This window comes from Hydrogenophaga sp., assembly GCF_048549895.1.
In the GTDB taxonomy this organism is placed as follows: domain Bacteria; phylum Pseudomonadota; class Gammaproteobacteria; order Burkholderiales; family Burkholderiaceae_C; genus Hydrogenophaga.
Genome location: NZ_JBLYYB010000079.1, coordinates 1 through 42,217, shown reverse-complemented (window position 1 = coordinate 42,217; position 42,217 = coordinate 1). Strand labels below are relative to the sequence as shown.

38 protein-coding genes, 1 tRNA gene and 2 riboswitches are annotated in these 42,217 nt (G+C 66.0%); of the genes, 23 read left to right on the top strand and 16 right to left on the bottom strand.

Going from position 1 to position 42,217, the window contains the following annotated elements:
* The 4 genes from ACN4F8_RS08950 to ACN4F8_RS08935 all read left to right on the top strand — a co-directional run.
* A partial coding sequence (locus ACN4F8_RS08950) for an NAD(P)/FAD-dependent oxidoreductase (protein ID WP_419473257.1) occupies nucleotides 1-1,099 on the top strand: 1,099 nt, incomplete at its 5' end.
* Nucleotides 1,100-1,144: 45 nt separating this feature from the next.
* Nucleotides 1,145-2,029: a tRNA glutamyl-Q(34) synthetase GluQRS gene (gene gluQRS, locus ACN4F8_RS08945; protein ID WP_419473256.1), complete on the top strand. Its 885-nt coding sequence runs from the start codon at nucleotides 1,145-1,147 to the stop codon at nucleotides 2,027-2,029.
* Nucleotides 2,030-2,060: 31 nt separating this feature from the next.
* Entirely contained in the window at nucleotides 2,061-2,789 is a 729-nt protein-coding gene (gene trmB / locus ACN4F8_RS08940) for a tRNA (guanosine(46)-N7)-methyltransferase TrmB (protein WP_419473255.1), read from the top strand.
* A 17-nt stretch (nucleotides 2,790-2,806) separates the two neighbouring features.
* On the top strand, nucleotides 2,807-3,766 hold the full coding sequence (locus ACN4F8_RS08935; RefSeq protein ID WP_419473254.1) for an RluA family pseudouridine synthase: 960 nt from the start codon (nucleotides 2,807-2,809) through the stop codon (nucleotides 3,764-3,766).
* Between the two features lie 45 nt (nucleotides 3,767-3,811).
* Here the strand turns inward: ACN4F8_RS08935 and ACN4F8_RS08930 are convergent, their stop codons facing one another.
* Both ACN4F8_RS08930 and ACN4F8_RS08925 read right to left on the bottom strand, forming a co-directional pair.
* Nucleotides 3,812-6,913 (bottom strand): FAD-binding and (Fe-S)-binding domain-containing protein, encoded by a 3,102-nt coding sequence (locus ACN4F8_RS08930; protein WP_419473253.1) that lies wholly within the window; start codon nucleotides 6,911-6,913, stop codon nucleotides 3,812-3,814.
* A complete protein-coding gene (locus ACN4F8_RS08925; RefSeq protein ID WP_419473252.1) occupies nucleotides 6,910-7,611 on the bottom strand; it encodes a GntR family transcriptional regulator in 702 nt (233 codons plus the stop codon). The genes ACN4F8_RS08930 and ACN4F8_RS08925 overlap by 4 nt, the downstream gene beginning before the upstream one ends.
* A 107-nt stretch (nucleotides 7,612-7,718) precedes the next feature.
* On the opposite strand from ACN4F8_RS08925, the gene ACN4F8_RS08920 reads away from it, so the two are divergent.
* The 4 genes from ACN4F8_RS08920 (at nucleotide 7,719) to ACN4F8_RS08905 (ending at nucleotide 12,002) form a co-directional block, all read left to right on the top strand.
* Complete coding sequence (locus tag ACN4F8_RS08920) at nucleotides 7,719-8,954, top strand: pyridoxal-phosphate-dependent aminotransferase family protein (protein WP_419473251.1); 1,236 nt, start codon at nucleotides 7,719-7,721, stop codon at nucleotides 8,952-8,954.
* A gap of 63 nt (nucleotides 8,955-9,017) precedes the next feature.
* Complete coding sequence (locus tag ACN4F8_RS08915; RefSeq protein WP_419473250.1) at nucleotides 9,018-9,995, top strand: Bug family tripartite tricarboxylate transporter substrate binding protein; 978 nt, start codon at nucleotides 9,018-9,020, stop codon at nucleotides 9,993-9,995.
* A gap of 10 nt (nucleotides 9,996-10,005) precedes the next feature.
* A complete protein-coding gene (locus ACN4F8_RS08910; protein ID WP_419473249.1) occupies nucleotides 10,006-10,785 on the top strand; it encodes an enoyl-CoA hydratase/isomerase family protein in 780 nt (259 codons plus the stop codon).
* Complete coding sequence (locus ACN4F8_RS08905; RefSeq protein ID WP_419473248.1) at nucleotides 10,782-12,002, top strand: CaiB/BaiF CoA transferase family protein; 1,221 nt, start codon at nucleotides 10,782-10,784, stop codon at nucleotides 12,000-12,002. The genes ACN4F8_RS08910 and ACN4F8_RS08905 overlap by 4 nt, the downstream gene beginning before the upstream one ends.
* Nucleotides 12,003-12,112: 110 nt before the next feature.
* On the opposite strand, the gene alaS is transcribed toward ACN4F8_RS08905, so the two are convergent.
* Nucleotides 12,113-14,932 (bottom strand): alanine--tRNA ligase, encoded by a 2,820-nt coding sequence (gene alaS / locus ACN4F8_RS08900; protein WP_419473247.1) that lies wholly within the window; start codon nucleotides 14,930-14,932, stop codon nucleotides 12,113-12,115.
* Between the two features lie 227 nt (nucleotides 14,933-15,159).
* On the opposite strand from alaS, the gene ACN4F8_RS08895 reads away from it, so the two are divergent.
* Together ACN4F8_RS08895 and ACN4F8_RS08890 are read left to right on the top strand one after the other, a co-directional pair.
* Nucleotides 15,160-16,650 carry an NAD-dependent succinate-semialdehyde dehydrogenase gene (locus tag ACN4F8_RS08895; RefSeq protein ID WP_419473246.1) on the top strand — a complete coding sequence of 497 codons (1,491 nt, stop codon included), beginning with the start codon at nucleotides 15,160-15,162 and terminating at the stop codon, nucleotides 16,648-16,650.
* Between the two features lie 13 nt (nucleotides 16,651-16,663).
* Nucleotides 16,664-16,737 (top strand) — tRNA-Gly (locus tag ACN4F8_RS08890).
* A 178-nt stretch (nucleotides 16,738-16,915) separates the two neighbouring features.
* Here the strand turns inward: ACN4F8_RS08890 and ACN4F8_RS08885 are convergent.
* The 4 genes from ACN4F8_RS08885 to ACN4F8_RS08870 all read right to left on the bottom strand — a co-directional run bounded on the left by ACN4F8_RS08885 (nucleotide 16,916) and on the right by ACN4F8_RS08870 (nucleotide 20,101).
* On the bottom strand, nucleotides 16,916-17,896 hold the full coding sequence (locus ACN4F8_RS08885) for a PEP-CTERM sorting domain-containing protein (protein WP_419473245.1): 981 nt from the start codon (nucleotides 17,894-17,896) through the stop codon (nucleotides 16,916-16,918).
* Between the two features lie 210 nt (nucleotides 17,897-18,106).
* Complete coding sequence (locus ACN4F8_RS08880; protein WP_419473244.1) at nucleotides 18,107-18,685, bottom strand: TMEM165/GDT1 family protein; 579 nt, start codon at nucleotides 18,683-18,685, stop codon at nucleotides 18,107-18,109.
* Nucleotides 18,686-18,753: 68 nt separating this feature from the next.
* Nucleotides 18,754-19,392, bottom strand: coding sequence for a 3-oxoacid CoA-transferase subunit B (locus tag ACN4F8_RS08875; RefSeq protein ID WP_419473243.1), 639 nt, complete (start codon nucleotides 19,390-19,392; stop codon nucleotides 18,754-18,756).
* A 1-nt stretch (nucleotide 19,393) separates the two neighbouring features.
* Nucleotides 19,394-20,101 (bottom strand): CoA transferase subunit A, encoded by a 708-nt coding sequence (locus ACN4F8_RS08870; protein WP_419473242.1) that lies wholly within the window; start codon nucleotides 20,099-20,101, stop codon nucleotides 19,394-19,396.
* Nucleotides 20,102-20,190: 89 nt separating this feature from the next.
* Between ACN4F8_RS08870 and ACN4F8_RS08865 the strand changes: the two genes are divergently transcribed.
* Nucleotides 20,191-20,745: a LuxR C-terminal-related transcriptional regulator gene (locus tag ACN4F8_RS08865; RefSeq protein ID WP_419473241.1), complete on the top strand. Its 555-nt coding sequence runs from the start codon at nucleotides 20,191-20,193 to the stop codon at nucleotides 20,743-20,745.
* Nucleotides 20,746-20,849: 104 nt separating this feature from the next.
* On the opposite strand, the gene ACN4F8_RS08860 is transcribed toward ACN4F8_RS08865, so the two are convergent.
* Nucleotides 20,850-21,812, bottom strand: coding sequence for a Bug family tripartite tricarboxylate transporter substrate binding protein (locus ACN4F8_RS08860; RefSeq protein ID WP_419473240.1), 963 nt, complete (start codon nucleotides 21,810-21,812; stop codon nucleotides 20,850-20,852).
* A 20-nt stretch (nucleotides 21,813-21,832) separates the two neighbouring features.
* Nucleotides 21,833-22,219, bottom strand: coding sequence for a carboxymuconolactone decarboxylase family protein (locus tag ACN4F8_RS08855; RefSeq protein ID WP_419473239.1), 387 nt, complete (start codon nucleotides 22,217-22,219; stop codon nucleotides 21,833-21,835).
* Nucleotides 22,220-22,327: 108 nt separating this feature from the next.
* On the opposite strand from ACN4F8_RS08855, the gene ACN4F8_RS08850 reads away from it, so the two are divergent.
* Both ACN4F8_RS08850 and ACN4F8_RS08845 read left to right on the top strand, forming a co-directional pair.
* Nucleotides 22,328-22,900 (top strand): peroxidase-related enzyme, encoded by a 573-nt coding sequence (locus ACN4F8_RS08850; RefSeq protein WP_419473238.1) that lies wholly within the window; start codon nucleotides 22,328-22,330, stop codon nucleotides 22,898-22,900.
* Nucleotides 22,901-22,965: 65 nt separating this feature from the next.
* Entirely contained in the window at nucleotides 22,966-23,241 is a 276-nt protein-coding gene (locus ACN4F8_RS08845) for a DUF5666 domain-containing protein (RefSeq protein ID WP_419473237.1), read from the top strand.
* Here ACN4F8_RS08845 and ACN4F8_RS08840 read toward each other — a convergent pair.
* From ACN4F8_RS08840 to ACN4F8_RS08830, 3 genes are read right to left on the bottom strand one after another with little or no spacing between them, the layout of a single operon-like run.
* Nucleotides 23,217-23,660: an acyl-CoA thioesterase gene (locus ACN4F8_RS08840; protein WP_419473236.1), complete on the bottom strand. Its 444-nt coding sequence runs from the start codon at nucleotides 23,658-23,660 to the stop codon at nucleotides 23,217-23,219. The genes ACN4F8_RS08845 and ACN4F8_RS08840 overlap by 25 nt on opposite strands.
* On the bottom strand, nucleotides 23,657-24,556 hold the full coding sequence (locus ACN4F8_RS08835; protein WP_419473259.1) for a DMT family transporter: 900 nt from the start codon (nucleotides 24,554-24,556) through the stop codon (nucleotides 23,657-23,659). Before ACN4F8_RS08835 ends, ACN4F8_RS08840 begins: the two co-directional genes overlap by 4 nt.
* Before the next feature lie 46 nt (nucleotides 24,557-24,602).
* Complete coding sequence (locus ACN4F8_RS08830) at nucleotides 24,603-25,385, bottom strand: SDR family oxidoreductase (protein WP_419473235.1); 783 nt, start codon at nucleotides 25,383-25,385, stop codon at nucleotides 24,603-24,605.
* 132 nt (nucleotides 25,386-25,517) lie between these two features.
* Between ACN4F8_RS08830 and ACN4F8_RS08825 the strand changes: the two genes are divergently transcribed.
* The 6 genes from ACN4F8_RS08825 to ACN4F8_RS08800 all read left to right on the top strand — a co-directional run bounded on the left by ACN4F8_RS08825 (nucleotide 25,518) and on the right by ACN4F8_RS08800 (nucleotide 34,951).
* Entirely contained in the window at nucleotides 25,518-27,203 is a 1,686-nt protein-coding gene (locus ACN4F8_RS08825) for an electron transfer flavoprotein-ubiquinone oxidoreductase (protein WP_419473234.1), read from the top strand.
* A gap of 129 nt (nucleotides 27,204-27,332) precedes the next feature.
* Nucleotides 27,333-27,845 (top strand): hypothetical protein, encoded by a 513-nt coding sequence (locus tag ACN4F8_RS08820; RefSeq protein ID WP_419473233.1) that lies wholly within the window; start codon nucleotides 27,333-27,335, stop codon nucleotides 27,843-27,845.
* A 30-nt stretch (nucleotides 27,846-27,875) separates the two neighbouring features.
* Nucleotides 27,876-27,977, top strand: a riboswitch (glycine riboswitch).
* A 12-nt stretch (nucleotides 27,978-27,989) separates the two neighbouring features.
* A riboswitch (glycine riboswitch) is annotated at nucleotides 27,990-28,094 on the top strand.
* Nucleotides 28,095-28,152: 58 nt separating this feature from the next.
* Nucleotides 28,153-29,277 (top strand): glycine cleavage system aminomethyltransferase GcvT, encoded by a 1,125-nt coding sequence (gcvT, locus tag ACN4F8_RS08815; protein WP_419473232.1) that lies wholly within the window; start codon nucleotides 28,153-28,155, stop codon nucleotides 29,275-29,277.
* Between the two features lie 59 nt (nucleotides 29,278-29,336).
* On the top strand, nucleotides 29,337-29,708 hold the full coding sequence (gene gcvH, locus ACN4F8_RS08810; protein ID WP_419473231.1) for a glycine cleavage system protein GcvH: 372 nt from the start codon (nucleotides 29,337-29,339) through the stop codon (nucleotides 29,706-29,708).
* A gap of 97 nt (nucleotides 29,709-29,805) precedes the next feature.
* Nucleotides 29,806-32,703 (top strand): aminomethyl-transferring glycine dehydrogenase, encoded by a 2,898-nt coding sequence (gcvP, locus tag ACN4F8_RS08805; RefSeq protein ID WP_419473230.1) that lies wholly within the window; start codon nucleotides 29,806-29,808, stop codon nucleotides 32,701-32,703.
* Nucleotides 32,704-33,022: 319 nt separating this feature from the next.
* Nucleotides 33,023-34,951 carry a B12-binding domain-containing radical SAM protein gene (locus tag ACN4F8_RS08800; RefSeq protein ID WP_419473229.1) on the top strand — a complete coding sequence of 643 codons (1,929 nt, stop codon included), beginning with the start codon at nucleotides 33,023-33,025 and terminating at the stop codon, nucleotides 34,949-34,951.
* Nucleotides 34,952-35,006: 55 nt separating this feature from the next.
* Here ACN4F8_RS08800 and ACN4F8_RS08795 read toward each other — a convergent pair whose 3' ends face one another.
* Nucleotides 35,007-35,666 carry a DsbA family oxidoreductase gene (locus tag ACN4F8_RS08795; RefSeq protein ID WP_419473228.1) on the bottom strand — a complete coding sequence of 220 codons (660 nt, stop codon included), beginning with the start codon at nucleotides 35,664-35,666 and terminating at the stop codon, nucleotides 35,007-35,009.
* An 86-nt stretch (nucleotides 35,667-35,752) separates the two neighbouring features.
* On the opposite strand from ACN4F8_RS08795, the gene aroE reads away from it, so the two are divergent.
* Nucleotides 35,753-36,574 carry a shikimate dehydrogenase gene (gene aroE / locus ACN4F8_RS08790; protein ID WP_419473227.1) on the top strand — a complete coding sequence of 274 codons (822 nt, stop codon included), beginning with the start codon at nucleotides 35,753-35,755 and terminating at the stop codon, nucleotides 36,572-36,574.
* On the opposite strand, the gene ACN4F8_RS08785 is transcribed toward aroE, so the two are convergent.
* Complete coding sequence (locus ACN4F8_RS08785) at nucleotides 36,547-37,563, bottom strand: SGNH/GDSL hydrolase family protein (protein ID WP_419473226.1); 1,017 nt, start codon at nucleotides 37,561-37,563, stop codon at nucleotides 36,547-36,549. The genes aroE and ACN4F8_RS08785 overlap by 28 nt on opposite strands.
* A 192-nt stretch (nucleotides 37,564-37,755) precedes the next feature.
* Here ACN4F8_RS08785 and aroQ point away from each other — a divergent pair, with 192 nt between their 5' ends.
* Nucleotides 37,756-38,214 carry a type II 3-dehydroquinate dehydratase gene (aroQ, locus tag ACN4F8_RS08780; protein ID WP_419473225.1) on the top strand — a complete coding sequence of 153 codons (459 nt, stop codon included), beginning with the start codon at nucleotides 37,756-37,758 and terminating at the stop codon, nucleotides 38,212-38,214.
* A 79-nt stretch (nucleotides 38,215-38,293) separates the two neighbouring features.
* Complete coding sequence (locus ACN4F8_RS08775; RefSeq protein WP_419473224.1) at nucleotides 38,294-39,184, top strand: DMT family transporter; 891 nt, start codon at nucleotides 38,294-38,296, stop codon at nucleotides 39,182-39,184.
* Here ACN4F8_RS08775 and ACN4F8_RS08770 read toward each other — a convergent pair.
* Entirely contained in the window at nucleotides 39,150-40,286 is a 1,137-nt protein-coding gene (locus ACN4F8_RS08770) for an MFS transporter (protein ID WP_419473258.1), read from the bottom strand. The genes ACN4F8_RS08775 and ACN4F8_RS08770 overlap by 35 nt on opposite strands.
* Nucleotides 40,287-40,458: 172 nt before the next feature.
* Nucleotides 40,459-41,559 carry a chorismate synthase gene (gene aroC, locus ACN4F8_RS08765; RefSeq protein WP_419473223.1) on the bottom strand — a complete coding sequence of 367 codons (1,101 nt, stop codon included), beginning with the start codon at nucleotides 41,557-41,559 and terminating at the stop codon, nucleotides 40,459-40,461.
* A 153-nt stretch (nucleotides 41,560-41,712) separates the two neighbouring features.
* Here aroC and ACN4F8_RS08760 point away from each other — a divergent pair, with 153 nt between their 5' ends.
* A complete protein-coding gene (locus tag ACN4F8_RS08760; protein WP_419473222.1) occupies nucleotides 41,713-42,135 on the top strand; it encodes a cupin domain-containing protein in 423 nt (140 codons plus the stop codon).
* The last annotated feature ends 82 nt before the right edge of the window (nucleotides 42,136-42,217 follow it).

The window sequence follows — 42,217 nt, the reverse complement described above, 5'->3', positions numbered from 1 at the left end:
GACCACATCCCCCAAGACCCGCGCCGCCAAAGCTTCCGCACCCCAAGCCAGGACCACCAAGTCGGCGGGTCTGCACGTCGCCGTGGTGGGGGCCGGCATGGCGGGTGTGGTGTGCGCGCGCACACTGGTGCAAGCCGGTCACCGCGTCACTGTGCTTGAGAAAAGCCGGGGCCTGGGCGGTCGCATGTCGACCCGGCGCACCGAGTTCGGTGGTTTCGACCACGGTTCGCAGTACTTCACCGTGCGCGACGCTCGCTTCGAGACCGCGCTGCGCAGCAACGCCACCTCGGTCGTGCGCCCCTGGAGCGCCAGCACCGTGCGCGTGCTCGACGAGTTCGGCCATGTCCTGGCCAGCGCACCACCCCCCACCGAGCCGCATTTCGTGGCCTCGCCCGGCATGAACGCGCTGGTGGGCCTGTGGGGCCAGCCGCTGGCGGCCAACACCATGCTCGACACCCGCGTGACCCAGATCGAGCGCGATGCGCTGCACGCCGAACAATGGCAACTGCGAACCGAAGACAGCGCTGGCGGCCTGCAGGTGCTGGGCGGTTTCGACCGCGTGGTGCTGGCCATGCCGCACCCGCAGGTGCACGACCTGCTGCGCGCCTCGGGTCTCGCACCCGAACTGCGCCAGGCGCTGGCACCCGTGCACGTGGCGCCCTGCTGGACGCTGATGGTCGCCTACCCACAGGCCATGCAGCCCGGCCTGCCCCACCTGGGCCCGCAGTGGAACGCCGCGCGCAGCACCCACCACCGCATCAGCTGGCTGGCGCGCGAGTCGAGCAAACCCGGCCGCGACCCGATCGAACGCTGGACCATCCAGGCCAGCCCCGCGTGGTCCACCAAACACCTCGAAGACGACGCCGAGCGCGTGAAGGCCAAACTGCTCAAGGGCTTTGCCGAGATCACCGGCATCCGCGCCACGCCCACCTTTGCGGTGGCGCACCGCTGGCGATTTGCCCAGACGCAAACCCCGCTGGGCAAGAGCCACCTGTTCGACAAGGCGCTGGGCATCGGCGCCTGCGGCGACTGGTGCCTGGGCCACCGGGTCGAAGACGCGTTTGTCTCCGGCCTGGAGATGGCGCTCGAGCTCGCCTGAACCAAAGTACCCGTTCGGGCTGAGCTTGTCGAAGCCCCCGCCCAGATGGCCGTCTACAAGGGCCGCTTCGCCCCCTCCCCCACCGGTCCGCTGCACGCGGGCTCGCTCGTTGCGGCGCTGGCCAGCTGGCTCGACGCCCGCGCCCACGGCGGCATCTGGCTCGTGCGCATCGAAGACGTGGACATGCCGCGCTGCGTGCACGGGGCCGACCAACTCATCCTGCAACAACTCGCCGCCTGTGGCCTGGATAGCGACGAGCCCGTGGTCTGGCAATCGCAGCGCAGTGATCGGTACCAGCAGGCACTGAACCAACTCATCGAACAAGGCCACGCCTACCCCTGCGGCTGCTCGCGCAAGGACATCGAAGCAGCCCTGCGCGCTCAAGGCGCCAGCCGCGAGCGCCACCACATCGCCGTGTACCCCGGCACCTGCCGGCCCGAGCACGGCGGTCTGCAAGGCAAGCCCGCGCGCGCCTGGCGCTTCTGGATTCCCGGCACAGCCGAGGTGGCCTGGACAGACCGCCGTCTCGGACCCCAAACCCAGAACGTCGCCACCGAAGTCGGCGACTTCATCCTGAAACGCGCCGACGGCCTCTGGGCCTACCAGCTCGCCATGGCGGTGGACGATGCCGCACAAGGCATCTCCCACGTGGTGCGCGGTGAAGACCTGGCCGACAACACAGCGCGCCAGATCCTTCTGCAGCGCGCGCTCACCCTTCCAACACCCAGCTACATGCACACCCCGCTGGTGCTGGGCGCCAACGGCGAAAAGCTCAGCAAACAAAACGGCGCCGAGGCGCTGGACCTGGGCGATCCGCTGCGCGCGCTCAACGCCGCGGCTCGATCCCTGGGCCTGCCGCCCCACACCGGCAGCGTGTCGCAGGCCCTTACCGCCTGGACCACGGTGTGGGCCAGCGCCTGGCCGGCCTAGAATCCACGCCTTTGCCGCACCCATCGCCACCATGACCGACCCCCGCCACGCGCACCCGCGCCCCCCTGCCAGCGACGCGCCCTACCTGCGCGAGGTGAAGAGTTATGTGCTGCGCGCCGGTCGCATGGGGCCTGGGCAAGCCCGCGCTTATGAAGAGCACGGTCCACGCTTCCTGTTGAACTACGTGCCCGGCCCCTTCGACGCCACCGCGGCCTTCGGCCGCACCGCGCCGCTGATCATGGAGATCGGCTTCGGCATGGGTGGCGCCACCGCGCACATCGCCGCCGTGCGGCCCGAAGACAACTTTCTGTGCTGTGAGGTGCACGAGCCCGGTGTGGGCGCGCTGCTCAAGCTGGCGGGCGAGCAGAACCTGGACAACATCCGCATCCTGCGCCACGACGCGGTGGAGGTGCTGGACCACATGCTCGGCGAGTCGAGCCTGGACGGCGTGCACATCTTCTTTCCCGACCCCTGGCACAAGAGCCGCCACCACAAACGCCGCCTGATCCAGCCGGCGTTCGCGAACCGGCTCGCGCGCCACCTCAAGCCTGGCGGCTATCTGCACCTGGCCACCGACTGGGAGCCCTACGCCCACCAGATGCTGGAGGTGCTGAGCGCAGAACCACTGCTGCAGAACACCGCCGAGTCCGGTGGCAACGGCTTCGTGCCCCAGCCCGCCTACCGGCCACTCACCAAGTTCGAAAACCGGGGCTTGAAGCTCGGCCACGGTGTGTGGGACCTGGTGTTCCGCCGGATCTGACACCCAGGCAACCCTGCGTGGCACGCCCGCCGAAGAGTCCACACATCCCCGCACGCCACGGCGTGTCCGCCAGTTGCGTGGCGCTGCCCCACGCCAGGAGCGCTCCCTGGCCGCTGCTGCTGGACTTTCTGGCCGAGCGCCTGAACGTGGTGGACCGCGCGACCTGGGGCCAGCGGCTGGCCAGCGGCGAGGTGCTCGACGACACCGGCCAGCCACTCCCGCCCGGCGCACCTTTTCAGCCCGGCGCACGCATCCACTACTACCGCCATCTGGACGACGAGCCCCTCATTCCGTTTGAAGAGACGGTGCTGTTCCAGGACGGCCACCTGCTGGTGGCCGACAAACCGCATTTTTTGCCGGTCACGCCCGGCGGGCGCTACGTGCAGCAAAGCCTGCTGGTGCGCCTGAAACGCCGCACCGGCATCGACACGCTCAGCCCCATCCACCGCATTGATCGCGAGACGGCTGGGCTCGTGCTGTTCAGCGTGCGCCCGCAAGACCGCAATGCGTACCAGGCCCTGTTTCGCGACCGCGCGGTGCACAAGACCTACGAGGCCATCGCCCCCCACCGCCCGGCGCTCACCTTCCCGCTCACCAGGCGCAGCCGCATCGAAGAAGACAGCGAACGCTTCTTTCGCATGGTCGAGGCCGACGGCGAGCCCAACAGCGAAACGCGGATCGAATGCACCGAAGTACGCGGTGCCTGGGCGCGCTACACGCTTTCACCCGTGACCGGCAAACGCCACCAGCTGCGTGTGCACATGAACGCGCTGGGCGCCCCCATCGCAGGCGATCAGTTCTACCCGCAGGTGCTGCGCGGGCCCGATGAAGGCGAAGACTTTGCCGAACCTTTGCGGCTGCTGGCGCGCGGCATTGCGTTCACCGATCCGGTGACGGGAGCGTCGCGCCTGTTTCGCAGTGGACTGCCCTTGGACTGGCCTCTGAAGTTGCAACAGCCGATCCGCGAAAAAGACTGATGCGCTGGCTCTCGCAGCGAAAGTGAGCACGGTTCGCCGGTTCCTTCAGTCCGCCAGCAGACCCGCCAGCAAGCGGCTCACATGCACCGCCTCGCGCTGTGCGCCATCGGCAATCTGGTGACGGCAGCTGGTGCCGTCGGCCACCACAATGGCATCGGGCGCGGCGCGCACCGCCGGCAGCAGGCTGAGTTCGGCCATCTGCATCGACACCTCATGGTGCGAAGCTTCATAACCGAAGCTGCCGGCCATGCCGCAGCAACTGCTCTCGATCAGCTGCGGCTTGGCGCCCGGAATCCAGCGCAGCACCTCCAGGATGGGTGAGACCGCGTCGAACGCCTTCTGGTGGCAGTGGCCGTGCAGCAGCACCGGTTTGTCCACCGCCTTGAGCCGGGCCTTCAAGCCGTCCAGCCGCCCGGCCTTGGCTTCGCGCGCCAAAAATTCTTCAAACAGCAACGCGTGTTCGGCAATTTGTTGCGGCGCCGAGCCCAGGCCCATCACCAGCATCTCGTCGCGCAGCGTGAGCAGGCACGAAGGCTCCAGGCCCACGATGGCGATGCCCTTGTGTGCAAAGGGCAGCAGGCTCTGTACCACTTCGCGCGCTTTCTCCTTGGCCTGCTCCACCATGCCGCTGGCCAGATACGTGCGGCCGCAGCACAGGTGTTTGCCGTCGTCCTGCGCCTTGGTGGCCACGTGCACGGTGCAACCCGCTGCTTGCAAAACCTGGACCGCCGCGTGCGCGTTCTCCGATTCGAAATAACCGTTGAAGGTGTCGACGAACAGCACCACACCGCGTTCGGCGGCCAGCACTTCGTCGCGCGTGGCCGTTTTCACAGGTGCGTTGAAAAAATGCTGCGTGTGCCACTCGGGCAGGCTGCGTTTGGCTGCGAGGCCCAGCCATTTTTCAGACAGCGAGGCCAGCAGCGGCACACGGTTGCGCAGGTTGAGCACCGGCGCCAGGCGAGCGGCCCAGGCCGCGTAGTCGGGCAGTTGCGCGACCAGCCGGTCTTTCAATGTGTGGCCGTGTTTCGCCTTGTAGTGCTGCAGGAACTCGACCTTCATCTTCGCCATGTCCACGCCGGTGGGGCAGTCTCGCTTGCAGCCCTTGCAGCCCACGCAGAGGTCCATGGCTTCGCGCACCACCTCGCTGGTGAGCGCGTCGCTGCCCGCCAGGCCCGGGATCTGCCCGCTGAGCGCGAGACGCAAGGTGTTGGCGCGGCCGCGCGTGAGGTGCTGTTCGTCGCGCGTCACGCGGTAGCTCGGGCACATGGTGCCGGCGTCGAACTTGCGGCAGTGACCGTTGTTGTTGCACATCTCCACCGCCTTGGCGAGACCCCGCGCCGGGTCTTCGCCGGTGCCGGGTGCGGTGGTCACCTCGGTCACCGGGTCGGCTTTGACGTCCCACGCGCTCCAGTCGAGCACGGGCGTGATGGGCACCACCTTGTAGCTGGGCGAAAAGCGCATGAGCCGCGTGTCGTCCATCTTCGGCGGGTTCACGATGCGCTTGGGCGAGAGCAGCCCGGTGGGGTCGAGGTGTTGCTTGATGCGGGCGAACGCATCGTTGATGCGCGGGCCGAACTGCCATTCGATCCACTCGCCGCGGCACAGGCCGTCGCCGTGTTCGCCGCTGTAGGCGCCCTTGTACTTGCGCACGAGTTCGCTGGCCTCTTCGGCGATCTGGCGCATCTTGGCGGCGCCACCCCGGCGCATGTCGAGGATGGGGCGCACATGCAGCGTGCCCACCGACGCATGGGCGTACCAAGTGCCGCGGCTGCCGTGTTTGTGGAACACCTCGGTGAGCGCGTCGGTGTATTCGGCCAGGTGCACCAGCGGCACAGCGCAGTCTTCGATGAAGCTCACGGGTTTGCCGTCGCCGCGCAGGCTCATCATGATGTTCAGACCCGCCTTGCGCACCTCCCACAGGTTCTTCTGCGGCGCGTCATCGATCATCTCCACCACGCTGCCGGGCAGGCCCAGGTCGCCCATGAGCTCCACCAGTTCGCGGATCTTGTGCGCGATGTCGGCCTTGCTCGGGCCGCTGAACTCCACCAGCAGCACAGCCGCGGGCTTGCCGCCGTTGATGTGCGGCGAGAGCGCGGTGCGGATGGTGGGCGCGAACGCCGGGTTCTGCAGCGACAGCTCGATCATGGTGCGGTCGACCAGCTCCACCGCGGTGAGCTGGCCCACGGCCATGCCCTCGCCGAGCTTGACGATGTGCTGCGCGCTGTCCATCGCCTGGAAGAAGGTGGGGAAGTTCACCACGCCCAGCACCTTGGCGCGCGGCAGCTCGCGCAACTGCAGCTTGAGCGAACGCGTGAGCGCCAGCGTGCCTTCGCTGCCAATGAGCAGGTGCGACAGGTTCACCGAGCCGTCGTGTGTGTACGGCTTCTCGTTCTGGTTGCGGAAGATGTCGAGGTTGTAGCCGGCCACGCGGCGCAGCACCTTGGGCCAGCGCGCGTCGATCTCATCAGCATGCTCCATGGCCAGATCGCGCACGAAATCGCCGATGGCTCTGGCTTGCGGGCTGGCGGTGGCGTGGTCGCCAAAGTCGACCAGGCTGCCGTCCGCCAGCCAGGCCTGTGCGCCCAACACGTTGTGCACCATGTTGCCGTAGGCCACCGAGCGGCTGCCGCACGAGTTGTTGCCGGCCATGCCGCCCAGCGTGGCCTGCGCGCTGGTGGACACGTCCACCGGGTACCACAGGCCGTGGGGTTTGAGCTGTGCGTTGAGGTGGTCGAGCACGAGACCCGGCTCCACCGTGGCGGTGCGCCCTGCCACATCCAGGTCGAGCACGCGGCGCATGTGTTTCGTGTGGTCGATCACCAGGCCCGCGCCCACGGTCTGGCCACACTGGCTGGTGCCGCCACCGCGCGGCACGATGGGCACGGCCAGATCACGGCAGATGTCGAGCGCCAGGCGCACGTCGTCCGCGCCTTGCGGCACGAACACGCCCACCGGCATCTGCTGGTAGATCGAGGCGTCGGTGGCGTAGCGGCCGCGGTCGGCGGGGCTGAACAGCACCTCGCCCTGCGTCTCCTGCGTCAAGCGGCGTGCCAGCTGGCCAGCCACTTCGTTGCCGATATTGGCCACGCGTTCGTACGCCGCGTCGGGGGTCTCTCGTGTCACCGCCAGAGGCAAGGGTGCGTTCATTCTTTGGCTCCCTGCTGCTGCATGGTTTGCACTTCCATCGAGCGCAATTGCTCGATGACCACGTCGCGCTTGTTGTTGAGGTGGGTGGTGAGCACGCTGGCCAGCGCCACCGGGTCGCGGGCTTCCAGCGCCTGGATCATGGCTTCGTGCTCCTTCACCGCGCGGCTCCACTTCTCGCCGTCCTGGTTGGAGCGAAAACGCAGCGCCTGCAGGCGCGCGTTGACCTGGTTGTAGGTGCTGGTGAGCACCGGGTTGCGCGCGGCGGCGTTGATGGCGCGGTGGATCGCGGCGTTGAGCGGGTAGTAGGCCGAGAGATCGCCGCGCGTGTAGGCGGCCAGCATTTCGTAGTGCAGGGCCTTGATCTCGGCCAGCTCGGCATCGGTCACGCGCTGCGCAGCGAGTTGGCCCGAGGCCGCTTCCAGCCCGGCCATCACTTCAAAGGTGTTGTGCACGTCGGCCTCGCTGAGCTGCACCGCCACCGCGCCGCGGTTGGGCACCAGCTCCACCAGGCCCTCGGCGGCCAGGGTCTTGATGGCTTCGCGCAGCGGGGTCCGAGACACCTTGAGTTGTTCGCACAACTCACGCTCATTGAGCTTGGCGCCCGGGGCGATCTGGCCCTCGACCAGCATCTGGCGCAGGCGGTGGGTGGCCTGCTCGTGCAAGGCGGCAGGAGGCATGGTGAAAATCTGTGCCGTCATGTTTTGTATTCAAAAGTTGGGCTGTTTTTGCGCATTTTAGGGCGTATACGGTTGACAGATTCAATTTGTATGCAAAAAATGCGTCTGTCATCCAACCACAAACTGCCATGCTGACCACCGACTTCCACCCCACCGGCCGCCACTTTTTGCAGATTCCGGGCCCCTCGCCCGTGCCCGACCGCGTGCTGCGCGCCATGAGCCTGCCCACCATCGACCACCGCGGCCCCGAGTTCGCCGTGCTGGGTCTGAAGGTGCTGGCCGACATGCAGAAGATTTTCCAGACCCAACACCCGGTGATGATCTACCCGGCCTCGGGCACCGGCGCCTGGGAGGCTGCGCTGGCCAACACCCTGAGCCCGGGCGACCACGTGCTGATGTACGAAACCGGGCACTTCGCCTTTCTGTGGAACAAGCTGGCCACGCGCCTGGGCCTCAAAGCCGAGGTGGTGGCACTGAGCGGCACCGACAACGGCGTGCCCGCGAGCTGGCGCCACGGCGTGCAGGCGCACCTGATCGAAGAGCGCCTGAAGGCCGATACGGCGCACAGCATCAAGGCGGTGTGCGTGGTGCACAACGAAACCTCCACCGGTGTGACCAGCGACATCGCCGCCGTGCGCAAGGCCATCGACGCCGCCAAACACCCCGCCCTGCTGCTGGTGGACACCATCTCGGGCCTGGCCAGCGCCGACTACCGCCACGACGAATGGGGTGTGGACGTTTCCATCAGCGGTTCACAAAAGGGCCTGATGCTGCCGCCCGGCATCAGCTTCAACGCACTCTCGCCCAAGGCCATCGAGGCCAGCAAGACCGCCAAGCTGCCCAAGGCCTTCTGGGCCTGGGACGAGATCATCGAGATGAACAAGACCGGCTACTGGCCGTCGACCCCCAACACCAACCTGCTCTACGCGCTGAGCGAAGCGGCCGACATGATCCTGGGCCAGGGGCTGGACGTGGTGTTCGCGCGCCACCAGCGCTGGGCCGACGGCGTGCGCGCGGCAGTAACGACCTGGGGCCTGCCGATCCAGTGCGCGGAGAACGGTGTGCACTCGCCCATCCTCACCGGTGTGATGACGCCCGAGGGCGTGGACGCCGACGCGGTGCGCAAGATCATTTACGAACGCTTCGACTGCTCGCTGGGCACGGGCCTCGGCAAGATCAAGGGCCGCATGTTCCGCATCGGCCACCTGGGCGACACCAACGACCTCACGCTGATAGCAGCCGTGGCCGGCTGCGAAATGGGCTTGAAGCTCGCGGGCGTGAAGCTCGCCGGCTCGGGTGTGCAGACCCTCATGGACTACTACGCCAGCCACCCCGCCGCCGTGCCGCTGCGCAAGGCTGCCTGACCCGATCACTGTTCCGACCCTTTCCCCACGCGCTTCACCACCCACAAGACCCCAGGAGACACCATGCAACGCAGAACCTTCGTCACCGCCACGGCGGCCACCGCAGCCACCCTGGCAGCGCCCATGCTCAGAGCCCAGACCCTGCCCAACGGCCCGGTGCGCATCGTCGTGGGTTTCGCACCCGGCGGCGGCACCGACGCACTGGCGCGCCTGGTGGGCCAGAAGCTGCAAGCCATGTGGAACCTCACGGTGGTGGTGGAGAACCGGGCCGGTGCCTCGGGCGTGATCGCCGCCGATCTGGTGTCCAAGGCCCCGCCCGACGGCAACACGCTGCTCATGGCCCACATCAACAGCCACGCCCTGGCGCCAGGCCTGATGCCCAAGCTCGGCTATGTGGTGGACCGCGACTTCACGCCGCTCACGCTGGTGGGTGTCACACCCAACCTGCTGATCTGCAACAACGACCAGCCCGCCAAAACCGTGGCCGATCTCGTGGCCCAGTGCAAGGCCAACCCCGGCAAGGTCACCTTCGGCTCGGCCGGCCAGGGCTCTGCGCAACACCTGGCACTGGAGTCGTTCAAGCTCGCCGCCGGTGTGTTTGCGCTGCACATTCCGTACAAAGGCTCCGGCCCGATGTTGACCGACCTGATGGGCGGACAGATCGGCTATTCGTTCGACACCATGACGGCCGCCACCCCGCACGTCAAAAGCGGCAAGGTGCGCGCGATTGCGCAGACCCGCGCCAAACGCGCCTCGGGCCACCCGACCGTGCCGACCATGGCCGAGTCCGGCTTCCCCGGCTTCGAGGCCACCACCTGGTACGGCCTGGTGGGCCCGGGCAAGATGCCGCCCGCCATTGCGCAGCGCATGAACGAAGACATCAACAAGGTGCTCGCCATGCCCGACGTGAAGGAAAAGCTGGACCTCTACGGTGCCGAAGACGGCGGCGGTTCGGCCCAGCAGTTTGCCGACTTCATCCGCACCGAGCAGGTGAAGTGGTCCAAGGTGATCAAGGACGCCAAAGTCACCATTGACAGTTGAGCCACAGCGCATGACCGACCAAGGCCAGGTGCGCCTGCAGATCGAGGCCGGCGTGGCCTCGGTGCTGTTTGACCGACCCCAGGCGCGCAACGCGATGACCTGGGCCATGTACGAACAGCTCGCGGCCATCAACCGCGAGTTGAGTGCTGACCGCAGCGTGCGGGTGGCGGTGTTCCGCGGTGCCGGTGGGCAGGCCTTCGTGGCCGGCACCGACATCGAGCAGTTCGCCGCCTTCCAGAGTGGCGAAGACGGTGTGGCCTACGAGCGCCAGATCGAAGCCGGCATCGAGCTGTTGTGCAACCTGCCCATGCCCACCGTGGCCGTGGTCGAGGGCTGGTGCGTGGGCGGTGGCCTCGCGATTGCCACCGCGTGCGACTTCCGCCTGGCCACACCCAGCGCGAAATTCGGCGTGCCGATCGCCAAGACACTGGGCAACTGCCTGGCCATTGCCAACGTGGCGCGGCTGCGCGCAGCCTTCGGCCAACAGCGTGTGAAACGCATGCTGCTGCTGGCCGAGTTCATCGGTGCCGACGAAGCGCTGGCTTGCGGCTTCCTGCATGCGGTGGAGTCGCCCGAGACCATCGACCCGGTGACCTCCTCGCTGGTGCAGCGGCTCGCTGCGCTCGCCCCGGTGACGCAGCGCGTGAGCAAAGCTGCGCTTGAGCGGCTGGCCACACACGATCTGGCCGAATCTGAAGACCTGATCCGCGCGGCCTACGGCAGCCAAGACTTCCACGAAGGCGTGGCCGCCTTCGTGGCCAAACGACCCCCTGTCTGGAGCGGCCAGTGAACAAACCAACCGGCCCGCTCGCGGGCCTGCGCGTGCTCGAAGTCACCCAGATCATGTCGGGCCCCACCTGCGGCCTGCTGCTGGCCGACATGGGTGCCGACGTGATCAAGATCGAGAAGCTGGAGGGCGGCGACGATGCGCGCGGCTACCGCGACCCGCAGGTGGGTGGCGTCTCGGCCCCGTTCATGATGATGAACCGCAACAAGCGCGGCCTGGCCCTCAACCTCAAAAGCCCCAAGGGCCGCGCGCTGCTCTTGAAGATGGTGAAGAACGCCGACGTGCTGGTGGAAAACTTTCGCGGCGGCACCATGGACAAGCTGGGCCTGGGCTATGAAGCGCTGAAGGCGGAGAACCCGGGCCTCATCTACTGCGCCATCACCGGCTACGGCCGCACCGGGCCCTACGCCGACAAGGGCGGCTTCGACCTGATCGCGCAGGGCTTCGCGGGCCTGATGTCCATCACCGGCGAAGCGGGCCGCCCGCCGGCCAAGAGCGGCAACGCGGTGTCGGACATGAACGCCGGCATCCTCGCCGCGCTCGGCATCCTCGCGGCCTACATCCACAAGCTCAAGACCGGCGAAGGCCAGGTGGTGGACACGTCGCTGAGCGACGCGGCCCTGCAGCAGACCTACTGGCACGCGGCGGTGTGGTTCGCCACGCAACGTTCGCCCGAACCCACCGGCTCGGCCCACATCCTCACCGCGCCTTACCAGGCGTTTGAAGCCAGCGACGGCTGGATCAACATCGGCGGCGCCAACCAGACCAACTGGGAACGCATCTGCGATGTGCTGGGCCACCCCGAGTGGCGCAGCGACCCGCGCTTCGCCACCAACAGCGACCGCATGGCGCACCTGGGTGTGCTGGTGGACCTGATGAACGCGGTGGTGCGCACGCGCACCCGCGCCGACTGGCAAGCCGCGTTCGACGCAGCTGGCGTGCCGGCGGGCCCGGTGCACACCATCGGCGAAGCGCTGAGCCATCCACAGACCGTGGCGCGCGGCATGGTGGTGGAGGTGAACCACCCCCAGGCCGGCGCCACGCGGGCCATCGGCTGCCCCATCCACTTCTCGGCCTCACCCGACCGCAGCAGCACGCCCGCGCCGCTGCTGGGTCAGCACACGCGCGAGGTGCTGCGCGAATTTGATCTGCCGGAAGCGGAGATCGACGCCCTCGTGGCCGAGGGCGTGGTGAGCGAGCCCTCCTCCCGTTCGGGCTGAGCGCCCCTTCGGGCTGAGCAAAATCCCCGTTCAGGCTGAGCCTGTCGAAAGCCCTGCCCAGGTGCTGGCCAGCCCTTCGACAAGCTCAGGGCGAACGGGGGTGGGTGGGCTCAGGCCCGCTCGGCCACCCAGGCCTGCACCGACTTGAGCGCAGCCTCCAGGCCCGAGGCGTCGGTGCCGCCGGCCATGGCCATGTCGGCCTTGCCGCCGCCCTTGCCGCCCACCTGCTGGGCCACGAAGTTCACCAGCTCGCCGGCCTTCACCTTGCCGGTGCTGTCGGCGGTGACGCCTGCGGCCAATTGCACCTTGTTGCCATCCACGGCGGCCAGCACGATGGCGGCGGTCTTGAGCTTGTCTTTCAGCTTGTCGAGCGTGTCGCGCAGGGTCTTGGCGTCGGCGCCATTGAGCACGGCCGCCAGCACCTTGATGCCCTTGACGTCCACCGCCTGCAGCATCAGATCGTCGCCCTGGCTGGAAGCCAGCTTGCCCTTGAGCGCGGCAACTTCCTTCTCCAGCGCCTTCACCTGCTCCAGCGTCTGGCCGATGCGGTTCGTGAGCTCGGCCGTGGGCGCCTTGAGCGCGCCCGCCGCCTGCGCCACGGTGTCTTCGAGCGACTGCAAATAGCTCAGCGCATTGGCGCCGGTGATGGCCTCGATGCGGCGCACGCCCGCAGCCACGCCGCTCTCGCCCACCACCTTGAAGAGGCCGATGTCGCCGGTGCGCTGCACGTGTGTGCCGCCGCAGAGTTCGCGGCTGCTGCCGATGTCGAGCACGCGCACGGTCTCGCCGTACTTCTCGCCAAACAGCATCATGGCGCCGGTCTTCTGCGCGGACTCGATGTCCATCAGGCGCGCCTGCGTCGCAGCGTTGGCCAGCACTTCTTCGTTCACCAGCGCCTCGATTTTTCGAATCTGCGCGTCGGTCACCGGCGCGTTGTGCGCGAAGTCGAAGCGTGTGCGCTCGGCGTTCACCAGCGAGCCCTTCTGCTGCACGTGATCGCCCAGCACCTCACGCAGGGCCTTGTGCATCAGGTGGGTGGCGCTGTGGTTGCGCACGGTGGCGGCGCGCACCGCGGTGTTCACCTGCGCCGCCACGCTGTCGCCCACGCTGATGGTGCCCTGCACCACCGCGCCGTGGTGGCCGAACACGTCGGCCTTGATCTTCTGCGTGTCGGCCACGTCGAAGCGCGCCGAGCCGCTGGTGATCACACCCTCGTCGCCCACCTGGCCGCCGCTCTCGGCGTAAAACGGCGTGCTGTCGAGCACGACCACGCCACTCTGCCCGGCCTTGAGCGTGGCAACCGACGTGCCGTCCAGGTACAGCGCCACGATCTTGCCGGTGGCGTCGAGCTCGTCGTAACCCACGAAGGTGTTGCCGGCACCGGTGTAGTCCAGCGCCTTGTCCATCTTGAACTTGCCGGCTGCGCGCGCCTGCGCTTTCTGGCGCTCCATCGCGGCATTGAAGCCGGCCTCGTCTACCGTCACGTTGCGCTCGCGGCAGACGTCGTTGGTGAGGTCGAGCGGGAAACCGTAGGTGTCGTGCAGTTTGAAGGCGACGTCTCCAGCGAGCGTCAAGCCTCGCCAATCTCGCACAACAGCCATCTCGCTAGCGCGAATCTTCTTGGGCTCATCTCCTTCGTTGATCAAAACGAGCTGAATTCCTGAGCCATCGGCCGTGGTGATATTGAACTGGAAGTCGTCAACACCTGAATCAGTCATCGAAGTGCACTTACCGTTCCTCGCCTCTGCCCATCGAGCCACAAATGCGAAGTCGAGCGCTTGATCAAGAATCTCCATGCCATTCGCAAGCGTTGAGTAAAACCGCTCTTCCTCCACCCGCAACACCTCGGTGATGCGCTGTGCCTGGCTCGCCAGATTCGGATACGCCTCGCCCATCATGCGCACCAGGTCGGGCACCATCTTGTGAAAGAAAGGCGTCTTCTGGCCCAGCTTGTAGCCGTGGCGGATGGCGCGGCGCACGATGCGGCGCTGCACATACCCCCGGCCTTCGTTGCTCGGGATCACGCCGTCGCTGATGAGGAAGGATGTGGCGCGGATGTGGTCGGCGATCACCTTGAGAGACGGATTGCTCAGGTCGGCCGTGCCGGTCTCGCGGCCTGCGGCCTTGATCAGAGCATCAAAGATGTCGATCTCGTAGTTGCTGTGCACGTGCTGCAGGATCGCGGCCAGGCGCTCCAGGCCCATGCCGGTGTCCACGCAGGGTGCGGGCAGCGGTGTGACCGAGCCGTCCTCGGCCATGTTGAACTGCATGAACACGTTGTTCCAGATCTCGATGAAGCGGTCGCCGTCTTCATCGGGGCTGCCCGGGGGGCCGCCGGCGATGTGGTCGCCGTGGTCGTAGAAGATCTCGGAGCACGGGCCGCAGGGGCCGGTGTCGGCCATCATCCAGAAGTTGTCGCTCTTGTAGCGCCCGCCCTTGTTGTCGCCGATGCGGATCACGCGCTCGGGCGGCAGGCCGATCTCTTGGGTCCAGATGTCGTAGGCCTCGTCGTCCTCTTCGTACACCGTGGCCAGCAGGCGCTCCTTGGGCAATTTGTAAACCTCGGTCAGCAGCTCCCACGCCCACTTGAGCGATTCGCGCTTGAAATAGTCGCCAAACGACCAGTTGCCCAGCATCTCGAAAAAGGTGTGGTGGCGCGCGGTGTAGCCCACGTTTTCCAGGTCGTTGTGTTTGCCGCCGGCGCGCAGGCAGGCCTGCACCGAGGCCGCGCGCACATAGGGGCGCTTGTCGGTGCCGAGGAACACGTCCTTGAACTGGACCATGCCCGAGTTGGTGAACATGAGCGTGGGGTCGTTGCCCGGCACCAGCGAGCTGGAGGCGACCACGGTGTGGCCCTTGGAGGCGAAGAAGTCCAGGAAGCTCTTGCGGATGTCGGCAACGGAAACAACTGCAGTGGCGGGGCGGGTCATGGTGGCCTTGTGGTTTTCGGTCGAGGGAGGCGGCGGCCGCGCGGGCGCGCGAAACCCCGTATTTTCCAACATGGCGGGCGGCTCGCTTCAAAGCGGGCTTTCGTCGCGCTCCAGCCCCGGTGGACCAAGGGTCAAGGTCGCCAGCGGTACTGCACGCCGGGGGCCAAAGGACTATGCTTTCCCGCTGCCCCGCCACCCTGGCGCGCACCGAACACCGGAGACTCCCCATGGACATGAAGACTTCCCCCCTCGCCCTGCTCAAGGACCCCACCCTGCTCAAGACCGACGGCCTGATCAATGGCCAGTGGTTGGCGGGCAGCAGCCGCTTCGACGTGCTCGATCCGGCCACCGGCCTCAAGCTGGCCGACGTCGCCAACCTCGGCCCGAAAGACGCCGAGGCGGCCATAGCCGCGGCCAACGCCGCCTGGCCCGCGTGGAAAGCCAAGACCGCCAAGGAGCGCAGCATCATTTTGCGCAAGTGGTTCGATCTGCTCATGGCCAACCAGGAAGACCTGGGCCGCATCCTCACCGCCGAACAAGGCAAGCCCTTTGCCGAGGCCAAGGGCGAAATCGCTTACGGCGCGAGCTTCGTGGAGTGGTTTGCCGAAGAGGCCAAGCGCGTCAACGGCGAGACCCTCCCCACCTTCGACAACAACCGCCGCCTGATCGTGCTCAAGCAGCCCATCGGCGTGTGCGCGGCCATCACGCCTTGGAACTTTCCGCTGGCCATGATCACGCGCAAGGTCGCGCCCGCGTTGGCCGCTGGCTGCCCGGTGATCATCAAGCCGGCGGAGCTCACGCCGCTGACCGCGCTGGCCGCGGCCGAGCTGGCGATCCGCGCCGGCATTCCGGCCGGTGTGCTCAACATGCTGTGTGCCGACGCCGACAACAGCATCGCCGTGGGCAAGGTGCTGTGCAAAAGCGATGTGGTGCGCCACATCAGCTTCACCGGCTCAACCGAAGTGGGCCGCATCCTCATGGCGCAGTGCGCGCCCACGGTCAAGAAGATGTCGCTCGAACTCGGCGGCAACGCGCCCTTCATCGTGTTCGACGACGCCGACATCGACAGCGCGGTCGAAGGTGCGTTCGCCAGCAAGTACCGCAACGCCGGCCAGACCTGCGTGTGCTCCAACCGCATCTACGTGCAGGCTGGCGTGTACGACAGCTTTGTGGAGAAGTTCGCCGCGAAGGTGAAGACCACCAAGGTCGGCAACGGCTTCGACGACGGCGTGAGCCAGGGCCCGCTGATCGAGGAGGCCGCGCTGGTGAAGGTGCAGCGGCACGTGGACGACGCCGTGGCCAAGGGCGCGCGCGTGATGACCGGTGGCAAGCGCTTGACGGCCATCGGCAGCGGCCAGTTCTTCGAGCCCACCGTGGTGGCCGACGCCACCGCCGACATGCTCTGCGCCAGAGAAGAAACCTTCGGCCCGTTTGCGCCGGTGTTCAAGTTCCACACCGAGCAAGAGGCCGTGGACGCCGCCAACAACACCGAGTTTGGTCTCGCCAGCTACTTCTACAGCCGCGACGTGGGCCGCATCTTCCGCGTGAGCGAAGCGCTCGAATACGGCATGGTCGGCATCAACGTCGGCATCCTCGCCACCGAACACGTGCCGTTCGGCGGCGTGAAGCAGTCGGGCCTGGGCCGCGAAGGTTCGCACCACGGCATGGACGACTACGTGGAGATCAAGTACCTCTGCGTGGGCGACATCCTCAAGTAAACTTGCCTGCACTGCGGGTGTAGTTCAATGGCAGAACGGCAGCTTCCCAAGCTTCATACGAGGGTTCGATTCCCTTCACCCGCTCCAGTTGAATGAACATAAAGCCGTCAGGGCCAACGCCCTGACGGCTTTTTCAATGGTTGTCTACAGGTGGCGCAGTCGCTGCTCGGCGACCTCAAACAAAAGCCCCGTCAGACCATCGTCATGAGGGGCTTTTGAGCGGATCTACGCCCTGAGGTCTCATCACGATGAGACCTCGTGTTCTTCAAGCTTGCTTTTTGTACCGGCGGGTTGCACCCAAACCAGCCAAGGCCAAACCAAGCAGAGCCAGCACGCCGGGTTCCGGAATGTTGGAGACGTTGAGGCCCTGGACCAACGCCAGTTCTTCACCACCGGCATTGAGACCGGCCATCTTCAGCATGAAGTACAGCGTGTCGTTGTCCTGATACTTGCTCAAATCAAACGCTGGCGCGTAGGCAAAGAAGTCGGGCTTGCCGCTGCCCACGTTGTTGTCGACAACCATGGTGCAGGCACCAGCTGGGCATGCGGGATTGCTGGGGTCAAACCAAGGCACGGTGACTTCTGGCAAAACGTCAACCAACGAATTCAAGTCGTAATCGCTGTTAAAGATGTTGTCAAAGGCCAATTCTTCCACCACCACACCATCGCGCACAACTTCCAGCACACCGTTCAGCGACAGAGGGGTATCACCGTTGTTGTTGAGGTCAAAGGTGAACACAGGGAGCGAACCATTCAGAAATGCTTCGAGCTCTCCGACCGTCACACTTCCGACAAAAGGCCACTCACCCAGGTAATTTCCATCACCTTTGGGAGTTTGGTCCGCAGAAGGATACGTTTCGCCGGGCTTCGGCGTCGGCGTGTAGCTGTTGTCACCCGTACCGATGGTCGCTTCCGGGAAGCTGTCGTTGTTGGATTTGTTGAAGGAGAACAGTTTGACGATCTGGCCCGAGCCAAACGAGGGGAGCTTGCCCCACTCGGCAAGTGCTGTGTAGCCGAACGTGGTGCCCAGCTGATTCAGCGCATTCACCGAATAAGAAATGAAATCGTCGTGCGCGCTCGCGACGTAAATCAGAACACCCGGCGTCGGTTCATAACAAAGGAGGTTTCCAGTGCCCGGCCCACAGCTCACGACGGTGGGCAGCGTCAAGGCCTGAACACTGGAGGCTGCCACCAACGCAGAGACAGCACAAGCAGACCGAAAAGCTTTGGAGAGTCGAGTGTTCATGATCGGCTTCGAATTCTGGTTATGGATCAGAGGCCAGCAACGCAAGCCCTACCCCCCAGGGTTGCACAGTTCGTGCCACGCAAAAATTACCTTAAAAAACAACGCGGATTCAGGGCGACAGCCAACGAAGGGGCTTCAAGTGGAAAAAAATCCGACGCTTTGGAACCGGAGGAAGGCCGCCATCAGACAGTTTGCAGGGGCGCAATCCGATCAACCCGCGATCGAAGACCCCACGCCCCACAACGTCAGCACCCCCAGCACCGCAAAAATGCCCGCCGCCACCCGGTGCACCAGGGCGATAGGCACCTTGCGCGTGATCGCATCGCCAAAGAACACCACCGGCGCGTTCGCCAGCATCATGCCGGCGGTGGTGCCCAGCACCACGGCGATCAGGGGTTCGTACTGCGCGCCCAGTGCCACGGTGGCGATCTGGGTCTTGTCGCCCATCTCGGCCAGGAAAAATGCCCAGGTGGTGATGAAAAAAACGCCCATCTGACGTTGCGGTACGGCGTTCTCGTCGTCGAGCTTGTCGGGAATCAACATCCACAGCGCCATGGCGATGAAAGAGATGCCGAGCACCCACCGCATCACGTCCGGCCCCACGGCGGCCATGATCCAGGCGCCCGCCAGACCGGCCAGCGCGTGGTTGAGCAAGGTGGCAGCGAGGATGCCCCACACGATGGGCCAGGGGCGCTTGAAACGCGCGGCCAGCACGAGCGCGAGCAGTTGCGTCTTGTCGCCCATTTCGGCCAGTGCAACGATGCCGGTGGACAGGAGAAATGCTTCCACGTGGATCCTGATGTGAAAAAGAAAACGCCCGCTCGGGGCGGGCGCTGCAGGGCTGGAAGTTTAGCGGCTCAGATCAGCGCAGGCCCGGTTTTGGACTGGATGAACTCGCGCGTGACGCCCGGGGCCAGCTCCACGAGCTTCAGGCCTTGCGGCGTCACGTCCATCACGCCGAGGTCCGTGATGATGCGGTTGACCACGCCCACACCGGTCAGCGGCAGGGTGCACTGGTCGAGGATCTTCAGGTCCTCGGTGCCGTCTTTCTTCTTCGCCACGTGCTCCATCAGGATGATCACGCGCTTGACACCCGCCACCAGGTCCATGGCGCCGCCCATGCCCTTGACCATCTTGCCGGGGATCATCCAGTTGGCCAGGTCGCCCTTGGCGCTCACCTGCATGGCGCCCAGGATGCTCAGGTTGATCTTGCCGCCGCGAATCATGGCAAAACTGTCGTGGCTGCCGAAGATGCTGGAGCCCGGGATGGTGGTCACGGTCTGCTTGCCGGCGTTGATGAGGTCGGCGTCCACCTCGTCCTCGGTGGGGAACGGGCCGATGCCGAGCATGCCGTTCTCGCTCTGCAACCACACCTCTTTGTCGGCGGGCACGAAGTTGGCCACCAGCGTGGGAATGCCGATGCCCAGGTTCACATAGAAACCGTCTTCGAGTTCGTGGGCTACGCGCGCAGCCATCTGGTCTTGGTTCCAGGGCATATCAGACTCCCGCTTTCTCGGTGATGGTGCGTTTTTCGATGCGCTTCTCGGGCGTGGCATTGAGCACGATGCGGTGCACGTAGATGCCGGGCAGATGAACCTGGTCCGGTGCGATGGCGCCCTTCTCCACAATCTCTTCGACCTCGACCACGCAGATCTTGCCGGCCATGGCCACGGCGGGGTTGAAGTTGCGCGCGGTGAAGCGGAACTGCAGGTTGCCCGAGGTGTCGGCGCGCCAGGCTTTCACCAGCGAGACGTCGGGCACCAGCGCGCGTTCCATCACGTAGGTCTCGCCGTCGAATTCGCGCAGCTCCTTGCCCTCGGCCACCATGGTGCCCACACCGGTCTTGGTGAAAAACGCCGGGATGCCGGCGCCACCGGCGCGCAGCTTTTCAGCCAGCGTGCCCTGCGGCGTGAATTCGAGTTGCAGTTCACCGGCGAGGTACTGGCGCTCGAACTCCTTGTTCTCGCCCACGTAGCTGGAAATCATCTTGGAGATCTGGCGCGTCTCCAGCAGCTTGCCCAGACCGAAGCCGTCCACGCCCGCGTTGTTGGAAATCACGGTCAGGTTCTTCTTGCCGCTGTCTCGCAGCGCGTCGATGAGGGCCTCGGGAATGCCGCAGAGGCCGAAGCCGCCCACAGCGAACAACTGGCCATCGGCCACGATGTCTTGGAGCGCGTCGGCCGCGCTCGGGTGGATCTTGTTCACGTTGCTGTCTCCTGGGTTGAAGCAAGGGTGCCGGTACGATACTACGTAACGGCATACGTAGTAACTCGTAAAGCAAAACCCTCACCCGCATGGACATCGACTACCGCCTGGCTTTCGACCTGGCCCCCGTGGGTCTAGCGCTCTCGCGCCAGCGCACCATGGTCGACTGCAACCAGGTGCTGTGCGACATGTTCGGTGCCCCGCGCGAGCAACTCGTGGGCCAGAGCTTCCAGATCCTCTACCCCAGCGCTGACGAGTACGAGCGACTGGGCGCGCGCATGGCACCGCTGCTGGGCAAGGGCGGCACCTACGCGGACGACCGCATCATGAAGCGCGTGGGTGGCCGGCTGCAGGGCGAGACGTTCTGGTGCCACGTGACCGGACGCGCACTGCACCGCGAAACACCGCATGCCGCCGGCATCTGGAGCTTTGAAGACCTGAGCTCACGCCGCGCCGTGAAGGCCGACCTCACGCCCCGCGAGCGCGAGGTGGCGGCCCACCTCATGAGCGGCCTCACCAGCAAGGAGATCGGCAAGGTCCTTGAGATCAGCCACCGCACGGTGGAGATTTACCGGGCGCGGCTGATGCGCAAGTACGGTGCGCACAGCACACCCGATCTCGTGCACAGATTGTTGGCGGGCTAAGCAGGCCCGTTCGGGCTGAGCTTGTCGAAGCCCGTGCGCCAGCGCGTGTGGATGCCCTTCGACAGGCTCAGGGCGAACGGGGTTGGGCTCATGCGATGGCGGGCCTATTGTGGGACGAAGCCACTCTCTTGAATGATCTTCGACCACACCTTGCCGTAAGCCTGTTCGCGCGCACCCAGCTGCTCGCCGCTCATGAAGCCCACGCTCAGGCCCATGGCGGTGAGCTTGTCGCGCACGTCGGGCTGGGCAATGGCTTTCTGCACCGCCTGGGCGAGGCGGTCCAGCGTGGCCTTGGGCGTGCCGGCTGGGGCAAACAGGCCGTAGTACGGCACATCTTCAAAACCCTTGAGGCCCAGTTCTGCGAAGGTGGGCACCTCGGGCATGGCAGCCTGGCGCTGCGTGCCCATCACGGCCACCACGCGCAGCTTGCCCGCCTTGTGGTTTTCAATGAAGTCGGGGATGGAGGCCACGCCGGCAGGGATCTGGTTGCCCAGCATGTCGGCCATCATGGGCGCGCTGCCGCGGTAGGGCGCGGCCACCAGGTCCAGGCCGTTTTGTTTGGCGATCACCTGCACCAGAAACTGCGGCACCGAGGCCGGCGCTGGAATGCCCACCGTGCCTTTGCCGCCTGCAGCCTTCACGCCGTCCACATAGGCCTTGAAGCCGGTGGCGGGCGTGCCGCTGCTCACCGCGAACGCATTGACGAAGGTGGCAAAACCGGCCACGGGCACAAAGTCTTTGGCTGGCTCGTAGCCTGGCGCCTTCATCACCATGGGCAGGATGGTGATGCTGTGGTCATGGCTCAGAAACAGCGTGTTGCCGTCGGCAGCGGATGCCTTGAGCGCCTGCGCCGCGATCTGCCCGCCCGCGCCGGGTTTGTTGTCCACGATGACGGCGTGCCCCAACTCCTCTTTGAGCCGTTCGCCCAGGATGCGCGCGATCGCGTCGGTGCCGCCACCGGGCGGAAAGCCCACCAGGATACGGGTGGTGGACTGGGCATGTGCCAGGCCGAAGCCAAAGACCAGTGAAGCCGCAACAGCGGCACGGCGGGTGATGAAAAACGACATGGGTACCTCCTGCAAAAAAGTCACTGGGATTCGGCGTCAACAACCGATGCGGCCGTGCGGAAAGCTTCCACGGCCGTGGGCACGCCACAGTACACAGCCACCTGCAGCAGCACCTCCTGCAGCTCGGCCGGTGTGGCGCCGTTGTTGAGCGCACCACGCACGTGCCCTTTGAGCTCGTTCTGCTTGCCCAGTGCCGCGAGCATGGTCACGGTGATCAGGCTGCGCGTCTTCAGGTCCAGCGTGCCGCGCTGCCACACATCGCCCCAGGCCTTGCGCGTGATGTGCTCCTGGATCGGCTCGGTGAAGGGCGTCATGTTGGCAAAGGCGTTGGTCACAAACGCCTCGCCCATGACCTGTTTGCGCATCGCCAGGCCGCGTTCGAATTCGGGGTCGTTGTTGTCTTGCATGGTGTGATCCGGAGGGTTGAACAAACGAGTCGCGTCAACGATACCGCAGGCGCTTGGCGGCCGGTACGATGGTCGACACACTCGCACAAACACAACCCGGAGACACCGATGAATCGCTATCCCGCTCCCGACATCAACGACCTGCCCGAGGACATCAAGGCCAAGGTGCTCGAAGTGCAGGCCAAGGCCGGCTTTGTACCCAACGTGTTCCTGGCGCTGGCCCGCCGCCCGGCCGAGTGGCGCGCCTTCTTCGCCTACCACGACGCGCTGATGCTCAAGGAAGACGGCTCGCTCACCAAAGGCGACCGCGAAATGATTGTCACCACCACCAGCGCGGCCAACCACTGCCTGTATTGCGTGGTGGCGCATGGCGCGATCCTGCGCATTCACGAGAAAAAACCGCTGGTGGCGGACCAGGTGGCGGTGAACCACCACAAGGCCGACATCACGCCGCGCCAGAAGGCCATGCTCGATTTCGCGATGAAGGTCTGCCTGAATTCACACGAGATCAACGACGACGACTTTGCACCGCTGCACGCCCACGGCTTCTCCGACGAAGACATCTGGGACATCGCCGCCATCACCGCGTTCTTCGGCTTGTCCAACCGCATGGCCAGCTTCAGCAACATGCAGCCGAACCCGGAGTTTTATCTGATGGGACGTGTGCCGAAGGCGCGTTGATTCAATCCGGGTGAACTTTTTGGCGGTCTTGCTCCTCGGACTGAAAACAACCCTGGAGAAAGTCCATGCAAAAGACCCTTCCTTCCATCCTTCTGGCCACCGGCCTGCTGCTCTCGGGCGCGGCATGGGCCGACAACGACATTGAAGGCACGATCGAGTCGATCAGCGCCGGCAACCAGTCGGTGGTGGTGCAAGGCATCCGTATTTTCGCCACCCCGTCCACCGACTACGACGATGGTCTGCGCGGTTTCCAGGACCTGAAGGTGGGACAGCGCGTGGAGATCGACTACGTGATGCGCGACGGCCAGCGCTACGCTCAAGAAGTCGAGCTGGACGACTGAGCCTGCAGCAGCGCCCTCAGCCGCTCGGGCATCGGCGCCGACTTCTGCTGTGGAAAGTTGACCCACACCGTGGTCGCACCGCCCGAGGCATACACCGTCTCGGGGTCGTCGCTGCGCGTCAAGGTGCACCAAGTCTCGAAGCTGCTGCGTCCCACGTCGCTGGCGAACATGGTGGCGATCACCTCGCCCGGAAACTCCAGTTGCTTGTGAAACGTGCAGAACGCGTTGACGATCACCGGCCCCTCACCTTGCGGGTCGGGCTGGCAACCGATGCTGCGCATCCACTCGATGCGGATCGTCTCCAGGTATCTGAAATAGGTGGTGTTGTTCACGTGCCCCATCGCGTCCATGTCGCCCCAGCGGATGGGAATGGTCATGCGGAACACTTCTTTTTTCTGCGCGGGCAGTTCAAACTTCATCGGTGGGCCTTGATGGACGCGAGGATGCCCAGGACGAAGAGCGCGCACGCCGCCCACTGCAGCGCAGCCGGCCAGGCGCCGTCCCAGGCGAAGCTGTAACCGAGACCAAACACGGTCTCGCTCACGATGAGCTGGCCGGCCAGGCTGGCGCTGAGCCGCCGGCTGGCCATGTTCCACAGCACCGAAGCGATCCACGCGGAGCCGATGCCGGTGACCGCGCAGACGACCACGAAGGTGCCGAAGCCGGGGCGCGCCATCAGCGTGTCCAGGTCGGAGCCGGCCACAGCCCAGATGACCAGTGCGCCCAGGCCGGCGGCCACGCCCAGCCAGTTGGCCCACACGGTGGAATTCACCTCGGGGTGACGGCCGAGCCAGCGCGCGTTCAGCAGGCCGAACGCGGTCCAGGCGGCCATGGCCAGCACCGCGTACAAGATGCCGAGCCACAGGTTCGTGCCACCACCCGCCTCGGCGCCGTGCGCGGTCACCCGCATCATCAACACCAGGCCAGCCACGGTGAGCAGCAAACCCGGCACCAGCGAACGCCAGCGCAGACCCTGCGGCTTGCCGATCAACATGATCCACAACGGAATGGTGCCGATGATGAGCACCGGCAGCGCCGCGCCGGCCGCCTGAATGGCCAGCACCAGCAACAGGTAGTAGCCGGTGTAGCCCAGCAGGCTGAGCCACAGCGCCGCGCCCGCTTGGGGCCAGGTGGGCAGGTGCGCGCCGCCACGCAAGCCGGCCCACAACAGCAGCAACACCGACAAGATGCCGCACGAGAGAAAGCGCCCGACCGTGAGGTCGATCGAACTGAAGCCCGGTGTCATCAAGGGCGCCACGAAGGCCGTGCCCCAGAACGCGCCAGCCCCCAGGCCCGCCAGGATGCCGGTGACCATGCCCGGCGGCCAGCCCGAGGGCTGGCCCATGACAGCAACGCTCAATTCAGGCTCCGAAACCGTCGTCGGCCGCAATGACTGCACCGTTGATGAAATGGCTCTCGTTCGAACACAGCATCACCAGCACCGCGTCGAGATCGGTCGGCACGCCCACGCGTTTGCGCGGCAGCATGCCGATCAGTTTCTGGCCCTGCTCGGTCTGCCAGTGGTGGTGGTTGATCTCGGTGTCGATGTAGCCCGGGCAGATCGCGTTCACATTGATGCCGAAGCGGCCCCACTCCACCGCCATGGCCTTGGTCATCTGCACCACCGCTGCCTTGCTCATGCAGTACACACCGATCTGCGGCAACACCTTCAGGCCCGCCATGGACGCGATGTTGACGATGCGCCCGCCCACATAGGTGCCCGGCGCCGCACCCTTGGCACGCGCCAGCATGCGCTTGCCCACCTCCTGCGCCACGAAAAATGCGCCCTTGGTGTTGGTGTCGAAGATGAAGTCGTAGTCTTCCTCGCTCACGTCCTGCAGGCGCTGCGTGGTGCTCACGCCCGAGTTGTTGACCAGGATGTCGATCGCGCCCACCTCGGTTTCGGCGTGGGCCACCGCGGCCTTGATGGAGGCCTGATCGGTCACGTCCATGGCCACCACGTGGGCGTCACCGCCCTCGGCTTCGATGTGCGCACGCAGTGCCATGAGTCGGTCGGTGCGGCGGCTGGCCAGCACCACCGCGGCACCGGCCTTGGCCAGGGTTTTGGCGAACTGTTCGCCCAGGCCACCCGATGCACCGGTGATCAAAGCCACGCGGCCCGACAAGTCCATGCTGTATGCCACGATGCAAGCCCTCTGTAGAAATTAGTACGACCGTTCGATTTTGTGCGGGTGCCGCATAAAATGCTGTCTGTCGAGTGACACGCAAGGCACACTCAGCGCCTTCTCAAAATCATTATCAGCGAGACCCCCCCGATGACCCACGATGAATTGCTGGCCCAGTTCGGCCCCCGAGAAGCCATGGAATACGACGTGGTCGTGGTCGGTGGCGGCCCCGCAGGCCTGGCCACCGCCATCCGCCTGAAACAGCTGGCCACCGAGAAGGGCAGCGAGATCAATGTGTGCGTGCTGGAAAAAGGCTCCGAGCCCGGCGCGCATATCTTGAGCGGCGCGGTGATGGACCCGATCGCCATCACCGAACTCTTCCCCGACTGGAAAGAGCGCGGCGCCCCGCTGCACCAGCCCGTGACCGGCGACGACTTGCTGGTGCTCACCGAGACCGGCTCCACCCGCACGCCCGACTGGCTGATGCCGCGCAACTTCCACAACGACGGTTGTTACGTGATCAGCCTGGGCGCGGTCACCAAGTGGCTGGGCGAGCAGGCCGAAGCCCTGGGCGTGGAAATCTTCCCCGGCTTCACCGCCGCCGAGGTGCTTTACAACGACGACGGCTCGGTCAAGGGCGTGGCCACCGGCCACCTCGGCCTGGGCAAGGACGGTGAACCCACCGCCCACTTCCAGCTCGGCATGGAGCTGCACGCCAAGTACACCGTGTTCGCCGAAGGCGCGCGTGGGCACCTGGGCAAACAACTGATCGCCAAGTACAAGCTGGCTGAGGGCAAGGACGCGCAGACCTTCGCCATCGGCATCAAGGAACTGTGGGAGATTCCGGCGGACCAGGCCAAGCCCGGTCTCGTGGTGCACACCGCCGGCTGGCCCATGGATGCCGACACCTTCGGCGGCGGTTTCCTCTACCACCTCGAAGGCAACAAGGTCACGCTGGGCCTGGTGGTCGGCCTGGACTACCAGAACCCCTGGATGTCGCCGTTCGAAGAAATGCAGCGCTGGAAGACCCACCCCAGCATCCAGGCCCACATCGCAGGTGGCAAACGCCTGGGCTACGGCGCGCGTGCACTCAACAACGGCACGCCGCAGGCCCTGCCCAAGCTGGTGTTCCCGGGCGGTGCCATGGTGGGTTGCAACGCCGGCTTTTTGAACGCCGCGCGCATCAAGGGCAGCCACGCCGCCATCAAGAGCGGCATGCTCTGCGCCGAGGCAGCGTTTGAGGCGGTGGCCGCCGGCCGCCAGAGCGACGAGCTCGCCGGCTTCACCGAGCGCTTCGAGAAGAGCTGGCTGCATGAAGAGCTCTGGACCTACCGCAACTTCAAGAACTGGTTCAAGAAGAGTCCGCTGCTGGGCAAGCTCATGACCGGTGTGGAGCACTGGTTCCTGCCCAAGGTGGGCGTGAAAACGCCGCCCTGGACGCTGCACAACACCACGCCCGACCACCTGAAGCTGCGCCCGGCCGCCGAGATGCCGAAGATCACGTACCCCAAGCCAGACAACAAGATCACCTTCGACCGGCTCTCCAGCGTATTCGTGAGCAACACCAACCACGAGGAGAACCAGCCGGCCCACCTCACGCTCAAGAACGACAGCGTGCCGGTGCAGATCAACCTGGCCAAGTACGCCGGCCCCGAGAGCCGCTATTGCCCGGCCGGTGTGTACGAGTACGTGAAGAACGACGACAACACCGATCGCTTGCAGATCAACGCGCAGAACTGTGTGCACTGCAAAACCTGCGACATCAAGGACCCGACGCAGAACATCGTGTGGGTCACGCCCGAGGGCGGTGGTGGCCCGAACTACGCGGGCATGTGAGCGAAGTCACAGCCTTCGGACATTCCTTCGACAGGCCGCCTCCGGGCGGCTTTTTCACGCCTGCGTTTCACCGCGTCGTCACATCGTCTGGCCACAGTGCGGGCTTCTGCCCTCACACCCCGCCACACCATGCTGAACAAGACCGACAAGGGCCGCGCCGAACTGCAGCCCGGCCAACGCACCCTGGGCCAGCGCGAACGCGCCGTGCTGCTGGTGGCCGACGGCCGCAAAGCCACGGCCTCGCTGCAGGCGCTCTTTGGCGGCCTGGGCGCCGGGATCGTGCGCGAATTGCTGGCCCAGGGTTACATCGTTGACGAAACACCACCCCCACCGGCCACGCCTCCAGCGCCCGAGCCCGCTGCCGCCAAGGGCTCGGTCGACGCGTTCTCGGGTCCACGTTCGCTCGCCAGCGCCCGCATGTTTTTGTTCGACCTCAGCGAGCGCATGTTCGCCCCGCGCGACAAGGTCCTGGCGCTGTACTTTCGCGACGCCCTGCGCGAGGCCCGCGATGCGTCCACCATGCTGGCGGTGAGCCGCGAGATGCTGGTGGCCATCGAACGCCTGGCCGGCGCCGGCCGGGCCGACGCCATCAGCGAGCGCCTGGCCAAACTGCTGCCCGAATCCACCCTGGAACGCGCCTGAGCCGCCTTTTGCGGATGCTCTCGGCTACACTCGTCGGGGTCAGGAGAGCGCCACCCTCGAGGTGGCCGCCGAAGGCGCAGGAGGTCACCCATGTGGCCCTGAACGCTCAGGCAAAAGGACTGGCAAACACGGGCCGCGAGGCTGGTGTACCCCCCTGGAGAGAGGTCGTCCCTTGAGGCGATCCACCGAAGGAGCAAACGCGGCATCGCCCGCGTGAATCTCTCAGGTAAAGCGGACAGTGGGGCAGCGCACGGATGAACCGTGTTCCGCCCCCTTGGGGCCTGCCCCTTTTGCCTGCGAGCCCTCCGTGTCCGACACCGATCTCCTCAAGACCCCCCTGCACGCCCTGCACACCGAACTCGGCGCCCGCATGGTGCCCTTTGCCGGCTACAGCATGCCGGTGCAGTACCCCGCCGGTCTGATGGCCGAACACCACCACACCCGCGCCGCTGCCGGCCTGTTCGACGTGTCGCACATGGGCCAGTTGCGGCTGATCGGCGCAGAGGCTGCCGCGGCCTTCGAGTCGTTGATGCCGGTGGACGTGATCGACCTGGCCGTGGGCAAACAGCGCTACGGCCTGCTGCTCAACGACGCGGGCGGCATCATCGACGACCTGATGTTCGTCAACCGCGGCGAGGACATCTTTGTGATCGTCAACGGCGCCTGCAAACACGGCGATCTGGCCCACATCGTTGAACGCATCGGCAAGCGCTGCACCGTCGAGCCGCAATTCGACCGTGGGCTGCTCGCACTCCAAGGCCCGCAGGCCGTGACAGCGCTTCAGCGCCTCGTGCCCGGCGTGGACACGCTGGTGTTCATGACCGGCGGTGCCTTCAACTGGCAAGCCGCCGACCTGTTCATCACCCGCAGCGGCTACACCGGCGAAGACGGTTTCGAGATTTCGGTGCCGGCCGACCGCGCCGAAGCTTTCGCCCGCGCCCTGCTGGCCGAGCCCGAAGTGAAGCCCGTGGGCCTGGGCGCGCGCAACTCGCTGCGCCTGGAAGCCGGCCTGTGCCTCTACGGCAACGACATCGACACCACCACCACGCCGGTGGAAGCCGCGCTCAACTGGGCGATGCAGAAAGTGCGCCGCACCGGCGGCGCGCGCGCGGGTGGTTTCCCGGGCTCGACCCGCGTGCTGGCCCAGCTCGACGGCACCGAACCGCTGACGCGCAAGCGCGTCGGTCTGATCGCCCTGGAACGCATTCCCGTGCGCGACCACACCGAACTGCAGACCCCCAGCGGCGAGACCATCGGCGAAGTCACCAGCGGCCTGCTCGGCCCCAGCGCCGACCAACCCGTGGCCATGGGCTATGTGAGCCCTGCGCACGCGGCCTTGGGCACGCGCCTGCACGCCATGGTGCGTGGCAAGCCGGTGCCGATGGACGTGAGCGCCATGCCTGTTGTGCCCAACCGCTATTTCCGCGGTTGAACCCCTTCACCCTTTCTTCCCTTCTTCCCTTCTTCCCTTCTTTTTTCAGGAGCCTTCCCATGACCACCAAGTACACCGAAGACCACGAATGGATCAACGTTGACGGCGGCATCGCCACCGTCGGCATCACCGTGCACGCGCAGGACGCGCTGGGGGACGTGGTGTTCGTCGACCTTCCCGAGGTCGGCAAAAGCTTTGCGCAGAAAGAGGTGGCTGGCGTGGTCGAGTCCGTCAAGGCCGCGGCCGACGTGTACATGCCCGTCAGCGGCGAAGTGACCGAAGTCAACGAAGCCCTGCGCGCCGACCCGTCGCTGGCCAACAGCGACCCGCTCAAGAGCGGCTGGTTCTTCAAGGTCAAGCTGTCCGACCCTGCACAGGTCGATGCTCTCCTTGACGAAACTGCCTACAACGCCTTCTCGGCCAACGCCTGAAATCACCGTTCGGGCTGAGCCTGTCGAAGCCCTCGCACATTGTTTCGTTCGCTGCCCTTCGACAGGCTCAGGGCGAACGGGAAACAGGTCACTCACCATGCTGATGCCGTCTGTCAAACCCCTGGATGAACTCGAGAACCCGTCCGAGTTCGTGGCCCGCCACATCGGCATCGGCGAAGCCGACGAAGCGCTGATGCTCTCGGTGATCGGCGAGGCCTCGCGCCGCGCGCTGATCGACGGCATCGTGCCGCGCAGCATTGCGCGCAGCCAGGGCATGCAGTTGCCGCCGGCCATCACCGAAGCGGCGGCACTGGCCGAGCTCAAGGCGATTGCCGAGCAGAACCAGCTGCTCAAGAGCTTCATCGGGCAGGGCTACCACGGCACCCACACGCCCGGCGTGATCCTGCGCAACGTGCTGGAGAACCCCGCCTGGTACACCGCCTACACGCCCTACCAGGCCGAGATCTCGCAAGGCCGCATGGAAGCGCTGATCAACTTCCAGACCATGGTGTGCGACCTCACCGGCATGGCCATTGCCAACGCCTCCATGCTCGACGAGGCCACCGCCGCTGCCGAGGCCATGACGCTGGCCAAGCGCTCGGTGAAATCCAAAGGCAACACCTTCGTGGTGGCCGGCGACTGCCACCCGCAGACCATCGAGGTGGTGCAGACGCGCGCCGCACCCTTGGGCATCCAGGTGCTGGTGGCGAACTCGGCCGCCGAGTGGAACGCGGCACTGGCCGGTGACGGCTACTTTGCCGTGCTCGCGCAGTACCCCAGCACCAGCGGTCGCATCGAAGACCTCGCCGCCGATGTGAAGACCGTGCAGGCCAAAGGCGCGGCCTTCATCGCCGCCGCCGACCTGCTCGCGCTCACCCTCATCACGCCCCCCGGCGAATGGGGCGCCGACATCGTGGTCGGCACCACGCAGCGCTTCGGCATGCCCATGGGCGCGGGCGGCCCCCACGCCGCCTTCATGGCCTGCCGCGACGAATTCAAGCGCTCGCTGCCCGGCCGCCTGGTCGGTGTGAGCGTGGACGCGCACGGCAACCCCACTTACCGCCTCGCATTGCAAACGCGCGAGCAGCACATCCGCCGCGAGAAGGCGACGTCCAACATCTGCACCGCGCAGGTGCTGCCGGCGGTGGTGGCGAGCATGTACGCCGTGTACCACGGGCCTGCGGGCTTGAAGCGCATCGCGCAGCGCGTGGCGGCTTACACGGCCGTGCTCGCACAAGGCCTGGAGCAACTGGGCTGGACGCCCACGAGCGAGACCGCCTTCGACACCCTCACTTTCAAGGCCGGTGACCGCGCCACCACGCTGCTGCAGCGCGCGGTGGACGCCGGCATGAACCTGCGCCTGAGTTGGGGCGAGTACGTGGGCATCACACTGGACGAGACCACCACGCGTGAAGACATTGAAAAGCTGTGGGGCGTGTTCGCATTGCAGGGCCAGAGCCTGCCCGGCTTTGCCGAATTCGAGAAAGGCATCGAACCGCGCATTCCCACCGAGCTGCGCCGCACCAGCGCCTACCTCACGCACCCGGTGTTCCACAGCCACCACTCCGAGACCGGCATGCTGCGCTACATCCGCGCACTAAGCGACAAGGACCTGGCGCTTGACCGCAGCATGATCCCGCTGGGCTCGTGCACCATGAAGCTCAACGCCACCAGCGAGATGATCCCCATCACCTGGCCGGGCTTTGCCAACGTGCACCCGTTCGCGCCAGCCGGCCAGTTGCTCGGCTACAAGAAGCTCGACGAACAGCTGCGCGCCTGGCTCTGCCAGGCCACGGGCTACGCCGGCATCAGCCTGCAGCCCAACGCCGGCTCGCAGGGCGAATACGCCGGTCTGCTGGTGATCCAGGCGTACCACGCCTCGCGCGGCGAATACCACCGCAACATCTGCCTGATCCCCAGCAGCGCTCACGGCACCAACCCGGCGAGTGCGCAGATGGTGGGCATGCAGGTGGTGGTGACCAAGTGCGACGAGAACGGCAACGTGGACATGGCCGACCTGCAAGCCAAGTGTGAGCAGCACAGCGCCAACCTCGCTGCGGTGATGATCACCTACCCCAGCACCCACGGCGTGTTCGAGACCACGGTCAAGGAACTCTGCGCGCTGGTTCACCGGCACGGCGGGCGTGTGTACGTGGACGGCGCCAACATGAATGCACTGGTCGGCGTGGCCGCGCCGGGCGAGTTCGGCGGCGACGTGAGCCACCTCAACCTGCACAAGACCTTCTGCATCCCGCACGGCGGCGGCGGCCCGGGCGTGGGCCCGGTGTGCGTGGTCGAAGACCTGGTGCCCTTCCTGCCGGGGCACGCCACGGGCGGTCTGCCGGTGAACGGCGTGGGCGCCATCTCGGCGGCGCCACTGGGCAACGCGGCGGTGCTGCCGATCAGTTGGATGTACATCCGCATGATGGGCGCCGACGGCTTGAAGCACGCGACCGAAGCCGCCATTCTTGCGGCCAACTACATCAGCAAACGCCTCGCACCCCACTACCCCACGCTCTACGCCAGCGCCAACGGGCACGTGGCGCACGAGTGCATCCTGGACCTGCGCCATTTCAAGGACACCAGCGGCGTGATGGCCGAGGACGTGGCCAAGCGCCTGATGGACTACGGTTTCCACGCGCCCACGCTGTCGTTCCCGGTGGCCAACACGCTGATGGTGGAGCCCACCGAGAGCGAAACGCTGGAAGAGCTGGACCGCTTCATCGACGCGATGATCGCGATCCGCGAAGAGATCCGCCTCGTGGAAACCGGTACCTGGCCGCAGGATGACAACCCGTTGAAGAACGCGCCACACACGGCCGCCAGTCTCATGACGGCCGATTGGTCACACCCCTATGCGCGCGATGTGGGTGCGGCCAGCACTTCGACCCGGGCGCACGCCAAGTACTGGCCGCCGGTGGGGCGGGTGGACAACGTGTATGGGGATCGCAATCTGTTCTGCAGTTGCGTTCCTCTGTCTGACTACTCGGCTTGATTTTTTGATTTCACGCCTGCTGGGTGGGTGAGGTCGGGTGGCGCGCACACGGTGGTGCTCCAGCTTGCCTCACAGGACGGTGGCGGTGCCCGAATGCGCAGGCCCCCATTCGCGGTTGCCACAGAGGCCGAGTACAAGCCAAGGCGTTGACAAGAGGGTGCTGGCGAACCCAGGCAGACACCCGCGAGCAGGGCCGGAGCAGGCGGGCGCCGCCACCGTCCTGGCGCGAGGTCTATGAGTGAAACCTCAGAGCACCAACCCCGCCACCCAGCAGGGAAGACCCCAAGCCTCACAATCGAGGCTTCCTCAAAGCGACACCATGACCACGCCATCCATGCGCGTGCTGAGCCTCATCCCCCCGATGACGCAGCTCAACACGCCCTACCCCTCCACCGCCTACATCACCGGCTTCCTGCGCTCGCGCGGGGTCGACGCGGTGCAGGCCGACCTGGCGCTGGCGTTGGTGCTCAAACTGTTTTCTCCGGCCGGGCTGGAGTCCGTGCGCAGCCACGCGCTGGCGCAAGCCGAGGCCAAGCGTTCGGCCAGCGTGCACGCCTTCCTGGACCAGTTCGCGCGTTACCGCGCCACCATCGGCCTGGTGATCGCGTTTCTGCAAGGCCGCGATTCGACCCTGGCGCACCGCATTGCCGCGCGCGAGCTGCTGCCCGAAGGCCCGCGCTTTGCCGCGCTGGAGGTGTACGTGGACGCCGCGCTCAGCGAAGAAGGCGGCGACCCGCTGGCCTGGGCCTTCGGCGCGCTGGGCGTGCAAGACAAGGCGCGCCACATCGCCACGCTCTACCTCAACGACCTGGCCGACGTGTTGCGCGACGCGGTCGACGAGCGTTTTGCCTTCGTGCGCTACGCCGAGTCGCTGGCCAGCAGCCAGCCCACCTTCGAGCCCATGGCCGCCGCGCTCGCCGCGCCCTTCACGCTGGTCGACGAAGTGCTGCACACACTCACGCTGGCCACGCTCTCGCAGCACAAGCCCGACCTGGTGCTGCTCTCGGTGCCCTTCCCTGGCGCGCTGTATGCCTCGCTGCGCATCGCACAGACCATCAAGGCGCAGAACCCGCACATCGCCATTGCGCTCGGTGGCGGCTTTGTGAACACCGAGCTGCGCGAACTGGCCGAGCCCCGGCTGTTCGACTTGGTGGATTTCGTGACGCTGGATTCGGGTGAGCGGCCGTTGTTGGCTTTGATGGAGTACCTGCAGCGCAAACGCTCCAAGCAGCGGCTGGTGCGCACCTTTGTGCGCGAAGAAGACACCGTGCGCTACATCAACTTCGTTGAACCCGAAGTGCCGTTCGAAGAGGTCGGCACCCCCACCTGGGACGGCCTGCCGCTGGACCGGTATCTCAGCCTGCTCGACATGCTCAACCCCATGCACCGGCTCTGGAGCGACGGGCGCTGGAACAAGCTCACCGTGGCGCACGGCTGCTACTGGAAGAAGTGCAGCTTCTGCGACGTGAGCCTGGACTACATCAGCCGCTACGAGACCGCCTCGGCCGCCACGCTGGCCGATCGCATCGAGACGATCGTGAATGAAACCGGCCAGACCGGCTTTCACTTCGTGGACGAAGCGGCACCGCCCAAGGCCTTGAAGGCCCTGGCCGATGAGTTGATCAGCCGCCAGTTGCCGATCTCATGGTGGGGCAACATCCGGTTCGAAAAAACCTTCACGCCCGAGCTCTGCCAGTTGCTCGCCGACAGCGGCTGCATCGCGATGAGCGGCGGGTTGGAGGTGGCCTCCGACCGCCTGCTCACGCTGATGAAAAAAGGCGTGACGGTGGAGCAGGTGGCGCGGGTGACCAAGGGCTTCTCGGACGCCGGCATCCTGGTGCACGCCTACCTCATGTACGGCTTTCCCACGCAGACCGTGCAGGACACGGTGGACGCGCTCGAGTACGTGCGCCAGCTGTTCGAAAACGGCTGCATCCAGAGCGGCTTCTTCCACCGCTTCTCGTGCACCGTGCACTCACCCGTGGGTCTGGACCCCGCCGCCTACGGCATCGAACTGATCCCGCTGCCGCCGGTCACGTTCGCCAAGAACGACATCGGCTTCATCGACCCCAGCGGCGTGGACCACGAAGCGCTGGGCGTGGGCCTGCGCAAGGCGATCTACAACTACATGCACGGCATCGGGCTCGATGAGGATGTGCGCGCGTGGTTCAGCCATGTGCCGGGCAAGGTGCCCAAGACCACAGTGGGCCGGAACCGCATCGCCAAAGCACTCACCCAGCCGGCGTGAGTGTCTTGCTCCCTCTCCCCCTGGGAGAGGGCGGGGGTGAGGGCCCGCGTGCCCATCAAGCCATTTCAGCAGCAATCTGCCGCAAAGCCTGCTCGAACACCGCCGCCGGCTGCCCACCCGAAATCAAATGCCGGTCGTTGACGATCACCGCGGGCACCGAGTGGATGCCGACGCTGGTGTAGAAGCCCTCGCGCTCGCGCACGGCTTGAGCAAACTCGTCGCTCGCCAGAATGGCTTGGGCGCGGGCCTCGTCCAGCCCCACCTCGCGCACGCAAGCCAGCAATACGGCGTGGTCGCCCATGGCCTCCGAACGTGTGTGGCAGGCCGCGAGCAGCGCCTTCTTCAAGGCGTGTTGTTGCCCCGGCGCGCCTTCATGCTCCGCCCAGTGCAGCAGGCGGTGCGCATCAAAGGTGTTCCAGATGCGGCCACGGCCCTCGGGGTTGAAGACAAAGCCCACCTCGGCGCCGCGCGCGCGGATGGTCTCGCGGATTTGCACCTGCTGCGCGGCGGTGGAGCCGTATTTCTGCGTCAGGTGTTCGCCGATGTCCTGGCCTTCGGCACCCATCTTGGGGTTGAGTTCAAACGGCTGAAAATGCAGCTCGGCCGACACCTCGCCCTGCAGCTTGCCCAGCGCTTCTTCGAGCGCACCCAGCCCGACGGCACACCAAGGGCAGGACACGTCGGACACAAAATCGATCTTGAGGGATGTGGTCATGAGCGCGATGGTAGGCCGCTCGCCTTGACCGCAAACGCCGCAGGGGCTTGCACGACAATGGCCCCACTTCACATCACCGCACATCCATGACCGACCGCTACGCCGTCCTCGGCAACCCCATTGGCCACAGCAAATCGCCCCTGATCCACAGCCTGTTCGCGCAAGCCACCGGCCAGGACATCGCCTACACCGCCATCGAAACCCCGCTGGACGGCTTCAACGAAACGGTGCTGGCCTTTCGCGCGGGCGGTGGCCGCGGGCTCAACGTCACCCTGCCGTTCAAGCTGCAGGCGTTTGACATCGCCACCGACCCCAGCGAGCGCGCCCGGCTGGCCGGCGCGGCCAACTGCCTCAAGTTCGAAGGCGACCGCATCCTGGCCGACAACTTCGACGGCGTGGGCCTGGTCAACGATCTGCAGCGCAACCTGGGCTGCCCGCTCGCCGGCAAACGGGTGCTGCTGCTGGGCGCAGGCGGCGCCACGCGCGGCGCGCTGCTGCCCATCTCGGCCCAAAGCCCGGCGCTCATCGCGGTGGCCAACCGCACCGCCGACAAGGCCCATGCGCTCCAGCGCGATTTCGCAGCCCATGCCCGGCTGCAATCGGGCGGTTATGCCGATCTGTTGGGCCACAGCTTCGATGTGGTGATCAACGCCACCTCGGCCGGCCTCACGCAGGAAACCCTGCCCCTGGAGGCTGGCGTCTTTGCACCGGGCGCCATGGCCTACGACATGGTCTACGGCAAGGGCCTCACGCCGTTTCTGCGGCAGGCCCGCGCCGCTGGCGTGAACACCGTGGCCGACGGCGTGGGCATGCTGGTGGAGCAGGCCGCCGAGGCCTTCGCCTGGTGGCGCGGCGTGCGGCCCGAGACCACGGCGGTGATTCAGCAGCTCACCGTGCCACTGGTCTGAACACCACGGCCGCGACTGCGCTGCACGACCACCAGCGCAAGCAAAGCCAGCACCAAAAGCGCCAGCGTGCCCGGCAACGGAATGCCGTAGATTTCAAGCGCGGCCTGGGCAAACAGACCGTGCACCAGCGCCGAGGGATGCAGCACGTCGGAGAACAGCGAATTGGCACAGTTGGCCCCCGCGCTGAAGAAGAACGCGCCGCACGGCAGGTTGGTGTTGGTCACACCAAAGTCCTTGGCGTTGGCCAGCACGTTGTTGGCGATGCCGGCCATGTCGAGCAGTTCGATGTTCAAGTCCGGAAAGAACGCCTCCAATCCAAACAACGTCGGCACCAGCGTGTTGAAACTGACAGACGCAGCGGTGGATGCGGCTTTCAAGCCGAGCAGGGCGGCCTCGGGGGTGTTGCCCAGGTCGGGCAGATTGGCAATCAGCACGTGGCGCGCGCCGCTGGCGGCCAGATACTGGATGGCGTTGGACAAGCCCACGATGGCGTCTGCCGCAGCGGAGTCACGGCCAAACGTGTCGCCAGCGGACGTCCCCCGGAATGCCGAGCGCGCATCGCGCATGTCGTTACCGCCACCGACCACGACGTAGAGAGCGTCAGGATCGGCAACGCCCACAGCAGGACCCCAGATGCCGGCCACTTGCGCCAACACCCCCGGTGGGGTGAGTGCGGTGCCGGTGCGCGCACCCGCATACGCATAGTTGTTGCCACCCATCAAATAGGGGCTGGCCTGGCCCGCCAGACCCAGGCCCCAGGCCAGGCCTTCGACCCACAGAGGTCCGTTCGAGAACCGACCTCCGTCGTAAGGCTGGGCAGTTCCCGGCGCAGCGCCGCCCGTGACCAGGCTCAGGTTGCCCGTGTCCGACAAGCTGTCTCCAAACACGTAGATGCCACTGAACGGCCCGGCCTGCGCCGTTACCGAGACCGCAACCATCGCGGGAAGCAGGAAAGCGCGCAGGGCTGCGCGGATGCACTTCAAAGTCATGGGATGTCTCCTGGTGTTGTTGTGGTGCGCCACACGGTCCGCACAGTGCGCGCAATCGAAGCATCCGCGTCCGACCGGACACCCGACACGGGGCAAACCCTCAGACCCGTGCAACACAGTCACCAGAACGACAGCGCGGCCCTGCGGCCTATACTTCCGACGCCCGACCCTGGGCAAGACCACCGCAACGCCATGAAGACCCTGCTCATCCTCAACGGCCCCAACCTCAACCTGCTCGGCACGCGCGAACCCGAGGTCTACGGCGCCACCACGCTGGCCAACGTGGAGGCCGAATGTGTGGCGCACGGCCAGCGCCTGGGTTTTGCGGTGGAGTGTTTCCAGAGCAACCACGAAGGTGCGCTGATCGACAAAATCCAGGACGCAGGCCGCCGTTTCAAGGCCGGTGAACTGGTGGGCGTGGTGTTCAACGCCGGTGCCTTCACCCACACCTCGGTGGCCTTGTTCGACGCCATCAACGGCGTCAAGCCGCTGCCGGTGATCGAGGTGCACATCTCCAACGTGCATGCGCGCGAAGCCTTCCGTCACCATTCCTACCTGTCGCCGGCCGCCGCCGGGATCGTCGTGGGTTTCGGCACCGACGGATACCGCCTGGCCATCGAAGGCCTGGCGCGCAAAGCGCAGACCGCCTGATCCAGCGACGAGTCCTTCCCGCGACAGCACGCGCACCATTGCGCCCGGCCCTCACCGCAACGCGCCGCACAATGGCTCGGTGAAAACCCGCCACTTCGCCCAGCTCGTGGGCCTGTCCGCGCTCTGGGGCGCGTCCTTCCTGTTCATCCGCATCGCCAGCCCCGTGATCGGGCCCATGGTGCTGGCGGGCTGCCGGGTGGCGCTGGCCGGTCTCACACTGGCCTTCATCATGCGCGGCCTGAAGCAACGCTGGCCCTGGGAACACTGGCGCGAGCTCTTGCTGCTGGGCGCCCTCTCGGTGGCGGCGCCCTTCCTGCTTTACGCCTGGGCCGCGCTGCGCCTGCCGGCCGGCTACAGCGCCCTGCTCAACACCACAGCAGTGCTGTTCGGCACGCTCGCATCCGCCTGGTTCAAGGAAGACACGCTCACCGCGCGCAAGCTGCTGGGCTGTCTGTGCGGCTTCATCGGTGTGAGCCTCATCGTGCGGCTGGGTCCGGTGCAACCCGACGCAGGCACCATCGCCGCGGCCCTGGCCTGTGTGCTGGCCGCCGCGTGTTACGGCTGCTCCACCCCGCTCATGAAACGCGCCACCACCCGCATGCAGCCGCTGGCCATTGCCGCCGGCATCCACCTCGCGGCCATGGTGCTGGTGTTCCCCGGCGCACTCTGGGCCTGGCCCGAGGCGCGGTTCACGCCAGCCGCACTCGGTGCCCTGTTCGTCATGGGCGTGGTCACTTCGGGTCTGGCCTACTGGGCACACCTTCGCATCATTCGCCATGTGACGCCGGTGGCGGCCATGAGCCCGGCCTTTCTCATCCCGGTGTTCGGCGTGACCTGGGGGCACCTGTTCCTGGGCGAGGCCTTGTCGCCCGGCATCTTTGCCGGCGGCGCGCTGGTGTTGCTGGCCACCGCGCTGGTGACCGGTTTCAACCCGCTCAGGCGCTGGTTCGCTGCAACGCCCACGCCTTGACGGCGCACATAAAGGCCAAGGCCGCACAGGCCGACGAGAGCCAGAACACGCTGGCCAGCCCGAAGGCCGAGCTGAGCAATCCCCCGGCCACACCACCCACCACACCCGGCAGACCGTAACCCACCACGGTGTACAGCGCCTGCCCGCGCCCACGCAGTCGACCGGGGAAATGGTGCGACAGCATGGCGATGCACACCGTGTGGTGCGCAGCGAAGGTGATGGCGTGCAGGGCCTGGGCCAGCAGCAGCACCGGCCACACCAGCGGAAAACCGGCGGTCAGGCCCATGCGCACGGCCATGAGCGCGGCGGCCAGCACCAGCCAGGCCGAGAGCGAGAGGCGCGGCAGCCAGCGACCCTGGGTGAAGAACCAGCCGATCTCGATCACCACCGACAGCGCCCACAAGAGCCCGATCACCGTCTTGCTGTAGCCCAGCGAGTCGAGGTAGAGCGAGAAGAAGACGTAGATGAAGATGTGCGCGAGCACGTGGAAAAACACGGCCGCAAAAAACCAGCGCACCGGCGGCTGGCGCAGCACCGGCCACACGCTGGGCTGCACTTCGTCGGCGTGGGCGGGTTCGCGAAAGTCGGGCAGCAGCCACACGCTCACCGTCACAGCCGCGAGCGTGGCCAGCGTCCACGCCGGAAAGTGCGCGAGGCCAAAACGCTCGAACCAGAAACCCGCGGCAACCACCGTCACGAGAAACCCGAGCGAGCCCCACAGGCGGATGCGGCCATATCGCTTCGCATCAAACGCGCCGCCGTGGCTCACCAGGTGGGCCAGCGCGGCTTCGCTCATGGGCATCATGCCGCTGGTGTGGGTGAACATGAGCAGCAGCACCACGAAGAGGCCCACCCCGCCCAGGTTGAACCACAGACCCAGCGACAGCAGCAGGGCCACGGTGGCGCCATAGCGCAGCAGCCGCACGCGCTCGCCGGTACGGTCGCTCAGCGACCCCCAGAGGTAAGGCGCAAACAGGCGCGAGGCCGACTGCACCGAGGTCAGCACGCTGATGGCCAGCAGGCTGAACCCGAGCTCCTTGAGCCAGAGCGGGAGGTAGGGGTTGAAGAAGCCGATGTGCGCGAAGTAACTCGCGCTGAGCATGGCAAACGGGAACAGTTTTTTTTGCTGGCTCACAAAAGCTTCCGTTCGCGTTGAGCTTGCCCTTCGACAGGCTCAGGACGATCGGAAAAACATCCGTTCGCGTTGAGCTTGTCGAAACGCACTGGCAATGTTGGCGAGGGCTTCGACAGGCTCAGCCCGAACGGGTGGCGGCTCAGCTGCGAGCCTTGGCCGCGATGTCGGGTGTGGGCAGTTGCACGTCGCCGCACTGCGCGCGGTGGCGCAGCGCGTGGTCCATCACCACCAGCGCCAGCAGCGCTTCGGCAATCGGCGTGGCGCGGATGCCCACGCAGGGGTCGTGGCGGCCCTTGGTGATGATCTCGGTGCTCTCACCCGCCACGTCAATCGTCTCGCGCGGGATCAGGATCGAGCTGGTCGGCTTGATCGCGATCGACACCTCCAGGTCTTGCCCGGTGCTGATGCCACCCAGCACACCGCCGGCCTTGTTGGCCGCAAAGCCTTCGGGCGTGAGGCTGTCGCCGTGCGTGCTGCCCTTGTCGGCCACGCTGGCAAACCCGGCGCCGATCTCCACGCCCTTGACGGCGTTGAGGCCGAGCATGGCGTAGGCGATGTCGGCATCCAACCGGTCGTACAGCGGCTGGCCCAGGCCCACGGGCATGCCTTGCGCGGTCACGCGGATGCGCGCGCCGCACGAGTCGCCGCTCTTGCGCAACGCGTTCATGTAGTCCTCGATCGCGGACACGTCGGCCACGGGCGCGAAAAACGGGTTGTGGGGCACATGGTCCCAGCTCTCGAACGGAATGACCACATCGCCGACCTGCGTCATGCAGCCCATGAAGGTGGTACCGAATTTTTCTTTGAGCCACTTGCGCGCCACGGCACCGGCGGCCACGGTGGGCGCGGTCAGGCGGGCCGAGCTGCGGCCGCCACCGCGCGGGTCGCGGATGCCGTATTTCTGCCAGTAGGTGTAGTCGGCGTGGCCAGGGCGGAAGGTCTGGGCGATGTTGCCGTAGTCCTTGCTGCGCTGGTCGGTGTTGCGGATCAGCAGGGCAATGGGGGTACCGGTGGTCTTGCCCTCGTACACGCCGCTGAGGATCTCCACCGCGTCGGGCTCGTTGCGCTGGGTGACGAATTTGCTGGTGCCGGGACGGCGGCGGTCCAGCTCGACCTGGATGTCGGCCTCGCTGAGTTCCATGCCCGGCGGACAGCCGTCGATCACGCAGCCAATGGCCGGGCCGTGGGATTCACCAAAGTTGGTGACGCAAAACAGGGTGCCGAAGGTGTTGCCGCTCATGCGCTGGATTATCCCTGAGGCACGCTGGTGCACCGGTGGGCCAGTCTGGTGCGCGATCTATCCGCAATCAGCTCCCCGGACAACGGGAACATTTCGTGCTTCGCGCTGCAGTGCAGCAAATCGTTGCTGTGCAGCCCCAGAAAGGAGCACACCATGCTCGACCGCACCAGCACCCTGTTCTCGCACGTCAAAGGCACCGACAACCCTTGGGTCAGCGGCGGTCTGCGGGATTTTTTCCTCTACCGCGACCTGGGCATTGCCGCCGCCACCCACGGCCAGGTGATTGCGCACCTGGTCAAGGCCAACCTGCCGCCCGAGGAGGGCACGGGCTGGCACCGGCACGAAGCCGACTTCCAGATCGTGATCATGATCAAGGGCTGGGCCAAGTTCATGTACGAGGACCAGGTGACGTTGGTGGAGGCCGGGGACTGTGTGCACCAACGACCGGGGATTCGCCATTACTTGTTCGACTATTCGCCGGACATGGAGTACCTGGAGATTGTTTCTCCGGCGGACTTCAAGACCATTGATGTTGAGCCGGTTTGTGAGATTCCCAAACCCGCGCCTTGGGCTTAGGGTTCGGGTTCGGGGATTGCTGGCCTGCTGGGTTGGTGGGCCCGGGAGGATGGGTACGCGGCTCCGCGAATGTCCCCCGGGG

Excerpts from the sequence above, each read along its gene's own strand:
- gluQRS (WP_419473256.1), top strand. The coding sequence starts at position 1,145 with ATGGCCGTCTACAAGGGCCGCTTCGCCCCCTCCCCCACCGGTCCGCTG.
- trmB (WP_419473255.1), top strand. The coding sequence starts at position 2,061 with ATGACCGACCCCCGCCACGCGCACCCGCGCCCCCCTGCCAGCGACGCG.
- ACN4F8_RS08930 (WP_419473253.1), bottom strand. The coding sequence starts at position 6,913 with ATGAACGCACCCTTGCCTCTGGCGGTGACACGAGAGACCCCCGACGCG.
- ACN4F8_RS08925 (WP_419473252.1), bottom strand. The coding sequence starts at position 7,611 with ATGACGGCACAGATTTTCACCATGCCTCCTGCCGCCTTGCACGAGCAG.
- ACN4F8_RS08920 (WP_419473251.1), top strand. The coding sequence starts at position 7,719 with ATGCTGACCACCGACTTCCACCCCACCGGCCGCCACTTTTTGCAGATT.
- ACN4F8_RS08915 (WP_419473250.1), top strand. The coding sequence starts at position 9,018 with ATGCAACGCAGAACCTTCGTCACCGCCACGGCGGCCACCGCAGCCACC.
- ACN4F8_RS08910 (WP_419473249.1), top strand. The coding sequence starts at position 10,006 with ATGACCGACCAAGGCCAGGTGCGCCTGCAGATCGAGGCCGGCGTGGCC.
- alaS (WP_419473247.1), bottom strand. The coding sequence starts at position 14,932 with ATGACCCGCCCCGCCACTGCAGTTGTTTCCGTTGCCGACATCCGCAAG.
- ACN4F8_RS08895 (WP_419473246.1), top strand. The coding sequence starts at position 15,160 with ATGGACATGAAGACTTCCCCCCTCGCCCTGCTCAAGGACCCCACCCTG.
- ACN4F8_RS08885 (WP_419473245.1), bottom strand. The coding sequence starts at position 17,896 with ATGAACACTCGACTCTCCAAAGCTTTTCGGTCTGCTTGTGCTGTCTCT.
- ACN4F8_RS08875 (WP_419473243.1), bottom strand. The coding sequence starts at position 19,392 with ATGCCCTGGAACCAAGACCAGATGGCTGCGCGCGTAGCCCACGAACTC.
- ACN4F8_RS08865 (WP_419473241.1), top strand. The coding sequence starts at position 20,191 with ATGGACATCGACTACCGCCTGGCTTTCGACCTGGCCCCCGTGGGTCTA.
- ACN4F8_RS08860 (WP_419473240.1), bottom strand. The coding sequence starts at position 21,812 with ATGTCGTTTTTCATCACCCGCCGTGCCGCTGTTGCGGCTTCACTGGTC.
- ACN4F8_RS08855 (WP_419473239.1), bottom strand. The coding sequence starts at position 22,219 with ATGCAAGACAACAACGACCCCGAATTCGAACGCGGCCTGGCGATGCGC.
- ACN4F8_RS08850 (WP_419473238.1), top strand. The coding sequence starts at position 22,328 with ATGAATCGCTATCCCGCTCCCGACATCAACGACCTGCCCGAGGACATC.
- ACN4F8_RS08845 (WP_419473237.1), top strand. The coding sequence starts at position 22,966 with ATGCAAAAGACCCTTCCTTCCATCCTTCTGGCCACCGGCCTGCTGCTC.
- ACN4F8_RS08840 (WP_419473236.1), bottom strand. The coding sequence starts at position 23,660 with ATGAAGTTTGAACTGCCCGCGCAGAAAAAAGAAGTGTTCCGCATGACC.
- ACN4F8_RS08835 (WP_419473259.1), bottom strand. The coding sequence starts at position 24,556 with ATGGTCACCGGCATCCTGGCGGGCCTGGGGGCTGGCGCGTTCTGGGGC.
- ACN4F8_RS08825 (WP_419473234.1), top strand. The coding sequence starts at position 25,518 with ATGACCCACGATGAATTGCTGGCCCAGTTCGGCCCCCGAGAAGCCATG.
- ACN4F8_RS08820 (WP_419473233.1), top strand. The coding sequence starts at position 27,333 with ATGCTGAACAAGACCGACAAGGGCCGCGCCGAACTGCAGCCCGGCCAA.
- gcvH (WP_419473231.1), top strand. The coding sequence starts at position 29,337 with ATGACCACCAAGTACACCGAAGACCACGAATGGATCAACGTTGACGGC.
- gcvP (WP_419473230.1), top strand. The coding sequence starts at position 29,806 with ATGCTGATGCCGTCTGTCAAACCCCTGGATGAACTCGAGAACCCGTCC.
- ACN4F8_RS08800 (WP_419473229.1), top strand. The coding sequence starts at position 33,023 with ATGACCACGCCATCCATGCGCGTGCTGAGCCTCATCCCCCCGATGACG.
- ACN4F8_RS08795 (WP_419473228.1), bottom strand. The coding sequence starts at position 35,666 with ATGACCACATCCCTCAAGATCGATTTTGTGTCCGACGTGTCCTGCCCT.
- aroE (WP_419473227.1), top strand. The coding sequence starts at position 35,753 with ATGACCGACCGCTACGCCGTCCTCGGCAACCCCATTGGCCACAGCAAA.
- ACN4F8_RS08785 (WP_419473226.1), bottom strand. The coding sequence starts at position 37,563 with ATGACTTTGAAGTGCATCCGCGCAGCCCTGCGCGCTTTCCTGCTTCCC.
- aroQ (WP_419473225.1), top strand. The coding sequence starts at position 37,756 with ATGAAGACCCTGCTCATCCTCAACGGCCCCAACCTCAACCTGCTCGGC.
- ACN4F8_RS08770 (WP_419473258.1), bottom strand. The coding sequence starts at position 40,286 with ATGCTCAGCGCGAGTTACTTCGCGCACATCGGCTTCTTCAACCCCTAC.
- aroC (WP_419473223.1), bottom strand. The coding sequence starts at position 41,559 with ATGAGCGGCAACACCTTCGGCACCCTGTTTTGCGTCACCAACTTTGGT.
- ACN4F8_RS08760 (WP_419473222.1), top strand. The coding sequence starts at position 41,713 with ATGCTCGACCGCACCAGCACCCTGTTCTCGCACGTCAAAGGCACCGAC.